This is a genomic window from Streptomyces sp. NPDC001732, assembly GCF_053596315.1.
In genome coordinates this window covers 1-55,047 of sequence record NZ_JBSFFY010000040.1, presented here as the reverse complement: position 1 = coordinate 55,047, position 55,047 = coordinate 1, and the positions used below count along the sequence as shown (strand labels likewise).

General features: G+C 71.7%; 56 protein-coding genes and 1 pseudogene (1 of these 57 only partly in view). 39 read left to right on the top strand and 18 right to left on the bottom strand.

What is annotated here, in order from left to right; translation table 11 throughout:
• From ACWCXX_RS29060 to ACWCXX_RS29030, 7 genes are all read left to right on the top strand, one after another.
• Nucleotides 1–1,436, top strand: partial view of an SDR family NAD(P)-dependent oxidoreductase gene (locus ACWCXX_RS29060; protein ID WP_451132316.1) — the end only. Its footprint begins 7,357 nt before the window's first position; 1,436 of the gene's 8,793 nt are visible here — the last part of the coding sequence; the start codon falls outside the window, past its left edge; the stop codon is at nt 1,434–1,436.
• A gap of 67 nt (nt 1,437–1,503) precedes the next feature.
• Nucleotides 1,504–2,355 (top strand): 3-hydroxyacyl-CoA dehydrogenase family protein, encoded by an 852-nt coding sequence (locus tag ACWCXX_RS29055; protein WP_451132314.1) that lies wholly within the window; start codon nt 1,504–1,506, stop codon nt 2,353–2,355.
• A 5-nt stretch (nt 2,356–2,360) separates the two neighbouring features.
• Nucleotides 2,361–2,615: an acyl carrier protein gene (locus ACWCXX_RS29050; RefSeq protein WP_451132312.1), complete on the top strand. Its 255-nt coding sequence runs from the start codon at nt 2,361–2,363 to the stop codon at nt 2,613–2,615.
• Nucleotides 2,616–2,650: 35 nt separating this feature from the next.
• Nucleotides 2,651–3,835: an acyl-CoA dehydrogenase family protein gene (locus ACWCXX_RS29045; RefSeq protein ID WP_451132310.1), complete on the top strand. Its 1,185-nt coding sequence runs from the start codon at nt 2,651–2,653 to the stop codon at nt 3,833–3,835.
• Nucleotides 3,832–4,920, top strand: coding sequence for an HAD-IIIC family phosphatase (locus tag ACWCXX_RS29040; RefSeq protein ID WP_451132308.1), 1,089 nt, complete (start codon nt 3,832–3,834; stop codon nt 4,918–4,920). Before ACWCXX_RS29045 ends, ACWCXX_RS29040 begins: the two co-directional genes overlap by 4 nt.
• Entirely contained in the window at nt 4,917–5,732 is an 816-nt protein-coding gene (locus ACWCXX_RS29035) for a thioesterase II family protein (protein WP_451132306.1), read from the top strand. The genes ACWCXX_RS29040 and ACWCXX_RS29035 overlap by 4 nt, the downstream gene beginning before the upstream one ends.
• On the top strand, nt 5,729–7,249 hold the full coding sequence (locus ACWCXX_RS29030) for an AMP-binding protein (protein ID WP_451132304.1): 1,521 nt from the start codon (nt 5,729–5,731) through the stop codon (nt 7,247–7,249). Before ACWCXX_RS29035 ends, ACWCXX_RS29030 begins: the two co-directional genes overlap by 4 nt.
• A 57-nt stretch (nt 7,250–7,306) precedes the next feature.
• Here ACWCXX_RS29030 and ACWCXX_RS29025 read toward each other — a convergent pair whose 3' ends face one another.
• The 5 genes from ACWCXX_RS29025 to ACWCXX_RS29005 form a co-directional block, all read right to left on the bottom strand.
• Complete coding sequence (locus ACWCXX_RS29025; protein ID WP_451132302.1) at nt 7,307–8,065, bottom strand: ABC transporter permease; 759 nt, start codon at nt 8,063–8,065, stop codon at nt 7,307–7,309.
• Nucleotides 8,055–8,984: an ABC transporter ATP-binding protein gene (locus ACWCXX_RS29020; RefSeq protein WP_451132300.1), complete on the bottom strand. Its 930-nt coding sequence runs from the start codon at nt 8,982–8,984 to the stop codon at nt 8,055–8,057. The genes ACWCXX_RS29025 and ACWCXX_RS29020 overlap by 11 nt, the downstream gene beginning before the upstream one ends.
• Nucleotides 8,985–9,230: 246 nt before the next feature.
• Nucleotides 9,231–10,478: a pyridoxal-dependent decarboxylase, exosortase A system-associated gene (locus ACWCXX_RS29015; RefSeq protein ID WP_451132298.1), complete on the bottom strand. Its 1,248-nt coding sequence runs from the start codon at nt 10,476–10,478 to the stop codon at nt 9,231–9,233.
• Nucleotides 10,475–12,136, bottom strand: coding sequence for an acyl-CoA ligase (AMP-forming), exosortase A system-associated (locus ACWCXX_RS29010; RefSeq protein WP_451132296.1), 1,662 nt, complete (start codon nt 12,134–12,136; stop codon nt 10,475–10,477). Before ACWCXX_RS29010 ends, ACWCXX_RS29015 begins: the two co-directional genes overlap by 4 nt.
• A complete protein-coding gene (locus tag ACWCXX_RS29005) occupies nt 12,129–12,398 on the bottom strand; it encodes a phosphopantetheine-binding protein (RefSeq protein ID WP_451132294.1) in 270 nt (89 codons plus the stop codon). Before ACWCXX_RS29005 ends, ACWCXX_RS29010 begins: the two co-directional genes overlap by 8 nt.
• Nucleotides 12,399–12,753: 355 nt before the next feature.
• Here ACWCXX_RS29005 and ACWCXX_RS29000 point away from each other — a divergent pair, with 355 nt between their 5' ends.
• Entirely contained in the window at nt 12,754–13,812 is a 1,059-nt protein-coding gene (locus ACWCXX_RS29000) for a hypothetical protein (protein WP_451132292.1), read from the top strand.
• 276 nt (nt 13,813–14,088) lie between these two features.
• Here the strand turns inward: ACWCXX_RS29000 and ACWCXX_RS28995 are convergent, their stop codons facing one another.
• On the bottom strand, nt 14,089–16,053 hold the full coding sequence (locus tag ACWCXX_RS28995) for a condensation domain-containing protein (RefSeq protein WP_451132290.1): 1,965 nt from the start codon (nt 16,051–16,053) through the stop codon (nt 14,089–14,091).
• 288 nt (nt 16,054–16,341) lie between these two features.
• On the opposite strand from ACWCXX_RS28995, the gene ACWCXX_RS28990 reads away from it, so the two are divergent.
• The 10 genes from ACWCXX_RS28990 to ACWCXX_RS28945 all read left to right on the top strand — a co-directional run bounded on the left by ACWCXX_RS28990 (nt 16,342) and on the right by ACWCXX_RS28945 (nt 24,879).
• Nucleotides 16,342–16,491: a hypothetical protein gene (locus ACWCXX_RS28990; protein WP_451132288.1), complete on the top strand. Its 150-nt coding sequence runs from the start codon at nt 16,342–16,344 to the stop codon at nt 16,489–16,491.
• Between the two features lie 162 nt (nt 16,492–16,653).
• On the top strand, nt 16,654–16,920 hold the full coding sequence (locus ACWCXX_RS28985) for an acyl carrier protein (RefSeq protein WP_451132286.1): 267 nt from the start codon (nt 16,654–16,656) through the stop codon (nt 16,918–16,920).
• Between the two features lie 27 nt (nt 16,921–16,947).
• On the top strand, nt 16,948–17,574 hold the full coding sequence (locus ACWCXX_RS28980; protein ID WP_451132284.1) for an acyl-CoA dehydrogenase family protein: 627 nt from the start codon (nt 16,948–16,950) through the stop codon (nt 17,572–17,574).
• Complete coding sequence (locus ACWCXX_RS28975) at nt 17,568–18,710, top strand: acyl-CoA dehydrogenase family protein (RefSeq protein WP_451132282.1); 1,143 nt, start codon at nt 17,568–17,570, stop codon at nt 18,708–18,710. The genes ACWCXX_RS28980 and ACWCXX_RS28975 overlap by 7 nt, the downstream gene beginning before the upstream one ends.
• Complete coding sequence (locus ACWCXX_RS28970; protein WP_451132280.1) at nt 18,707–19,231, top strand: hypothetical protein; 525 nt, start codon at nt 18,707–18,709, stop codon at nt 19,229–19,231. The genes ACWCXX_RS28975 and ACWCXX_RS28970 overlap by 4 nt, the downstream gene beginning before the upstream one ends.
• Entirely contained in the window at nt 19,228–19,734 is a 507-nt protein-coding gene (locus ACWCXX_RS28965) for a GNAT family N-acetyltransferase (RefSeq protein WP_451132279.1), read from the top strand. The genes ACWCXX_RS28970 and ACWCXX_RS28965 overlap by 4 nt, the downstream gene beginning before the upstream one ends.
• Nucleotides 19,727–20,260, top strand: coding sequence for a hypothetical protein (locus ACWCXX_RS28960; protein ID WP_451132277.1), 534 nt, complete (start codon nt 19,727–19,729; stop codon nt 20,258–20,260). Before ACWCXX_RS28965 ends, ACWCXX_RS28960 begins: the two co-directional genes overlap by 8 nt.
• Nucleotides 20,261–20,264: 4 nt before the next feature.
• Complete coding sequence (locus ACWCXX_RS28955; protein WP_451132275.1) at nt 20,265–20,840, top strand: GNAT family N-acetyltransferase; 576 nt, start codon at nt 20,265–20,267, stop codon at nt 20,838–20,840.
• Nucleotides 20,837–24,148: a S41 family peptidase gene (locus tag ACWCXX_RS28950; protein WP_451132273.1), complete on the top strand. Its 3,312-nt coding sequence runs from the start codon at nt 20,837–20,839 to the stop codon at nt 24,146–24,148. The genes ACWCXX_RS28955 and ACWCXX_RS28950 overlap by 4 nt, the downstream gene beginning before the upstream one ends.
• The gene (locus ACWCXX_RS28945) at nt 24,145–24,879 is read left to right on the top strand and encodes a 4'-phosphopantetheinyl transferase family protein (RefSeq protein ID WP_451132271.1); all 735 of its coding nucleotides are present in this window, start codon (nt 24,145–24,147) and stop codon (nt 24,877–24,879) included. Before ACWCXX_RS28950 ends, ACWCXX_RS28945 begins: the two co-directional genes overlap by 4 nt.
• Before the next feature lie 87 nt (nt 24,880–24,966).
• On the opposite strand, the gene ACWCXX_RS28940 is transcribed toward ACWCXX_RS28945, so the two are convergent.
• Nucleotides 24,967–25,734, bottom strand: coding sequence for a polysaccharide deacetylase family protein (locus ACWCXX_RS28940; protein WP_451132269.1), 768 nt, complete (start codon nt 25,732–25,734; stop codon nt 24,967–24,969).
• Between the two features lie 165 nt (nt 25,735–25,899).
• Nucleotides 25,900–26,820, bottom strand: a complete 921-nt coding sequence (locus ACWCXX_RS28935) for an alpha/beta fold hydrolase (protein ID WP_451132267.1) — start codon at nt 26,818–26,820, stop codon at nt 25,900–25,902.
• Between the two features lie 156 nt (nt 26,821–26,976).
• Between ACWCXX_RS28935 and ACWCXX_RS28930 the strand changes: the two genes are divergently transcribed.
• A complete protein-coding gene (locus tag ACWCXX_RS28930; RefSeq protein ID WP_451132265.1) occupies nt 26,977–27,603 on the top strand; it encodes a TetR/AcrR family transcriptional regulator in 627 nt (208 codons plus the stop codon).
• A gap of 36 nt (nt 27,604–27,639) precedes the next feature.
• Here the strand turns inward: ACWCXX_RS28930 and ACWCXX_RS28925 are convergent, their stop codons facing one another.
• Nucleotides 27,640–28,593, bottom strand: coding sequence for an SMP-30/gluconolactonase/LRE family protein (locus ACWCXX_RS28925; RefSeq protein WP_451132263.1), 954 nt, complete (start codon nt 28,591–28,593; stop codon nt 27,640–27,642).
• 129 nt (nt 28,594–28,722) lie between these two features.
• Here ACWCXX_RS28925 and ACWCXX_RS28920 point away from each other — a divergent pair, with 129 nt between their 5' ends.
• Nucleotides 28,723–29,229 (top strand): Lrp/AsnC family transcriptional regulator, encoded by a 507-nt coding sequence (locus ACWCXX_RS28920; RefSeq protein WP_451132261.1) that lies wholly within the window; start codon nt 28,723–28,725, stop codon nt 29,227–29,229.
• A 22-nt stretch (nt 29,230–29,251) separates the two neighbouring features.
• Here ACWCXX_RS28920 and ACWCXX_RS28915 read toward each other — a convergent pair whose 3' ends face one another.
• Nucleotides 29,252–31,306 carry a bifunctional serine/threonine-protein kinase/transporter substrate-binding domain-containing protein gene (locus ACWCXX_RS28915; RefSeq protein ID WP_451132259.1) on the bottom strand — a complete coding sequence of 685 codons (2,055 nt, stop codon included), beginning with the start codon at nt 31,304–31,306 and terminating at the stop codon, nt 29,252–29,254.
• A 26-nt stretch (nt 31,307–31,332) separates the two neighbouring features.
• On the opposite strand from ACWCXX_RS28915, the gene ACWCXX_RS28910 reads away from it, so the two are divergent.
• The 11 genes and pseudogenes from ACWCXX_RS28910 to ACWCXX_RS28860 form a co-directional block, all read left to right on the top strand.
• A complete protein-coding gene (locus tag ACWCXX_RS28910; RefSeq protein ID WP_451132257.1) occupies nt 31,333–31,779 on the top strand; it encodes a hypothetical protein in 447 nt (148 codons plus the stop codon).
• Between the two features lie 491 nt (nt 31,780–32,270).
• The gene (locus ACWCXX_RS28905; RefSeq protein ID WP_451132255.1) at nt 32,271–33,536 is read left to right on the top strand and encodes an ATP-binding protein; all 1,266 of its coding nucleotides are present in this window, start codon (nt 32,271–32,273) and stop codon (nt 33,534–33,536) included.
• Nucleotides 33,533–33,937, top strand: a complete 405-nt coding sequence (locus ACWCXX_RS28900) for a roadblock/LC7 domain-containing protein (protein ID WP_451132253.1) — start codon at nt 33,533–33,535, stop codon at nt 33,935–33,937. Before ACWCXX_RS28905 ends, ACWCXX_RS28900 begins: the two co-directional genes overlap by 4 nt.
• A complete protein-coding gene (locus tag ACWCXX_RS28895; RefSeq protein ID WP_451132251.1) occupies nt 33,934–34,308 on the top strand; it encodes a DUF742 domain-containing protein in 375 nt (124 codons plus the stop codon). The genes ACWCXX_RS28900 and ACWCXX_RS28895 overlap by 4 nt, the downstream gene beginning before the upstream one ends.
• Complete coding sequence (locus tag ACWCXX_RS28890) at nt 34,283–34,873, top strand: GTP-binding protein (RefSeq protein WP_451132249.1); 591 nt, start codon at nt 34,283–34,285, stop codon at nt 34,871–34,873. Before ACWCXX_RS28895 ends, ACWCXX_RS28890 begins: the two co-directional genes overlap by 26 nt.
• 298 nt (nt 34,874–35,171) lie before the next feature.
• Complete coding sequence (locus ACWCXX_RS28885) at nt 35,172–36,566, top strand: cytochrome P450 (RefSeq protein ID WP_451132247.1); 1,395 nt, start codon at nt 35,172–35,174, stop codon at nt 36,564–36,566.
• Nucleotides 36,567–36,905: 339 nt separating this feature from the next.
• Complete coding sequence (locus ACWCXX_RS28880) at nt 36,906–38,036, top strand: cytochrome P450 (protein WP_451132320.1); 1,131 nt, start codon at nt 36,906–36,908, stop codon at nt 38,034–38,036.
• Entirely contained in the window at nt 38,033–38,869 is an 837-nt protein-coding gene (locus ACWCXX_RS28875; RefSeq protein ID WP_451132245.1) for an enoyl-CoA hydratase/isomerase family protein, read from the top strand. Before ACWCXX_RS28880 ends, ACWCXX_RS28875 begins: the two co-directional genes overlap by 4 nt.
• Before the next feature lie 452 nt (nt 38,870–39,321).
• Complete coding sequence (locus tag ACWCXX_RS28870; RefSeq protein ID WP_451132243.1) at nt 39,322–39,951, top strand: CAP domain-containing protein; 630 nt, start codon at nt 39,322–39,324, stop codon at nt 39,949–39,951.
• A gap of 130 nt (nt 39,952–40,081) precedes the next feature.
• On the top strand, nt 40,082–40,876 hold the full coding sequence (locus ACWCXX_RS28865; protein WP_451132241.1) for a VOC family protein: 795 nt from the start codon (nt 40,082–40,084) through the stop codon (nt 40,874–40,876).
• A gap of 168 nt (nt 40,877–41,044) precedes the next feature.
• Nucleotides 41,045–41,671, top strand: a pseudogene (locus ACWCXX_RS28860) (phosphoribosyltransferase); the annotation flags it as partial.
• An 85-nt stretch (nt 41,672–41,756) separates the two neighbouring features.
• Here ACWCXX_RS28860 and ACWCXX_RS28855 read toward each other — a convergent pair.
• Nucleotides 41,757–43,253, bottom strand: a complete 1,497-nt coding sequence (locus tag ACWCXX_RS28855) for an alpha/beta hydrolase (RefSeq protein ID WP_451132239.1) — start codon at nt 43,251–43,253, stop codon at nt 41,757–41,759.
• 118 nt (nt 43,254–43,371) lie between these two features.
• Here ACWCXX_RS28855 and crcB (ACWCXX_RS28850) point away from each other — a divergent pair, with 118 nt between their 5' ends.
• Genes crcB (ACWCXX_RS28850) through crcB (ACWCXX_RS28840) form a run of 3 tightly spaced genes read left to right on the top strand, consistent with a single transcriptional unit; the run spans nt 43,372 to nt 44,563 of the window.
• Entirely contained in the window at nt 43,372–43,782 is a 411-nt protein-coding gene (gene crcB, locus ACWCXX_RS28850) for a fluoride efflux transporter CrcB (protein WP_451132237.1), read from the top strand.
• A complete protein-coding gene (locus tag ACWCXX_RS28845; protein WP_451132235.1) occupies nt 43,779–44,192 on the top strand; it encodes a DUF190 domain-containing protein in 414 nt (137 codons plus the stop codon). The genes crcB (ACWCXX_RS28850) and ACWCXX_RS28845 overlap by 4 nt, the downstream gene beginning before the upstream one ends.
• Nucleotides 44,189–44,563 (top strand): fluoride efflux transporter CrcB, encoded by a 375-nt coding sequence (gene crcB, locus ACWCXX_RS28840; RefSeq protein ID WP_451132233.1) that lies wholly within the window; start codon nt 44,189–44,191, stop codon nt 44,561–44,563. Before ACWCXX_RS28845 ends, crcB (ACWCXX_RS28840) begins: the two co-directional genes overlap by 4 nt.
• A gap of 201 nt (nt 44,564–44,764) precedes the next feature.
• Here the strand turns inward: crcB (ACWCXX_RS28840) and ACWCXX_RS28835 are convergent, their stop codons facing one another.
• From ACWCXX_RS28835 to ACWCXX_RS28825, 3 genes are read right to left on the bottom strand one after another with little or no spacing between them, the layout of a single operon-like run.
• Entirely contained in the window at nt 44,765–45,208 is a 444-nt protein-coding gene (locus tag ACWCXX_RS28835; RefSeq protein WP_451132232.1) for a hypothetical protein, read from the bottom strand.
• Complete coding sequence (locus ACWCXX_RS28830) at nt 45,205–45,465, bottom strand: DUF7848 domain-containing protein (protein WP_451132230.1); 261 nt, start codon at nt 45,463–45,465, stop codon at nt 45,205–45,207. The genes ACWCXX_RS28835 and ACWCXX_RS28830 overlap by 4 nt, the downstream gene beginning before the upstream one ends.
• Nucleotides 45,462–45,722, bottom strand: a complete 261-nt coding sequence (locus ACWCXX_RS28825; RefSeq protein ID WP_451132228.1) for a hypothetical protein — start codon at nt 45,720–45,722, stop codon at nt 45,462–45,464. Before ACWCXX_RS28825 ends, ACWCXX_RS28830 begins: the two co-directional genes overlap by 4 nt.
• 107 nt (nt 45,723–45,829) lie before the next feature.
• On the opposite strand from ACWCXX_RS28825, the gene ACWCXX_RS28820 reads away from it, so the two are divergent.
• The 4 genes from ACWCXX_RS28820 to ACWCXX_RS28805 all read left to right on the top strand — a co-directional run bounded on the left by ACWCXX_RS28820 (nt 45,830) and on the right by ACWCXX_RS28805 (nt 48,216).
• Nucleotides 45,830–46,666 (top strand): helix-turn-helix domain-containing protein, encoded by an 837-nt coding sequence (locus tag ACWCXX_RS28820; protein WP_451132227.1) that lies wholly within the window; start codon nt 45,830–45,832, stop codon nt 46,664–46,666.
• Complete coding sequence (locus ACWCXX_RS28815; protein ID WP_451132225.1) at nt 46,663–46,878, top strand: DUF397 domain-containing protein; 216 nt, start codon at nt 46,663–46,665, stop codon at nt 46,876–46,878. Before ACWCXX_RS28820 ends, ACWCXX_RS28815 begins: the two co-directional genes overlap by 4 nt.
• Before the next feature lie 185 nt (nt 46,879–47,063).
• On the top strand, nt 47,064–47,492 hold the full coding sequence (locus tag ACWCXX_RS28810; protein ID WP_451132223.1) for a DUF6892 domain-containing protein: 429 nt from the start codon (nt 47,064–47,066) through the stop codon (nt 47,490–47,492).
• Between the two features lie 322 nt (nt 47,493–47,814).
• Complete coding sequence (locus ACWCXX_RS28805) at nt 47,815–48,216, top strand: hypothetical protein (RefSeq protein WP_451132221.1); 402 nt, start codon at nt 47,815–47,817, stop codon at nt 48,214–48,216.
• A gap of 194 nt (nt 48,217–48,410) precedes the next feature.
• Here the strand turns inward: ACWCXX_RS28805 and ACWCXX_RS28800 are convergent, their stop codons facing one another.
• From ACWCXX_RS28800 to ACWCXX_RS28790, 3 genes are all read right to left on the bottom strand, one after another.
• Nucleotides 48,411–48,866 carry a VOC family protein gene (locus tag ACWCXX_RS28800; protein WP_451132219.1) on the bottom strand — a complete coding sequence of 152 codons (456 nt, stop codon included), beginning with the start codon at nt 48,864–48,866 and terminating at the stop codon, nt 48,411–48,413.
• 332 nt (nt 48,867–49,198) lie between these two features.
• Entirely contained in the window at nt 49,199–49,576 is a 378-nt protein-coding gene (locus ACWCXX_RS28795; protein ID WP_451132217.1) for an ASCH domain-containing protein, read from the bottom strand.
• Nucleotides 49,577–50,241: 665 nt separating this feature from the next.
• On the bottom strand, nt 50,242–51,093 hold the full coding sequence (locus ACWCXX_RS28790; RefSeq protein WP_451132216.1) for a maleylpyruvate isomerase family mycothiol-dependent enzyme: 852 nt from the start codon (nt 51,091–51,093) through the stop codon (nt 50,242–50,244).
• 140 nt (nt 51,094–51,233) lie between these two features.
• Between ACWCXX_RS28790 and ACWCXX_RS28785 the strand changes: the two genes are divergently transcribed.
• The gene (locus tag ACWCXX_RS28785; protein WP_451132214.1) at nt 51,234–51,782 is read left to right on the top strand and encodes a hypothetical protein; all 549 of its coding nucleotides are present in this window, start codon (nt 51,234–51,236) and stop codon (nt 51,780–51,782) included.
• A 405-nt stretch (nt 51,783–52,187) separates the two neighbouring features.
• On the opposite strand, the gene ACWCXX_RS28780 is transcribed toward ACWCXX_RS28785, so the two are convergent.
• A complete protein-coding gene (locus ACWCXX_RS28780; protein ID WP_451132213.1) occupies nt 52,188–54,791 on the bottom strand; it encodes a WD40 repeat domain-containing protein in 2,604 nt (867 codons plus the stop codon).
• Nucleotides 54,792–55,047 lie beyond the last annotated feature (256 nt).

Sequence of the window (55,047 nt, the reverse complement as noted above, 5' to 3'; positions counted from 1 at the left end):
TGGTCACCGCGGGCGTCCACCAGGTGCTGGACGGCACGGAGGTACGCCCCGGCGCGGCCACCCTGGTCGGTCCGTCCCTGGTGGTGCCGCTGGAGTACCCGGGCATCGAGACCCGGCTGATCGACGCGCTGCCCGGGGTCCCGGCCGCCTCGGTCGCCGCCGAGCTGCGCCGGCCGCGCACCGACCGGGCCGTGGCGCTGCGCGGTACCCGGCGCTGGGTCCCGGGGTACGAGTGCCTGGCCCCGGCCGACCCCGAGACGGTCGCGGCGGACCTGCTGCGCGAGGAGGGCGTCTACCTGATCACCGGCGGTCTGGGCGGGATCGGCCTGGCCATGGCGGAGCGGCTGGCCCGTTCCTGCCGGGCCCGGCTGGTGCTGATGGGCCGGCGCGGGCTGCCGCCCCGCGAGCGGTGGGAGGCCGTCGCGTCCGGCGCCGAGCAGGCCGAGGACGCGGTGCGCGAGCGGGTCCGCCAGGTGCTGGGGCTGCTGGAACTGGGCGCCCTGGTGGAGATCGTGGAAGGCGATGTGGCGGACCCGGACGACATGCGCCGGGCGGTGGGCGCGGCCCGGGAGCGGTTCGGCGCGCTGCACGGCGTGCTGCACGCCGCCGGAGTGCCGGGCACCGGCCTGATCCAGTTCAAGGAGCCGGAGGACTCCGAGCTGGTCCTCGCGCCGAAGGTCGACGGCCTGCGGGCCCTGACCGACGCGCTGGGCATCGACGGGCCGGACGAGACGGAGCTGGACTTCCTGGTCCTCTTCTCGTCCATCACCTCCGCCACCGGCGGCGGGCCGGGCCAGGTGGACTACTGCGCCGCCAACGCCTACCTGGACGCGACGGCGGCGCGGCTCGCGGAGGGCGGTCGCCGGGTGATCTCCATCGGCTGGGGCGAATGGACCTGGAACGCCTGGGACTTCGGCCTGGCGGGCTACGACGACGAACTGCAGTCGTTCTTCCGCCAGCACCGCGCGACCTTCGGCATCGGCTTCGACCAGGGCTGGCGGTGCCTGCTGCGGGCCCTGGCCACCGGTGAGCCGCGCGTGGTGGTGTCCACCCAGGACCTGCCGACCATCGTCCGCTACAGCACCGGCTTCACCGTCGAGGCGGTCCTCACCCCGGCGATCGCGGGCACCACGCCCGGCACCCGCCACCCGAGGCCCGAACTGCTGACCCCCTTCCGGGAGCCGGAGGGGCCGGCCGAGGAGGCCGTGGCCGGGGTCTGGTGCGAGCACCTGAAGCTGGCGTCCGTCGGTTCCCTGGACAACTTCTTCGAACTCGGAGGCAGTTCGCTCCTGGGCATCGCCGTGCTGGCCCAGCTCCGCCGTTCCTTCCCGGACGCCGAGCTGCCGCCCCGCGTGCTGTACGAGGCCCCCACGGTCGAGGCCCTGGCCCGCGTGGTCCAGGGCCTGGAGACACCGGTCGGCCACCGCCCCGCCTGACCGCGGCCCGCACCACCCCGCACACCCCGGCACGCAACACAGGAACACAGAAACGGAGAACAGTGGCATGACCGTCGTAGGAGTCGTCGGCGCAGGCGTCATGGGAACAGGCGTCGCGCAGAACCTCGCCCAGTACGGCTTCGAGACCGTCCTGGTGGACGTCTCGGAGGAGATCCTGGCCGACGCCAGGGCCGTGATCGCCCGCAACGCCCGCCTCAGCGGCCTGATGGGGGGCCCGGCCCTCGACCCCGAGGAGATCCTCGGCCGGATCACCACCGCCGCCGGTCTGGACGCCCTCGCCAAGGCCGATTTCGTGATCGAGAACGTCACCGAGGACTGGGAGACCAAGAAGGCCGTCCACCAGGAGCTCGACCGGGTGCTCTCCCCGACCGCGATCGTGATCGTGAACACCTCGGCGATCCCGATCACCCGGGTCGCCTCCCTCGGCGCCCACCCGGAGCGCGTGGTGGGCGTCCACTTCATGAACCCGGTGCCGGCCAAGCCGGTGGTGGAGCTGATCCCCGGCTTCCACACCAGCACGGAGACCGTGGAGAGCACCCGGACGTTCCTGGCCGGCTTCGGCAAGAGGGCCGTCGACGTCAAGGACGCGTCCGGTTTCGTCTCCAACCGCGTGCTGATGCTCACCGTGAACGAGGCGGCGTACCTGGTGCACGAGGGCGTCGCCACCGCCGAGTCCGTCGACGAGGTCTTCCGGGGCTGCTTCGGCCACCCGATGGGCCCGCTGGAGACCGCCGACCTGATCGGTGTCGACACGATCCTCTACAGCGTCGAGGTGCTCTACGAGCACTACGCCGACAGCAAGTACCGCCCCTGTCCGCTGCTGAAGCAGATGACGGACGCCGGGCTGCACGGCCGGAAGACCGGCCGTGGTTTCTACACCTACGGAACCCAGGAGTAATCATCATGACCACCGTCGCCGTCACCGCCGCCGAGCGCATCACCTCCTTCGTCCGGGGTCGCTTCCCGCAGGCCGAGATCACCGCGGACCAGGACATCTTCGCCCTCGGCTACATCAACTCCCTCTTCGCGATGGAGCTGGTGATGTTCATCGAGAAGACCTTCGGCTTCACCGTCCCCAACGACGAGCTGAAGATCGACAACTTCCGCACCGTCGACGCGATGTCCGCGCTCGTCGGCCGCCTGGACACGGCCGCCTGACCGGCGGCGCACACGGAGAACCGAGGAGGATCAGCATGACGACCACGGTCGCGCCGCCGCCGGAAGGCGGCGCGCGGGCCGATGGCCCGGCCATCGACCGGGCTTCGGTACGCGCGTTCGTCGACGAGTTCGTCACCCCGTACGCCGACGACTGGGACCAGGCCGGTCAGGTGCCCGGCGAGCTCCTGGAGCGGGTCGGCGCCCTGGGCCTGTGGGCCCCGTTCCTGCCCCGGCACCTGGGCGGCCGGGGTCTCGACCTGGTGACCCTGGGCGAGGTGCACGAGGAAGTCGGCCGCGGCTGCTCTTCGGTCCGCTCCCTGCTCACCGTGCACACCATGCTGTCGTGGGCCCTGCTGCGCTGGGGCTCGGCCGAGCAGCTGGAGCGGTGGGCGCCCTCGCTCGCCGAGGGCAGTGTGCGCGGTGCGTTCTGCCTGTCCGAACCGGGTGCGGGCAGCGACGCGGCCGGCATCTCCGCCTCGGCCGTCCCCCACCGGGGCGGCTGGCTGCTCAACGGCCACAAGAAGTGGATCACCGGCGGGCAGATCGCCGACCTGTTCCTGGTGTTCGCCGGCACCGGGACCTCGATCCTGGCGCTCCTCGTCCCCAAGGACACCCCCGGGGTACGCGTCAAGCCGCTCGACGAGATCTTCGGCACCCGCGCCTCGATGCTCGCCGAGATCGAGTTCGACGACGTGCAGCTGGGCCCGGACGCGCTGCTCGGCCCGAGCTCCTTCGCCTCCGGCATGGTGCTCAGCGGCACCCTCGACCTGGGCCGCTACAGCGTGGCCTGCGGCTCGGTCGGCATCGTCCAGGCCTGCCTGGACGCCAGCGCCGACTACGCCGTCCGGCGCACGGTCGGCGGCACCGCGCTGCGCGACCTCCCGCTGATCCGCGCCAAGCTCACCGACATGGTGACCGACGTGCGGGCGGCCCGGCTGCTGTGCCGTCAGGCCGGGGAGCTCAAGGACGCCGCGGACCCGGCGACCATCATGGCCACCTGGGTGGCGAAGTACTTCGCGTCGACCGCCGCCGCCCGGCACTCCACCGAGGCGGTCCAGATCCACGGCGCCAACGGCATGACCCCTCACTACCCGGTGGCCCGTCTGATGCGGGACGCCAAGGTCGCCGAAATCATCGAAGGCAGCAACGAGATCCAGCGGCTGACCATCGCCGACGAGGCGTTCCGCGACGGAACGCCGGGAACAGGAGGAACGCTGTGACCACAGCGACACAGCCGCCGCCCGCCGGACAGCCGGACGACCCGTACCGCAAGCCGGTGCGCGGCCGGATCAAGTGCGTGGTGTGGGACCTCGACAACACCCTGTGGGACGGGGTGCTGCTGGAGGACGGCGAGGTCACCGTGCGCCCCGGCGTGGTGGAACACATCCGCCGCCTGGACGCGCTGGGCATCCTGCACTCCGTGGCCAGCAAGAACGACCACGAGACCGCCATGGCCAAACTGCGCGAACTGGGCCTGGCGGAGATGTTCCTCTGCCCGCGGATCGGCTGGAACCCGAAGTCCGAGTCGGTGAAGACGATCGCCGCCCGGCTCAACCTCGGTCTGGACGCGTTCGCCTTCGTCGACGACCAGGACTTCGAGCTGGCCGAGATGGAGTTCTCGCTGCCCGAGGTGACCCGGATCAACGCCGCGGACGTCGACACCGAGTTGCTGCGCGACGAATTCCGGCCGCGGTTCGTGTCCGACGAGTCCGCGCGCCGCCGCGAGATGTACCACAGCCAGCTCGCCCGGGAGGAGCTGGAGAGCGAGTTCACCGGCACCAGCGAGGAGTTCCTGGCCGGTCTGGACATGGCCTTCACCATCGCGCCGGCCGGCCGGGAGGACCTCCAGCGGGCCGAGGAACTCACCGTCCGCACCAACCAGCTCAACGCCACCGGCCGCACCTACTCCTACGACGAGCTGGACGAGCTGCGCGAGTCCGACGACCACCTGCTGCTGGTCGCCGAACTCACCGACCGCTTCGGGTCCTACGGCAAGATCGGTCTGGCCCTGGTGGAGAAGGGCGCACAGGACTGGCGGCTGCGGATGCTGCTGATGTCCTGCCGGGTGATGTCCCGCGGTGTCGGCTCGGTGCTGCTCGGCCACCTGATGCGCCTGGCCCGCGATGCCGGAGTCGGCCTGACCGCCGACTTCGTGGAGACCGGCCGCAACCGGATGATGCAGATCACCTACGCCTTCGCGGGCTTCCGCGAGGTGAGCCGCGAGGGCGACCGCGTGGTGCTCGCCGCCGACCTGGGCCAGACGCAGGACGCCCCGGACTACGTACGGCTGGAGGTCGTCTCGTGACCACGGCCGCCGCGCCCGCGTCCGCGGCCCGCACGGAGAGGCCGGCCGGCAACTGGTTTCCCTTCGCCGAACACCCGGGCAGCGACGGCCCGTTGCTGTACTGCCTGCCCCATGCGGGCGGTTCGGCCTCCGCGTTCCGGTCCTGGTTCGGCCGGATCGGACGGACCTCGATCCGGCCGGTCCAGCTCCCCGCCCGCGAGACCCGGCTGCGCGAGACCCCGTACGAGGCCATGGACCGGCTGGTTCCCGACCTCGCTCGGGCCGTCCTCGCCGACCTGGCCGCGGGGCCGGCCGGCCGGCCGTACGCCGTGTACGGGCACAGCCTGGGCGCGACGATCGCCTTCGAGCTGGTCCGGGAGATCCGCCGTCGGCAGGGGCCGGACCCGGTCCAGCTGATCGTGTCCGGCTGCCGGGCCCCCGGTGGGGGCCCGGCAGCGGAGGAAGAGGACGACCCGCGGATGACGGATGCGAGCGACGACGAGGTGGTCGCGCTGCTGCGACGCATCGGCGGAACCCCGGAATGGATGCTCACGGACCCGTCGGTGCTGCGGCTCATCCTGCCCCCGTTCCGCGCCGACTTCACGGTCAAGGAGTCCTACCGGTACCGCGCCGAACCGCCGTTGACCGTGCCCGTCACCGCACTGGCCGCCGACGGCGACCCCCGCGGACTGGCCTCCGACATGGCCGGCTGGCAGCAGGAGACGACCCGCCCGCTGACCCTGCACACCCTGTCCGGCGGGCACTTCGCGGTCCTCGAACAGGCCGCGGTCACCCACGGGCACCTCGCGCGTGCGCTGCGGAGCGCGGTATGACCACCCGGCATGCCGTCCCACCCGGTCCGGCGGCGAAAGCCGTTCCGGCCGACCGCCACGACGGGACGCTGACCGGCTGGTTCCTGCGGGGACTCGCCCTCGACCCGGGCGCCGAGGCGCTCCGGGTCGGGGCGGACCGGGTGGCCTACGGCGAGCTGCACCGGGAGGCCCTCGCCCTGGCCGGCGCCGTCACGGCGGCCGTGCCGGGCGGGCGGCCCCGCCGGGTCGGTCTGCTGGCCGCCCGGTCCGTGACGGCGTACGCGGGTCATCTCGCCGCCGGGTACGCGGGGGCGGCCGTCGTCCCGCTCAACCCGGCCTTCCCGGCGGAACGCACCGCCCAGATGGTCACCGCGGCCGGTCTGGACGCGGTGATCGTGGCCGCGGAGGGCGAGGCCGTGTTGCCGGCCCTCGCCGAGGTCCTGGACCGGGTCCCGGTGGTGCGCCGGCCGTCGGCCCGCGCGCCCCTGCCCGAGCCGCGCCCGGCGGGCCCCGACGACGTGGCGTACATCCTGTTCACCTCGGGCTCGACCGGCCGCCCCAAGGGCGTGCCGGTGCTGCACCGCAACGCGGACGCCTATCTGCGGTTCGTCCACGACCGCTACGGCTTCCACCCGGGCGACGTCTTCTCGCAGACCTTCGACCTCACCTTCGACCTGTCGGTCTTCGACCTGTACGGCGCCTGGGGAGCGGGCGGCACCCTCGTCTGCGTGCCCCCCACCGCCTATGCGTCGTTGGAGCGGTTCGTCGCCGGCCACGGCATCACGGTGTGGTTCTCCGCCCCCAGCCTGATCTCCCAGCTGTCCCGTCGGCCGCGGGGGCTGGCGGCGGGCTCGATGCCCTCGCTGCGCTGGAGCCTGTTCTGCGGGGAACCGCTGCTGGCCCACGACGCCGCGGGCTGGCAGAGCGCCGCGCCCGCCTCCGTGGTGGAGAACCTGTACGGCCCCACCGAGCTCACCATCTCGTGCAGCGTCCACCGCTGGGACCCGGTGCGCTCGCCCGGACGCTGCGTCAACGGCATGGTGCCCATAGGCACGCTCCATCCCGGCCTGCGCCACCTGGTGCACGACGGCGAGCTCTGCGTGACCGGGGACCAGATGTTCCCCGGATACCTGGACCCGGCCGACGACGAGGGGCGGTTCCGGGAGGTCGGCGGCGTCCGCTGGTATCGCACCGGGGACCTGGTGCGTGAACTGGACGACGGCGAACTGGCCTGCCTCGGACGGCTCGACCAGCAGGTGCAGGTCAACGGGATCCGGGTCGAGCTCGGCGAGGTGGAGTGTGCCCTGCGACGGGTGGACGGCATCCGTGACGCGGTCGTGGTGGCCGTCGGCGGCGAACTCACCGCCTATCTGCTGGGCACCGCGCGCCCGCCGGGCGAACTGGCCCGGTCGCTGGCCGAGTTCCTGCCCCGTCCGCTCGTCCCGCGCCGCTTCGTGCACCTGGACGCGTACCCGCTGAACGCCAACCGCAAGATCGACCGCAAGGAGCTCACCGCCCGCGCGGCCCGGCACGCATGAGGTCCGTGCCGCCCCGGGCACCGGGGCGGCACGGACCTCCGGGTCGTCCCGGCCGGGTCACAGCAGGTGGCTGCGGCCCCATCCGCGGGAGAGCCGGTAGGCGGCGAGCACCCCGAAGACCAGGGCGATGGCCAGGCACACCAGCACGGGCCTGACCATCCCCGCGCCGTCCCCGACCAGCGCTGCGCGCAGCAGGGACATCGCCCAGTAGCCGGGCGAGAACGGTGCGATGTCCCGGGTCCAGCCCTCCATCAGTTCCACCGGCACCAGTGCCCCGCCGATCGCACTGATGGAGATGGCCCCCAGGTCGGTGACCATGCCGAGGTCGCCCCGGCTGCGGGCCACGGTGGCCAGGAACGCCCCCATGGACAGCAGGGCGAGCCCCCACACGGCGATGGCCAGGGCCACCCAGCCGATCACGGCGGCGGGCAGGCTCAGCCCGAGCACCAGCGAGCCGTACACCATCAGCACGGACTGCTGGACCATCAGGATCACGAAGCAGGGCACCAGCTTGCCGAGCAGCAGTTCGGCCTGCCCGGCCCGGGTGCTCCTGAGCCGGTCCCAGGTGCGCCACTCCCTCTCGACCATGATCGAGTTGCCCACGACGGCCAGCGCGAAGACCGAGAACATCACCAGCGGACCCGTCACCGCCTGCACGGTGCCGCTCTCCAGCGCCTCCACGTACAGGGGGCGCAGCACGAGCATCAGCACCATGGGGATCGCCACGTAGCTGATCAGCTGGCCTGGGTCGCGCAACCGCAGGACGAGGTTGTGCCGGACGAGGATTCCGGTGCGCAGCAGGGTGTCAGTCGCCATCGAGTACCGCCAGGGATCGGTAGAGGTCGTCGAGATCGGGCTTGCGGACGTCGACCGACGCCACCGGCCGGCCGGCCGCCGCGAGCATCCCGGCCAGGGCACCCGTCGGGTCGTCGGTGGAGCGGCGTTCCTCGGTCCCGTCGTCGAAGGTGAGCCGCACCTCGCCCGGCAGGCCGGTGAGCAGCTCGTCGGCGGTGCCGCGGGCGATCACCCGGCCGCGCTTGGCCACCGCGAGGGTGGCCTCAAGCTCCGTCAGCTCGGTGAGGTAGTGGGTGGTGTAGACGACGGCGGCACCGTCGTCGGCCCGGCGCCGGACGGTCTCCAGGAGCGCCTGCCGGGTCTCCGGGTCGGCGCCCGCCGTGGGCTCGTCGAGCAGCAGCAGGGCGGGCCGGTGGATCAGGGCCGCCCCGGCCTGGGCCCGGCGCTGCTGACCGCCGGAGAGGAACCCGGCGGGCCGGTCGAGGAACTCGGTGAGCCGCAGATCGACGGCGACCTCGTCGATCGCGTCCCGCAGCGCGCCCCGGCGCAGCCCGAAGAGGCCGCCGAACAGCTTCAGGTGCTCGCGGACGGTGAACGACGGGTAGAGCGCCAGGTGCTGGGGGCAGACCCCGACCAGGTGGCGGCCGGCGTGCGGGGTGTGGCCGGCGACGCTCACGGTTCCCCCGTCGGCGCGGATCAGCCCGGAGACGACCTCCACGAAGGTGCTCTTGCCCGCTCCGTTGTGGCCGACCAGACCGACGATCTCGCCCGGGGCGACGCTCAGGGTGAAGCCGCCGAGGGCCTGGATGTCGCCGTAGCGCTTGGTCAGGCCGGTGACCTCCAGTACGGGTCCGGCGGTCCCCTTCCCGGACGGCTGTGCTCGCCCGGGGCCGGGGGTGCCGCGTTGCGTGGGCGGTGCGGGGGACGCTGGGATGTTCATTCGGACTCCTGCGTGAATGCCCCGCGGTGGCACGGGGGTGGGGACCTCCTTCCCCGCGCTGCGCGCGGGGGGTGCCCCCGTACGGGGGCCAAACGGGCGCCGCTCGCTGATCCGGCCCGGCCCCGTGACAGGACGGCCCGCCCGTGACGGATCGAACGTTGCCTGTCACGGCACCTGATCGTCAAGACGCTCCTGGACGGGTGGCCTGTCGGGCGGCCCTTGACCGGGCGGCCGTCCGACAGGCCCTCAGACGAGCAGTTCCCGGGGTGCGGGATGGCCGAGGAACGCGGCCGGGCTGGCGGTCAGGCCGTACGCGCCCGCCTGGAACACCGCGATCAGGTCGCCCGGCTCGGCCCGGGGCAGCGACACCGCCTTGCCGAGGAGGTCGAGCGGGGTGCACAGGCAGCCGACGACATCGACGACCTCGTGCGCGTCCTCGTCCGATCCGGCCCCGGCCCCGGTGGCGAGCGCGATGGGGTAGTTGCGGCGCAGCGCCCGGCCCAGGTTGCCGGTGGCGGCGAGCTGGTGGTGCAGGCCGCCGTCGACGACCAGGTACACGGTTCCCCGGGACTCCTTGCGGTCGACCACCCGGGTCAGGTAGACCCCCGCCTCGCCGACCAGGTACCGGCCGAGCTCGATCACCGGGCGGGCCAGCGGCAGCCGGTCCCGGATCACGGCGTCCAGCAGTTCGGCCAGGTTCTCCCCGATGGGGCCGAGGTCCAGCGGCCGGTCCCTGGCGCTGTACGGGATGCCGAAACCGCCCCCGAGATTGAGGTACCGGACGGGGGCCGGGGCGTGACCGGCCAGCTCGGCCAGCAGGTCCACGGTGGCCCGCTGCGCCGCGCAGATGCTGTCGGCGTCGAGATTCTGCGACCCGGCGAACACGTGGAACCCCTCGAACCCGACCCCGCTGCGCCCCAGTTCGTCGAGGAGCTCCGGCGCCTGCTCGGCGTCCACGCCGAACTGTTGCGGGCCGCCTCCCATCTTCATCCCCGAACCCCGCACCGCGAAGGGCGGGTTGATGCGGAGCGCGGCCCGGGGACGTACCCCGAGTTCCTCTCCCGCCTGCGCCAGCCGGCGCAGTTCGGTGACGGATTCGAGCTCGACCAGGACGCCCGCGGCGACCGCCTGCCGCAGTTCCGCGGCCGTCTTGCCGGGCCCGGCGAAAGCGATCCGGGCCGGTGGCACCCCGGTGTCCAGGGCGGCCAGCATCTCCCCCGCCGACGCCACGTCGAGGCCGTCGACCAGGGTGCTCATGCAGTGCAGCAGGGCGGGCATCGGGTTGGCCTTCACCGCGTAGCTCAGCTCCACCTCGCCGGGCAGCGCGGCACGCACCTCGGCGACCCGGGCGGCGATCAGAGCCCGGTCGTAGGCGAAGAACGGTGTGCTGCCCGCCCGTTCGGCGAGCAGCCCGGCGGGGATGCCCCCGACGGTCAGCTCTCCGCCCGCCGCCCCGGGCGGAGCGACGGCGCTCGCCTCGTCCAGGATGCTCATGAGCCGGCCTCCGCGAGGCGCCGCAGCTCGACCCGGTCGAACTTGCCGTTCACCGAGCGGGGCAGCACGTCCAGCACCATGATGCGCCGCGGCAGCATGTACGCCGGGAGTTCCCGGGCCATGGCCTGGCGCAGCCGCCCGGTGTCGCACGGGCCGCGGACCACCAGGACCACGTGCTGGCCGAGTTGCTCGTCCGCCGCGCCGAACGCCACCGCCTCGGTGACCAGTGCGGTGGCGTAGGCCGCCTCCTCGATCTCGGTGGGGCTGATCCGGTAGCCGGACGACTTGATCATCTCGTCGGCGCGGGCCACGAAGTAGAGGAAGCCCTCCTCGTCCCGCTGCACGGTGTCCCCGGACCAGACGGCGGGTTCCTGCCGCACGCCGGGAACGCCGCCGGGCAGCGGCCGGAACCGCTGGGCGGTGGCCTCCGGGTTGTTCCAGTAGCCGAGGGCCACCAGTGCGCCCCGGTGGACCAGTTCGCCCGGCTCGCCCGGCGCGCAGGGCGAGCCGTCCGGCCGGACCACCAGCACCTCGGCGTTGGGAATGGCCTTGCCGATGGAGTCGGGCCGCCGGTCGACCTCGTCCGGGTCGAGATAGGTGGAACGGAACGCCTCGGTCAGCCCGTACATCAGGTAGGGACGGGCCTGGGGGAAGTGGCCGCGCAGCCGGGCGAGGGTGGCACCCGGCATGCGTCCGCCGGTGTTGGCGAAGTACCGCAGCCGCCGGGTGGCCTCCTGCGGCCATTCCAGCGCCGCGAGCTGCATCCACAGGGGAGGCACGCAGGTCAGCCCGGTGACGCCGTGGCGCTCGCAGAGCCGCATCACCTCGCGGGGCAGCAGGTAGTTGGTGAGCACGTGGTGGGCGCCGCGGGCCAGCGCGGTGGTGAGCTGGCTGAACCCGGCGTCGAAGCTCAACGGCAGGACGCCGAGCAGGACGTCGTCCTCGGTGTGCTCCAGGTAGGTGGCCACGCTCTCCGCCCCGGCCAGCAGGTTGCGGTGGGAGAGCACCACGCCCTTGGGCCCGCCGGTGCTGCCGGAGGTGTAGAAGACCGCGGCCACGTCCGCGTCGATCACGGCGTCCGCGCCGGGCACCGGCAGCGGCCCCTGCTCGCTCAGCCGGGGCCAGGGGGTGATCTTCCAGCGGTCGTCGACCGGCGGTACGGCGGCGGTCTCGCCGATCACCACCAGGTGCCGCACCGAGGTGTTCGGCGTCAGCGCGCCGCGCACGGTCTCCAGCCGTTCGGCGGTGGTGACCAGGGCGACGGGCGCGCAGTCCTCGGTCAGCCGGGCCAGGTGGCGGGACTTGAACAGGGGGTTGACCGGGACGAACACCCCGCCGGCCGCGGCGACGGCCAGCACGGCCACCACGGTCTCGATGCGCTTCTCGGCGTACACCGCCACCCGGTCGCCCCGCCGCACACCGAGCCGGTACAGGCCGTACGCCGCCTCGGCGACCTGCTCGGCGAGCTCGCGGTAGGTGACGGTGCGTTCCTTGAACGTCAGCGCCGGGCGGCCGGGGGCACCGCGGCCGACGAGCTGGTCGAGCCGGACGAGTGCCCCGGCCGTCCCGGGGTGCGCCTGCCCGTACGTCGTGCTCCCGGCCGTGGCGGCCTGGGGCCCGTCCCTGACGACCTCGGCCTCGGTAAGCCGCTCACTCATGGCCGACTGGCTCCGCCGGCACGAACTCGGCAACGGCCTGCCACAGGGAACCCACGGTGGCGAAGGTCTCCTCGGTGAGTGCCTCGTCGGGCAGCTCCACCCCGAAGGTGTCCTCCAGCACCGCGAGGAGCTGGACCACTCCCATGGAGTCCAGGCCCAGCGCCGCCAGGTCGTCTTCGGGGGCGAGTTCGCCCGCCTCCGCATAGGGCAGGTGCTGCAGCAGCGCCTCCTGGAAGGCGCGCGGGATCTGCAAATCGGCCATGGTGGTCGGTCCCCATTCTTTTCTTCCACCCGAGTACGTCTGTTCTGCGAGGGTGCGCGAACGCGGCTACTCGACCACCGGCCGCTCTCGTCCCGCCATCACGCCGCTGCCACTCGGCCCAGCCCCGCCGTGACCAGCGCCGCGGACGGGACGGCGGGGCGTGCGGTCCGACAGCGGATGAACAGCGAAGCAGCAGTGGATCGGAACCCGGGCGGGGGCCGGGCGGAGCCGACGACAGGGGGACGGCGTCAAGGTGATGGTGCATATGCCCATGATGCGCAGCAGGCGTGGTGTCCGGTTTCGGCCAGTCGACCGGACTGCACGATTCGCATTCTCGACCGTGGGAGGTCTCTGCATGATCACGGGGGTCACGACCAAAAGCCTCACCGCAGAGGGTCTGTTCGGCGCTGCGGCGGCGCCCGGACCGGCTTCGCCGACCGACCTGACGGACCGCGACAGCGTGGTCGCGGTCTACCAATACACAACACGCCACGGCTCGCTGATGCCCGTCGCACTGGACCGGGTGGCCACCGAGCTGAACCTGTCGGTCGGCGAGGTGTTCGCCGCGGCCGCTCGCCTCGTCGAACTGCGCATGCTGCGCACCGAGGAGGGCGAGGACGGCATCCTGGTGCCGCTCGACCCGCAGACGGCGGCGACGCTGCTGGTTTCGCCGATGGAGCGGGCGATCCTCCAGCAACGGGACCGGGCCGACCAGTTGCGGGCCCGTATCGATGCCATCGCGGGCGGGTCGGGAACGGTCTCCGGCCCCCTCGGGGTGATCGACCGTGCGGAGGGCGAACCGGAGGTCCGGGGTCTGCTCCGGCTCGCCGCGGCCGACTGCCAGAGCGAGGCGGTGGCGCTCTGGCCCGGTGTCGACGGCATCTTCGAGTCCTGCTGCGCCGCCCTGGACTCCGGGGTCGCGCTGCGGGTCCTCGTCCCGCACCGCGAACGCGCCGGTTTCGCCTCCCGCGCCCGGGTCACCGAACTGGTGGGCCGGGGGGTGGAGCTGCGCACCATCCGCGCGGTGCCGCAGGCGGCGGTGGTCTTCGACCGCGGGATCGGCGTGGTGGTCGTGCCGGGCGACGGCTTGCTGCCACCGACCGCGCGGCCCGTGCGGGACGAGACCATGGTGCGCTGTCTGGTCGAGATGTTCGATCTGCTCTGGGAGTCGGCCAGCCCGTTCGAACCGGACGGGGCGGGCTATGCGGAGGACGTGGTGGACGACTTCCAGCGCGCCATCGCCCTGCTGATGTCCCAGGGGCTCACCGACGAGGTGGTGGCGCGCAGGCTCGGCATGTCCGTGCGCACCTGCCGCCGTCACATCGCCGCCCTGATGGACAGCCTCGGCTCCGTCAGCCGCTTCCAGGCGGGCGTCCGCCTGGCCCAGCGCCTGGCCGTCGACGCGACGGCCTGAGAGCCCGTCGGGTGGTCTCCGACCGAACGGCCGCCCGACGGACTCCGAGAACCTGGCGGTCTCCTGCCACCCAAGGGTTGTCCCGCAATACCTGGCGGGACACTCCTTGGCACGGGGCGGGAGACCGTCGGCCGTGGTGCTGTCGTCCGGCCCCGCCTCGTGCCCCGCGCCGGTCCCGGGCAGTGGGCGGGGCAGGTCCGGGAGCCGGCCGTCACCCGACCGGGCCGGACCGGTCCGGTGCGCGCTGCTCGGCGAGCAGTTGCCGATCCCCACGGGTCACCCGGCCGGGAACGCGCCGGCACCGGCGCCGGCACCGGTGGGGAGCGCCGCCCAGGTGCGCCCGGCCGTCTCCGTGTCCCGCGTGCGGTCCACGGGAACCAGCCGATGGGCGAGTTCCGCCAGCGGGCGGATGCCGAACAGGGACTCCAGCCCCAGTCCGGTCCAGCCGCGGCGGCGCAGTTCGGCCACGACCAGCGGTCCGCGCAGGAGGCGTCCGCCCGCGACCGTGTACGGCAGATCGAGATCGACCTCCGCCATGTCGTTCACCTCGCCGACCACGGCGGCCAGCACGGCCTGCGCCTCGGTCCCGCCCCGGGTGCCCGGCTCCCGGGCCGGGGCCGGGCCCGCCGTCTCCTCCACGGTGACGCGGAAGTCCTCGGGGCAGCACGCCCCCGGCTCGGTGTCCACGACGTTCAGGACGTGCCGCCGCAGTTCCCGCTGCGTCACCGGTCGCACCGTCGTCACCTCGGCGATCAGCCGCCCCCGGGCGGCCTCCGCCTCGTCCACCCGGGCCCGCAGCACCGCCGGGTGCCCGGCCAGCACCCGCTCGACCGCTTCCAGGTCGACCCGGTCCGCACCCGCCCGGCCGGTCCGCCGCGCCACCGGCGGGGCGTATCCGAACAGCGCCGCGGCCTCGCTCAGCCGCAGGTCGACGGCCGGGTCGCCGTGCGCCTCCAGCAGCCGGACGTAACCGTGCAGGAATGCCTCGACGCCGGCTTCGTCCATCACTTCGGCCAGCGCGCTCAGGCTGAGGCGCACCCCGTCGCCCAGTTCGAGCACGGTGAAGTAGGAGTCGGTTCCCGAACGCGCCCAGGCCGTGGGCTCCGGCCCGCGCAGGAACCGGTCGCGGCGGCCACCGCCGTGCTGCTCGGGCCTGCTGAGGAAGTTGACCTCGGAGGTCACCCGGAGCGGCTGCCCCCGGCGGTGGCCCTCCCGGGCCACCAGCTCGGCCAGTTCGTCCCAGGGCATGTGCGCCTGTTCCTGAGCACTGGTCAGCGCCTCGGCGACCCGCTTCGCCACCTCGCTGAACGCGGGGTCGCCGGACACGTCGACGCCGACCAGGGTGGGACTGAACATGCAGGTCATCACGTCCATCAGGGAGCCCTGCCGGTGGCTGGCCAGCCACCGGTGGGCCACGCCGGGCTCCCCCGTGTAGACGGCGCAGGCGACCGTGTAGGCGGCCAGGTGCACGGCGGCCGGCCACAACCGCAACCGGGCGGCGAGCTGCCGCACGGTGCCCAGCAGCGCGGGAGCGGTGAGGGTGGCGGCGTGCGCGGACGGGGCCGCCGCGCCGGGCGGGACTCGCCGGCGGGTGCCGAACGCGTCGGCGGGCAGCCGCCGTACCGTCTCCCGCCAGTACGCCGTCGTCCGCTCCCGCTCGGCGGGGGTGACGGCCGCCTCGGTGGCGGCGAGGCCGACGGGCTGGTGGGCGACCGGCGGAAGCTGGGCGCGCTGCCCCCGGGAGAGCATCCCCACCAGCTCGACGAACTCCCGCCGGAACAGGCCCAGTGACCAGTCGTCGCAGCTCATGTGGTGGAGCACCAGCACCACCCGGGCGGGCTTGCCACCGGTGGTCACGACGCAGACCCGGATGGGCCAGTCCCGCGCCAGGTCGAACTCGGTCTCGGTCAGCTCGGCGATCACTTCGGCCGGACCGGGGGTGCCGTCGGCCTCCGACGTGACGGTCCGCAGCCGCAACGGCCTGGGCGGGTGGACCACTTGACGCGGCCACGGCCGGGCCTCGCCGTCGATCACGGTGCGCAGCCCCTCGTGACGGCGTACCAGGAAGTCCACCGCCGTGCGCACCACGGACAGCGGGACCCCCGCGGGAACCGGGCTGTTGACCACGATATGCGCGTCGTGCCGGGTGCCGGGCGGCACCTGCTGGTACCTGAGCCAGTGGTAGCGCTGTCCCCAGCACAGCTCCGCGCCCCGCGCCCCGGTCCTGCTCTCGCCATTCATCCGCGGTCGCCTCCTCCGGCGTTCGTCCCGTCTTCCGGTCGCCGGCCTTCCGGTCGCCGCCGCCTTTCGAACCTTTCCAGAATCCCCTGCCCCGAGGGAAAACCGCAGCATTTCACGATGGCCAATGATGGACGGCAACTTGCTGTCACCGAAATCCAACCGGAGCGGGACTCGAAAGTGTTGACGACGTCAATCGGCATGCCGGATTCTCACTCCCGTCGGACGAATTGTTCGCCCGACAGACGTCCACATTCCTGGACGTCTCCTTCAGGGGAAGGTGTGATCAATATGTCGAAGGCTGCTTCGAAGGCTGCGGTCAAGGCCGCGTCGAAGGCCGCTTCCAAGGCCGCGTCGAAGGCCGCGGTCAAGGCCGCTTCGAAGGCCGCTTCCAAGGCTGCGGTCAAGGCCGCCGTCAAGGCCGCGGTCAAGGCTGCCTGATCGTCGAATCATCGCCCGGCACGCTTCTGACGCCGGGTGTCGGCACGCGGGTGCCGACCGTCACAAACGGTCGGTGCCCGCGGGCCGCACCTTTCCCTCCCCTTCCCTTCCCCCTTCCCTTCCACGGCTTTTCGGGCCGTTCTTCAGGAAAGGACCACTCCGGTGGATCGCGCCGAGATCATCGCGCACCTTCGCCAGTCCCTCACCGTCATTCTCGGCCGTCCCCTGCCCGAATTCGACGAAGAGACCAGGATCCTCGACGACCTGGAAATGGACTCCATGCGCTTCGTCGAGCTGCTCATGAGTCTTGAGGACACTCTCGGCCTGGAGGCGGATCCGGAAACCCTCGACCCGGAGGTTTTTCAGTCCGCCGGAGCCTTCGCCGACTACATCAAGGACCGTCTGGAATTCTCCCGCTCCGCGGGATGACCCGGTACTCCGTAAGGACTGTCCCGTATGAGCGAGACGATCACGGCATGCGAGGCCGCGGCCTACGAGGGCGGCCCGGTCCGGGGGCTGGCGCTCGCCCTGGCCGGCGCCGACACCGGACCGCCCCCGGGCGGCATCGGCGCACTGCCCTCCAGCGATGTGCCCCCGGACGCCGAGGTGGTGCCCAACCGTCTGGCGTCCCTGGAGGGCATCAGTTTCGTCCGCTGGCCCCTTCCCGGGCCGGCCCCGAAGCCCCCGGACACCGCCCGGCTCCGGTCGCCGGCCGCGCTTCTCGCGGCTGCGCGCGTGGGAGTGGTCCGCAGGCTGCTCGACGACGCGGTCGCCCACCTCTCCGCGCGCTCGGCGGGGGGCGAACTCCTCAGCCAGAAGCAGCTCGTGCGCGGCGTCGTCGCCGATGTGCACACCGAGTCGGAGGCCGTGCTGCGGCTGCTGCGCGTGGCCGGGCACGTCCCCGCCGCCGTGATCGACGCCCACGACCGGCTCACCGCCCTCGACTGGGAGGCCGCCAAGCTCCACGGCGCGGCCGGTTTCCTCGCCGACGGCCCGGCCCGTGCCGGATACGTGGCCTGGCTGGTCGCGGAGAGCTGGCTCGACCGGAACCACACCGCTGCGAAGGAGCCGACGTCGTGCTGACCCCGGCCGACACCCCCTTGCGGGAACTGCGCGAGGTCTGCCGCGAGGCCGGCCGCGAACTGCGCCGGTACGCCCTGGCGGTGGACTCCGACCCCGGCGGCACCACCGCGTACCTGGACTCCGCGGTCCTGGCCCTGATGCGGGCGGCGACCACGCCGAAGGAGTTCCGCACCCCGGACATGCCGGACGACCGGGGATTCGCCGACGGCTGTCTGTCACGGATCGTCGCCGGAGTGGAGATCGCCCGTGGTGACGCGGGCGTCGTCGCGGCCAACACCGGGGCCTCGCTGGCCGGAGCGGCCGTCGACACCCTCGGGAACGACGAACAGCGCGCGCTGTTCTACTCGGCCATCACCGACGGCCGTTCGTGGACCTGCTTCGGCATGACCGAGCCCGACCACGGCAGCGACGCCACCGCCATGGAGACCCGGCTCGACGCCCTGCCCGAACCTGCCGACGGCTACCTGCTGACCGGCGGGAAACGCTACGTCGGCAACGCCTCCCGGGCTTCGATCGGCGTGGTCTTCGGCCGCACCGGGCGCAGCCCGTTGTCCATCAGGGGTGCGCTGATCCCGCTGCCCACGCCCGGGTTCACCGCTCGGCCGCTCGACATGATCGGCCTGCGCGGGGCGCGGATCTGCCGCCTCGACCTCGAAGGCGTGCGGGTACCGCGCGAGATGGTGCTCGGCTCGCACCTGCCCGCCTCCCGGCGCGGCCTGTGGGGCATCGGCCGCACCTTCAACGCGATGCGTCTGCAGGTCGCCGCCCTCGCCCTGGGCACCGCCCTGGGCACCCGCGACTACGTGGTCGAGCAGCGGCCCCACTGGGACGGCCACGAGACGGTCTCCGCCCGCCTCGAAGCCGCTCGCCTGATGCTCTACGACGCCGCTGCCGCCGTCGACCACGACCCCGACACGCGCCGTCCCCCCTCCGCCGCCAAGCTGCACGTCACGGACCTGGCCGTGCACACCGCCCACTGGGCCGCCCGCGCCCTGGGGCCCGGTTCGCTCCAGGAGCACCCGCTGCTGGAGAAGTGGTGCCGGGATGTGCGCGCCTTCGAGTTCATGGACGGCACCAGCAACATCCAGCGCCTCCACATCACCAGCGACATCGCCTCCCGGAGGGCCAGACCATGACCGCCACCGCCGAACAGGCCGTACGGCCACAACCTCAGGCGCCGCCGGTCTGGGCCGCGCGGCGCGTGACCGGGGCCGACCACGCCACGGTCCTCGGCTTCTTCGCCGAGCCCGACTTCCGCTTCCGTACCCTGCGGTCCGAGGTCCTGCCCGAGTGGGAGGTCCTCTCCCTCCTGGACGACGCCAGGCTGCTGCTCGCCGACGGCGCGCCCGTCGGGCTCTACGCCGCCGAGAACTCCGGTGGCGAGCACGCCTGTCACCTCCACCTCCAGCTCCGCCTTTGCGCCCGGCTGCCGCTCGACGTCTGGGCGTCCGCGTACCACGAGGTGATCCGCGGACTGCTCCGGCACCGCGAGCTGATCCGGCTCACGGTGCTGGTGAGCGACGACGACGAACGCGGTCTGGCCGCCGCCCGGCTGGCGGGTCTCACCGAGGAGGGCGTCCTGCCCGGCATGACGGTCCGGGCCGGCCGCCGCCACGGCCAGGTCTTCTTCTCGCGTGTCTGGGAGCCCGTGTCATGACCACTGTGACCACCACGACCGCCGCGACCACCGCCCTGCGACTGCGCGGATACCGCTCGGCCGATCTGCCCCTGCTCTCCGGCGGCTGGCTGCCCGGCGAGCTCCTCGGCCTGCCCGACCCGGACCGGCCCCCGCTGGCCGACCCGGTGTCCGTCCCCGCCCCGGCGGCCGGCCGCCCCGACGAGGACCTGTGCGTCGTGGACGGCGTGGGCTTCGTCCGGTTCACCGAACTGAACTGGGTGCACCGCCGGGCCCGGCTCGAAACCGGTCTGCTCCACGGGGCGTCACATCTCGCCGGCCCGCTGCTCGAAGCGGCCCTCGACCACGCCTTCTCCTGGCTCGACCTGCGCCGTGTGCACGGCTGGTGCACCCCGGCCGGGCCCTTCGACGCACAACCGCTGCGCGCGGCGGGTCTGGCCCCGGAGGCCGAGATCCCGCAGGCGCTCTGGCTCGACGGCCGACCGGTGAGCCGCCAGATCTGGGGAGTGTCCCGCCGTGACTGACACCACGACCACCACGACCGGCACGGAGACCGCCGAGCCCCTCGTGACCGGCACTCCGGCCTCCGGGGCGGCCGTCCCCGTCGTGCTGGAGCAGCTGTCCCCCGAGGCCGCCGCGCGACTGCTGGTCGCGGCGGACCGGGACACCGTGCGCGGTTTCCTCGACCTCGACCCGGTCACCCAGAACGCCGCGCTGCTGGCCCGCGAGATCACCCGCCGGAACCTGACGGTGCTGCGGCACGGAGAGACGCTGCTCGGCTGTGCCGTCAACCCGTTGCAGCCGCGTCAGGCGTCCGTGGCCACCACCTCGCCCGATCCGGCGGCGCTGCGGGCCCTGCTGTCCTTCCTGCACACCTACCGCCGCTGCACCTCCTTCACCGCCGAGACCCGCGCCGGTTCGCCGGTGCTCCCCGCGCTGGAGACCTGCGGCTTCACCCGCGCGGGCGTCCTGCCCGGCCATCTCTTCCTCACCGGCCGCCACCACGACGTCCTCGTCCACCACCTCACCCACGCCGCGCTGGAGGGCTGACCCCATGGCGCTCGTCACCGTCCGCCACTTCACCGAGGCGGACATCCCGCTGCGCACCGCACTGCTGCGCGAGTCCCGGTTCCAGGCCAATCTCACCGACTTCGCGGTGAGCAGCTCCGACGACGCCCTGACCGAGCGGCAGCGCCGCGCCATCACCGAGGAACAGGCCGATTGGCAGTTCTTCACGATGTGCGGCCGCGGCGGCGACCCGATCGGCTTCGCCTGGATCACCTCCATCGACTGGCGGAGCCAGACCTGCGAGCTGTCCTTCGGCGTGCTGCCCAGTCACCGGGGCCCGTTCGGCGCGGCGGCGGTGGCCGCCGCCCACACCCATGTGCGCGAGGAGCTGAACATGCGGGTGGTGATCAGTCAGGTCCTCGAACACAACACCATGCTGGTGGCGGCCCGGGAACTGGCGGAGCAGCGGCAGGTCCGCTGCCCGTACGACTCCTACACGGTCGGCGAGTGGCGGACCGCCTGTTACTGGACCGAGGACGAGGAGGACGTGCGGCAGCGCGCCGAGGAAGCCGCACGCCGCCGGCGGGAGATCGCCGACCGCATCCGGAGCCGGACCGCATGACCGTGCCCGGCCCGATGACGGACGGCCCGACGACGGACAGCCCCATGACGGACGGTCCGGCCGCGCCCGACGGGTCCGTCTCCGGCTATCTGCGCCAGCCCGCCCTCGCGGGCGACCTGGTCGTCTTCGTCTGCGAGGACGATCTGTGGTCCGTGCCGGCCGACGGCGGCCCGGCCCGTCGGCTCACCGCGGGCGGAGCCGGCCCGTGCTCGGGGCCGCGGCTGTCGCCCGACGGCCGTCTGATCGCCTTCACCGCGGCGCCCGAGGGCACGCCGGAGGTGTGCGTGATCTCCGTCGACGGCGGCCCGCTCCGCCGTCTCACCGGACAGGCCGGCGACTGCCTCGTCCTCGGCTGGCATCCGCGTACCGGCGAGGTGCTCTACGCGACGACCGCGGGGCTGCCCACCGGCTTCGGCCGCCGGCTGTTCGCGGTCGGCCCCGACGGCGGCCCGCCGCGCCTGCTGGAGGCCGGTCCGGTCGCCGCCGTCGCCCACGGCCAGGGCGGCGGCGTGGTGATCGGCCGTTCCCTCGCCGACCCGGCCCGCCGCAAGCGGTACCGGGGCGGCGCGGCGGGCGAGCTGTGGGTGGACCGCGACGGCTCCGGCTCCTTCCGCCGGCTCGAACTCCCGCCGGGCAACCCGGCGTTCCCGTGCTGGGTCGGCGACCGGATCTACTTCGTCTCCGACCACGACGGCACCGGCAACGTCCACTCCTGCCGCCCGGACGGCTCCGGCCTGACCCGGCACACCCACCACACCGACTACTACGTCCGCGGGCTGGCGGGCGACGGGGAACGGCTGGTCTACCACCACGGCGCACAGTTGCGCCTGCTCGACCCGGCCGACGGCCGCGACCGCCCGGTCCCGGTCACCGTCCCCCCCTCCGGCGCGCAGCACCACCGCCGGATCGTCTCCGCCGCCGAGGACCTCGACCACGCCCGACTCTCCCCCGACGCCTCCCGTCTCGTCGTCGCCTCCCGGGGCAAGGTGTTCACCCTCGCCCCGTTCGACGGCCCGGTCCGCCGCCACGGCGCCCCGGACGGGGTGCGCCACCGGCTGCCGCAGTGGCTCGCCGACGGAACCCGTCTGGTCGCCGCGGCCGGGGACGACGCCCCCGGCGAGCGGCTCGTCCTGCTGTCCGCCGAGGGCGGGGCGGAGCTCGGCTCCCTGCCGCTGGGCGACATCGGCTACATCACCGAACTGGCCGCCGCCCCCAGGGGCGGCCGGGTCGCGTTCGCCACCAACCGGCAGCAGCTGTGGAGCGTGGACACCGACGCGTCCCACCCGGCTCCCCGCCTGCTGGACAGCAGCCGGTACGACCGGATCGAGGACCTGGCCTGGTCACCCGACGGCCGCTGGCTCGCCTACACCTTCCCGGGCACCCGGCGCACCACCGCCGTCAAGGTCGCCGAGCCCGCCACCGGCCGCACCGCGCCCCTCACCACTCCCGTGCTGCGCGACTCCACCCCCGCCTTCGACCCGCTGGGCCGCTACCTCTACTTCCTCGGCCAGCGCGATCTGCTGCCCGATTACGACCAGGTCCAGTTCGATGTCGGCTTCCCCCTGGGCACCCGTCCCTACGCCCTGCTCCTGACCGCCGACACGCCCCCTCCCTTCACCGGCGCGCCCCTCCCGGAACCCGACGACGGGCAACCGGTGGAGGTGCGCATCGACTTCGAGGGCGTGACCGGGCGCGTCGTGCCGCTGCCCCTCCCGCACGGCCGGTACGCGCAGGTGCGCGGTCTGCCCGAATCCGTGCTGGTCCTCGGTGTGCCACTGGCCGGCCCGGCCGCCGAGGGGGGCGCGGACCGCCCCCGCAGCCGCGAGGGCACGGTGACCCTGGTCGAGCTCGGCACCGGGGAGATCACGGAGGACTACCTCTCCCCGGTCGACGAGCTCGACACCGACCCCGCGGGCGGGTTCCTCCTGTACCGGCACGACCACCGCATCCGCCTGGTGCCCGCCGGAGTGCCCAGGACCGACGTCGAGGACTACGACAACGTCATTTCCCCGCCCGGCCGCGAGACCGGCTGGATCGACCTGGCCAGGGTGACCGTCCCCTTCCGCCCCGCCGCCGAGTGGCGGCAGATGTACCGGGAGACCTGGCGGCTGCAGAAGGAGGGCTTCTGGGACTCCGGCATGTCCGGCGTGGACTGGGACGCCGTCCACGACCGCTACCTCCCGCTGCTCGCACGGGTCGCCACCCGATCGGAACTCTCCGATCTCCTTTGGGAGTTGCAGGGCGAGCTGGCCGCCTCGCACGCCTACGAGCGCGGCGGCGACCACGGGCGCCCGCTCGGCCCCGACCGGGGTCCCGGCCACCTCGGCGTCGACTGGGAACCCGCCGGGCCCTCCGGGCGGTGGCGGATCGCGCGCGTCGTCCGCGGCGAGCCCTGGAACCCGGAGGCCACCTCCCCCTGCGGCCTGCCCGGTGTGGACATCCGCGCCGGTGACGAGATCGTCGCCGTCGACGGCCACCCCGTCGGTCCCCTCGGTCCGGGCGAACTGCTCGCCGGGCTGGCCGGCAGCGAGGTGGAGCTGTCGGTGCTGCGCCCCGGCGCGGCCCCCCGGCGGGTCGTCGTGCGCGCGGCCCGCGACGAGGGGCGCGCCCGTTACGTGGAGTGGGTGGAGGCCAATCGCCGCTGGGTCGACGACGCCTCCGGCGGACGCCTGGCCTACCTCCACGTCCCCGACATGTTCCACACGGGGTACGCCGACTTCGTCCGCCAGTTCCTCACCGCCCTCGACCACGAGGGGCTGATCGTCGACGTCCGCCACAACGGCGGGGGCAGCGCGTCCCCGATGATCCTGGACCGGCTCGCCCGCCGCCGCGGCGGCGTCGAGCACAGCCGCTGGAGCGGTGAGGTGCCGTACCCGCTGGAGGCACCGCACGGCCCGATGGCGGCGCTGATCAACGAGCAGACCGGTTCCGACGGCGAGATCTTCGGCCACATGTTCCGCGCGCGCGGCCTGGGTGCGCTGATCGGCACCCGGACCTGGGGCGGCACCATCGCCACGTGGCCCCGCCACCGTCTCGTCGACGGCACCCTCACCACCCAGCCGGAGTTCTGCTACCACCTCACCGGTGTCGGAAAGAGCCTGGAGAACCGGGGCGTGGAACCCGACATCACCGTCGAGCTGCCGCCCACCGGACCGGACCTTCTCCACCCCGACCCGCAACTCTCCACGGCTGTCGGCCACTTGCTCGGTTCCCTCCGGCCCCTGACCACCCCGGCCCCGGCTCCCGCCCCGCGCTCGGACGACGAGCCGTCCCCCGTCGTCGGCGCCCACCGCCAGGACATCCCATGACCTCCGGTCCCGCCCTCGCCACGACCGCCGCGCTCACCCCGCCCGCCCCGGGTATCGGCGACATCTGGTTCCTGCCCATCCGTCACCGTCCCGACTGGACGGCGCTCCTCTCCCCCCGGGAGCGCGACCGGCTCACCGCGCTCGGCGCCACACCCGCCGGGGCCTCGGTCGTGACGTCCCGCGCCGCGCAGCGCCTCGTCGCCGCCCGCTACCTCGGCGTCTCCCCGGCGACCGTCGACGTGGTCCGCTCCTGCGGACGCTGCGGCGATCCCACCCACGGCCGCCCGCACGTTCCCGGCGCCCCCTTCGACTACTCGGTCTCCCACTCGGAGGAGTGGCTGCTGATCGCCGTCGTCGGCTCCGGGCGCGTCGGTGCGGACCTGGACACCGTCGCCCCGTACCGCGACGTCGACGGTCTCGCCCGCATCGCCCTCACCTCCGCCGAGCGCCGCGCCCACGCCGGGCTTCCCGCCGAGGGCCGCCGGGCGGCCTTCCTCACCGCGTGGGTCCGCAAGGAGGCCGCCATGAAACTCGACGGGCACGGACTGGCCGCCCCGCCCGCTCTCATCGACGTCACCGGCCCCCGGGCCCTCGCGCCCACCGTCCCCGACTGGCCCAGCCCCGCGCCCTGCCTGACCGACCTCCCGGCCCCGCCCGGCCACGGCGCGGCACTCGCCACCTCCGAACCGCTGACCACGATCCGGCACCGGTCGGCAGAGCTGGAACTCTGACCCGGCGAGATCGCCGGGGAGCGGCAGGAGGGCACGAGGACCGGGTTGTTCGCAGCCTGCCCGCCGGTGTCGGCGGGCAGGCCCTGTTCACCGGACGGGGAAGCCGAAGGAGTATCCCTGCTCCCTCAGCCAGGGCAGGACCTCGCGCAGGGCGGCCACGGTCTGGGAGCGGTCGCCTCCCGCGTCGTGGAAGAGGACGGTCGGGCCGTTGACGATCTCCCTCTTGACGGTGGCCACCATGGTGTCCGCGCCGGGGCGCTCGAAGTCCCTGGAGTCGACGTTCCAGCCCAGCGGTCGCATCCCCCGGGACGCGGCGAGCTTTCGGCTGTACGGGGTGAAGGCGCCGCCCGGGGCCCGGTAGTACTGCGGCCGGACGCCTCCGGACGCCTTGATGATCATGCGTTCGGCGTCCAGGATCTGCTGGGACTGGTACGCCTCGGACTTGGTGTCCATGGCGGTGTCGTGCGAGACCGTGTGGTTGCACAGCCGGTGCCCGGCCGCCACGACGTCCTTGACCAGGTCCGGGTGGGCCTGGGCCTGCGTGCCGACCATGCAGAACGTGGCCTTCACGCCGTTGTCCTTCAGCAGTTGCAGCACCTGCGGCGTCCAGGCCGGGTCCGGTCCGTCGTCGATGGTGATGTTGACGCCCCGGTCACCGCGGTCCGAGGCGTGCGCGATGTCCGCCGCCACCGCGGCGACCCGGCCCTTCGGCGACGAGGCGTGCGCCTGCGGCGGCCGTCCTCCGGCGGTTTCGGCCTGCGCGGTCCACACCGAGGTGGCGGCGGCCATCGCCGTCACCCCGAGCGCCGCAGCGAGAAGCTTGCTGTGCCATCCCTTTCCCTTGTGCTTCGCCATGTCCGCCCGCCCCTTTGTCGTCTCCGTCGGTGCCCTGCCCCCATGAAGACATGCGAACGCCCGTGCGGGATCACTCTGTTACCAATCGCAGACGAATCCACCGGAGACCGGCGACAAACGCAGGAGCCCTGCGACGGACGAAAAGGTGGAAGGCGGGCAGTGGGGTCAGGCGGACGAGTCGGCCTTGTCCATGAAGGACAGCATCCGGGCGTTGGTCAGGTCGGGGTGGTCGATCTGCGGGCCGTGGCCGGTGGCGGCGATGGTTTCGGCCCGGGCTCCGGGGATCAGGCGGGGGACGCGTTCCTGTTGGCGTCGGGGGTGGAGCAGCAGGCTGCGCCTGCCCATGATCAGGAGGAACGGCGTCCGGATGGTGGCCAGTTCCTCGTCGGTCAGGGGGAGGGGCGCGGGGCGGCGGATGCGGAAGGCCCGTACGCCGGACCGGACCATCGCGCGCAGTTCCGGCACGACGAGGACCGGTTGTTCCAGCCAGGCGGCCAGACGGGGGCGCAGCGCCTTGGGGGCGAAGGTGGCGAAGAGGCTGGCGAAGATCCAGACGAAGAAGCGCAGGCCGACCTTCTCCAGGCCGCCCGGGTCGAGGGCGGTGACGGAGGCGAGCCTTCCGGGCTTCAGGTGGGCCTGGTTGATGACGAGCCAGCCGCCGTAGGAGGAGCCGACGAGGTGGACCCGGTCCAGGCCGAGGGCGTCGAGGGCCTCGTCCATCCATCGGGCGGCGCGCTCGGGCTGCCACATGGGTTCCCGGTGCACGCTGCGGCCGGGGTCGCCGGGGGTGTCGAGGGCGTAGACGGGGCGCTCGGCGCTGAGCGCCCGGGTGTTGGGGTACCACTGCGCGGAGCAGCCGCCGGACCCGTGGATCAGGACGACCGGGGTGCGGCCCTCGGCGGCCGGGTCGGTGGGGCCGTACCGGTAGACGTGCGTGGTGCCGAAGGAGGTCTCGACGTCCGTCTCGGAACGGACCGGTGCGCCCAGCGCGTAGACGGCGTCGCAGGCGGCGAAGTACCGGTCGCGCAGGGTGTCGTTGACGTAGCGGCCGATGTCGCGGCGGGGGCGGGTGGTGTTCTCGGGCACGGCGGCACCTCCGATGAGGACCCGTTGGGGATCGTCCGGCGATCCGTCCTTCGCGGTAGTGATACGACCGTACCATCATGTTGGTACAGCGGTACCATGAAGGGGTCCGGATCGCCGGAGCACGTGGACACGATCGATGGGTGGAGACACGGGAGCATGCCGAAGCGCGTGGACCACGAGGAACGGCGGAGCCAGATCACCGAGGCGCTCGTCCGGGTCGCCGGGCGGCGCGGGCTGCACGCGGTCGGCATGCGGGACGTCGCGGCCGAGGCCGGTGTGTCGCTGCGGCTCGTGCAGTACTACTTCGGGACCAAGGAGAAGCTGCTGCTCCACGGGCTCCAGCAGCTGACCGACCGGTTCACCGCACGGGTGGGCGACCGGCTGCGGGCCTGCGGCGCGGACCCCGGTCCGCGCGCGGCCGTCGAGGCGCTGCTCCTGGCCTCCCTCCCCACCGACGAGGAGAGCCGGACCTTCCACCTCCTCTACAGCTCGTACGCGATCCTGTCCGTGACCGACGAGGCGCTGGCCGCCCAGCCCTTCATCGACAACCCCGACGCCGCCGAGGACGCCCTGACCGGCCTGCTGCGACAGGCCCGGGAGGCGGGGCTGACCGGCCAGGACATGGACCCGCGCATCGAGGCCGTCGGCCTGCTCGCCATGGCGGCGGGCATGGGCACCAGCATCCTCGTGGGCCAGCGGCGGCCGGAGTCGGCCACCGAGGTGCTGCGCCACCACCTGGACCGCATCTTCACGCCCCCGGAGAGTCGTCCTCAGCCCGTGTGAGTGCGTGGATGCCGCCCCTGCCCCTTCTCACCGAACTCACCGAACCGTCGTCCAGGGGCAGTGTCCCGGGCCCGTCGGGTGTGTTCCCGTGACACCCATGACCACCGAGTAGAGGCTGGTCCGGGCGGTGATGAAGAGGCGGTTGCGCTTGGCCCCGCCCCAGGAGATGTTGGCCACCGTCTCGGGGACGTTCAGTCGCCCGATCAGCGTGCCGTCCGGGTCGTAGCAGTGCACGCCGTCGTCCATCGCGGCGACCCAGAGCCGGCCGCCGTCGTCGAAGCGGAGGTTGTCGAAGCGGGCCGCCGTACGGTCCTTCGCCGAGGCGAAGACCTCGCCGTCCGACAGCGTGCCGTCGTCCCGTACGTCGAGGACGCGGATGAACCCGGCCCGGGTGTCGGAGACGAACAGCCGTCGCTCGTCCGCCGAGAAGACCAGCCCGTTCGGTGCGCCGAAGCAGTCGGCGACCAGGCGCACTTCGCCGGTGGCCGGGTCGATGCGGTAGACGTTGTTGGAACCGATCTCGCTCTGCGCGCGGTAGCCCTCGTAGTCGCTGGTGATGCCGAAGTCCGGGTCGGAGAACCAGATCGAACCGTCGGACTTCACCGTCGCGTCGTTCGGGCTGTTCAGTCGTTTGCCCTGCCAGCGGTCGGCCAGGACCGTGAGCGTGCCGTCGTGTTCGGTCCGGGTCACCCGGCGGTTGCCCTGCTCGCAGGTGATCAGCCGGCCCTCGCGGTCGAGGGTGTTGCCGTTGGTGTGCCCGGCCGAGCGGCGGAAGACGCCGACCGCGCCGGTCTCCTCGTCCCAGCGCAGCATCCGGTCGTTGGGGATGTCGCTCCAGACCACCTGCCGCCAGGCCGGTACGTACACCGGTCCCTCGGCCCAACGGCAGCCGGTGTACAGGACTTCGAGGCCGTCGTCGCCGTTCATGCATCGACCGGTACGGAACCGGTCGTCGAGGGCCTCGTACAGCGCAGGGCACTTGCCGGTCATGAGTGTTCGTTCCCCTCAGCAGTTGCCGATCGGCAGTCACCGACCAGCAGTCACCGAACCATCTACGGCTTCGGCCGAAGATTGCAAGATGCCATATGGTCCCAACAAGCAAATATCGAACGGAGAGTCGTGGATCACATAGATCGCATGCTGTTGACGGAGCTTCAGCGGGACGCCACCCAGTCGTACGCCGCGCTGGGCAGGGCCGTGGGGCTCTCGGCGGGCGCCACGCACGAACGGGTCCGGAAGCTGCGGGAGCGCGGCGTGATCCGGCGCACCTCGGCCGAGGTCGATCCGGTGGCGGTGGGGTACGGCGTACTGGCCTACGTGACGGTCGACTCCACGTCCTGGATGGGCGATTCGGCGGAGGGCTTCGCCGCGATCCCCGAGATCCAGGAGGCGCACATCATCGCCGGGAACGCGTCGGTGCTGGTGAAGGTCAGGACCGCGACCACCGAGCAACTGCAGGACGTACTGCGCCGGATACACGCGATCGACGGGGTCAACGGGACCCGGGCCACGGTGGTCCTGGAGACCTTCTTCGAGCGGCCGGTCGCCCCGCACGTCGACGACCGGAAGGCGGAAGCAGAGGAACAGAGGGAACAGGAGAAACAGGGAGGAACGGGGAAGGAATGAATTCCCGGGCGGCTCTGCGCGATCACCCGCCCCCGTTGACGCTCGTCCGCCCCACCGCGCCGTTCTCCACTCCCCACTTCTTGAGGATCTTCACGTACTCGCCGTTCGCGATGAGGCGGTCGAGGGCTCCTCGTACGGCGTCGCGCAGGGCCGTTTCGGTTCTGGCGACCGCGATGCCGCAGAAGGCGGGGTCGAGTTGGTCCCCGAGGAGTTCGATGGCGTTGCCGCCCGAACGGGTCGTGGCGGCGTGGGCGGCCACGGGGAAGTCGGCGATGCCGGCCGCGGACCGGCCCTTGACGACGTCGTCGTAGAGTTCGTCCGCCGTGTCGAACTCCCGGGTCCTCAGGTCGTCGGCGCCCTGCCGGACCAGTTCGTCCAGGTAACCCCGGGCCATGCCGCCGCGCTCGATGGCAACCGTTCTGCCGGACAGGTCCTCGATGTCCCCGACGCCTTCCGGGTTGCCCTTGCGGACGAGGAGGGCGAGGCCGGAGCTGAAGTAGTCGATCATGTCGACGCCGCGTCCGGTACTGGTGCCGTCCGCCCGGCCCCGCTGCCGGTCCCTGGTGTCGGTCATCGCCGACATGACCAGGTCGTACCGTCCCACGTTCAGGCCGGCCAGCAGGGAGTCGAAGTCGTCGTTCTCGAACTCGAAGCGCACGCCCAGTTCGCGGCCGAGGGCGTTCCCGAGGTCGATGTCCACCCCGACGGACCTGCCGTCGACGTCGACGTACTCCATGGGCGCGTAGGTGATGTCCGAGCCGACGGTGACGACGCCCTTGTCCCGTATCTTCTTCGGCAGGACGGCGGCCGAAGACTTCCCGCCGGAGTGCGAACCGCCCGCGGGATCGGCGGTGCTCCCCGACTTGTTCCCCGCGTGCCCGGCACCGTCCGGCCACAGCCTCCAGCCCAGCGCCCCGCCGCCCGCCACGACCCCGACCCCGGCCAGCGCGGCGAGCACCCGGCGTCGGCTCGGAGCCGGGGGTCGGCTCGGAGCCGGGGGTCGCTTGGTCACGGCGTCGGCGGGCACGACAGCGGTCGGCACGGCGTCGGCGGACACGACAGCGGTCGGCATGGCCTCGGCGGGCGCGGCATCGACCGGTACGACAGCGGTCGGCACGGCGTCGACCGGCACGGGGGCGGGCACAGGGGGGCCGGGGCGACCGGAGGAGAGCGCCGCGGCCGGGCCGGGCCGTCCGGACAGGTGGTCCAGGCCCGCGGACAGCTCGCGCAGTCGTACGGCGACGGGTTCCGGCAGCCAGCCGGTGTACGGGCCCGGGTTGCCCGCCCGGGTCATCAGCACGGGCAGCGCGGGCCGGTGTTCCGGTTCCTTCGCCAGACAGTCCGCCGCGAGCTCCCGCAGCCCGTCCGGCAGGCCGTCCAGGCGCGGCTCCTCGTGCACGGTGCGGTACATGAGGACCTGCGGGTCGGCGCTCCCGTACGGGCCGGCGCCCGTCGCCGCGAACACGATCACCCCGCCGAGCGCGAACACGTCCGCCGCGCCCGTGACCTCGGGCCCCGACATGGTGAGCTGCTCGGGTGCCATGAACCCGGGGGTGCCGAGCGCGGTGCCCGTCGCCGTCAGGGCCGTCTCCACGGCCGAGTACGCGATGCCGAAGTCGATGACGCGCGGGCCCTCGGCCGTGAGCAGGATGTTCGACGGCTTGAGGTCGCGGTGGACCAGGCCGTGCACGTGCACCGCCGCCAGGGCGTGCAGCAGGCCCGCCGTCAGCAGCCGCACCGTGTGCTCGGGCAGCGGCCCGTCGTCGCGGACGGCTTCGGTCAGGGAGACGCCCGGCACGTAGTCGGTCGCCATCCAGGGCACCTCGTCGTGCGGCGCGGCGTCGACGACGGGGGCCACGAACGGCCCGCTCACCCGCCGGGCGGCGGCCACCTCGCGGGCGAAGCGCTTCCGGAACCCCTGGTCGTCGGCCAGTTCGGAGCGCGCGGTCTTCACCGCCACGGCCTGCCCGTCCGCCGAGTGGCCGAGGTAGACCCGGCCCATGCCGCCGCCCCCGAGCAGCCCGGCGATCCGGAACGGCCCGATCTGCCGCGGATCGTGCTTCGACAGCGGTCGCACCGAAATACCCCCACCCACTACGGCGATTGAGTACGGCAGTATTCCGCACCCGCCCGCCCCACCGCCCCACCGGAACCGAGGTCCACGCCCGCACCGCCGAGCCGCCGGCCGAGCTGGCCATCGGTCTGGGCCTGAACCCCGAGGGCCGGCTCGACACCAGGACCGGCACGGTCACCGTCGGCGGCACGGCGACCTGCAACAAGCCGGCCCGCATCGCGCTCTCCGGCCTGGTCGCGCAGACCCAGAAGGCCGGCGAGGCGGTCGGCCGGTTCGAGGGCGAGGTCGTCGACTGCGTCCCCGGCGCCCCGGTCCCGTGGAGCGTCGCCATCCCCACCACCGCGATGGAGCCCGGCGTCTCCTTCCGTACCGGAACCGCCGTGCTGCGCGGATTCGGCAAGGCGGACGACCGCGACTACCCGGCGACCGTGAACGCCGGTGACAACACTGCACAGATCACCCTGGTCAAGTCCTGACCTTCCGCCATATTCCGCACCAACACACGACACCTGTCACGCAGAGCAAGTGAGAAGTGACACATGAACACGTGACGCGGGGTGTCGCGGGCGGTCCTGCCCGCGACACCCCGCGCCGCGCACACCCACCCGCCCCGCACGCACACCGTCCAACTGCCCCGCACACAGGGGAGTTGACCGATATAAATCATCGCGCACATGTGCACTTACCACTGGTGCAGGAAATTTGCCACCGGTTGTGAATATTCCGGGGCGGGCGTGCAACTGGCGTGTCGGTCTTGACAATTGACCGTCTGACCGATGTTAAGATCATCTTACTTCCAGTGGGCTGACGGCATATGGGGGCATTCCAGGAGGAATGAATTCCTCGGCCACACATCCGGAGGGGCCTTCCTTGGGTGGCGCAAGCAAGGGTTCGACCAGCCCGGAATGTGCGGTACGCGAGGGAGCGCAGAGCCGTTTCCCTAGCCATGGCACTTGAAGTGAGTTTCATGACATTTGCACAGGGCCCTCTTTCCTGGGCACTGGTTGTCGTCGCATTGATCGCTGTGGGTGCCGTTCTGCGCGCTCGCAGGGTCAATATCGGACTGCGCAGACAGAACACCGAACTCCGGGCCGACCGGGATGCGTTGCAGCGCAACCGGGACGAACTACACATGGCGCACACCACCCTGACGCACCGCCACTCCTCGGAGCTGGCCGAGGTGCGCAGGGACGCCGAGGAGGAGACCAAGGCGGTCCTCAAGGCTGCCGTGCGCACCCTCCAGGGGCTCGCGGACGAGCAGCAGGTGGTCATCGCGAACGCTCAGCAGAAGCACGGCGACGACCCCGGAATGCTCGCCGACCTGATGGCCGTCGACCACGCCAACAGCCAGTTCGGGCGTCGCGCGCAGGGCATCGCGGTGCTGTGCGGCGGCTGGCTCGGGCGCCGCGAGACCGTCGCCTCGGTCTTCGACGTGGCCCGCAGCGCCCAGGGCCGCATCCGGCAGTTCGACCGGGTGCGGATCAACGGGCAGGCGAACTTCTCGGTCGTCAGCAAGGCCGTGGAGCCCGTCGCGGTCGTCCTCGCCGAGCTGCTGGCCAACGCCACCAACTACTCCGCCCCCGGCACCCCGGTGGAGATCAACATCCAGGCCGTGCCGAAGGGCGTCTGCCTCATCGTCGACGACGCCGGTCTCGGCATGGGCCAGGAGGAGAAGGACCGCGCCGCGGCACTCCTCGCGCCGCAGGCCTCGATCAGCGTCTCCAGCCTGGGCATTCCCCCGCAGTTCGGTTTCGCCGTCTCCGGTGTGCTGGCCGCCCGCTACGGATTCAAGGTCTCGGTGGACTCCGTGTCCCCCTACGGAGGTGTGCGCGCGGTGGTCCTGCTGCCCGACGAACTGCTCACCAACGACGTGCCCGCCGCTCCCCCGGCCGCCGTCCCGCACGAGGCGGACGTGGCCTCGCTCCCCCGGCGTCAGGCCCCCGCCCACTCGGCGCCCGTGCAGTCGGCGTCCGCGCAGTCTCCGACCCCGCTGTTCCCGCCGGCCCATCACCCGGTCGCCGCCCCCCAGCCCGCCGGGCCCGCCGTGGGGATGCCCACCACCGCCGGCGGCCTGCCCAAGCGTCGTCGCAAGAGCCCCGTCTCGGTGGTGCCGTCGACCGAACCGACGCCGGTGCGCAGCAACGAGGAGACCGCTTCCCGCCTGGGCGCGTTCCAGCGCGGAACGCGATCCGGGCGTGACATGACGACGACGGAAGGACCCGAGTTCCAGTGAATCCCGATCTGTCCTGGGTACTCAACGATGTGCTTCAGGTACCCGGTGCCCGGCACGCCATCCTCGTCTCCGCCGATGGTCTGCTGCTGGCCAGCTCCAGCGACATCGGCCGGGACGACGCGGAGACCGTGGCGGCCGCGATGAGTTCCATGCAGTCGCTGAGCCGGGCCGTGGCCCCCTTCATCGGGGCCCAGGTCCCGGGCCGCTGGCGCCAGACGCTGCTGGAGTACGAGCACGGCTGGATCTTCCTGATCGCGGCGGGCTCCGGAGCCTACCTGGCCGCCGCCGCCGCTGCCGACGTGGACATGGAGGCCATGTCCTTCCGCATGCAGCAGCAGGTCACCGCGCTGGGGAAGGCGATGACCACACCTCCCCGCCACAACGCGGGGATCGACATATGACGATGCCGGGTGAGGAGCAGGCGGTCAGCAGCGGGTTCGTCCGCTCCTACGTCATCACCGGGGGGCGTGGTCTGCCCGAGGCGGGGGACCTCTCCCTCGTCACCCTGGTCACCATCGCGCCGGACCGGCAGCCGCCGCCGAACGCGAGCCCGGAGGTCCGGGCGATCTGGGAGCTGTGCTCCGGCGGTTACCTGTCGGTGGCCGAGGTGGCGGGTCATCTCGGTCAGCCGGTCGGGGTGGCCCGGCTGCTGCTGAACGATTTAGCGGAACAGGGTCATCTGATCCGCCGCAAGGCGCCGCCGCCGGCCCAGCTCGTTGACAGGAAGATCCTCGAAGAGGTGTTGCATGGACTCCACGTCCGGTTCGGCTGAGAGCATCTATGTGCCGGACGCGGTACGGCGTGCGGCGAAGATCCTCGTCGTCGGACACTTCGCCGTGGGCAAGACGACGCTCATCGGCACCCTCTCCGAGATCACTCCGCTGCGTACCGAGGAGCGGATGACGCAGGCGAGCGCCCACGTCGACGATCTGCGGGGCGCGCCCGACAAGGTGACCACGACGGTCGCGCTGGACTTCGGGCGTCTGACGCTGAGCGACGAGCTGGTGCTGTACCTGTTCGGCACGCCCGGACAGCAGCGCTTCGTCGAGCTGTGGGAGGACATGGCGCGCGGTTCGCTCGGCGCGCTGCTCCTCGTCGATCCGGCCCGTCTCGCCGACACCTTCCCGGTGATCGACCTGGTCGAGACGTACGGGCTGGAGTACGCGGTCGCGGTGAACAGCTTCGACCCGTACTCGCAGCACGCCGAGGAGGAGCTGCGCGAGGCTCTGGACCTGCTGCCGGACACCCCGGTCGTGTACTGCGACGCCCGGGACGAGAAGTCGTCCGCACAGGCCCTGATCACCCTGGTCCAGCACCTGCTGGCCCGCGTGGCCTGAGAGCCTGTCGGGTGACCTCTGACCGGGCGGCCACGCCCTGGCACGCATGCTTCCGGCGTTGCCGAAATGCCCTGGTAGCTCTGCTACGAGGACACTCCGGCGCCTTGGAATCGCACGCACCAGACCGCGTCCGCTGCCCGGTCGAAGGCCACCCGACAGGTTCTGAGGGGCGCCCGGCCGGCTCCCACCGGCCGGATGCCCTCGACCGCCCGTACCGCCGGTGCGGGCGGTCCGGGCTCCGTTTTCCGTCCACCTTCCGGGCCCCGCGGGGGCCCGGACCCACCTCTAGGAATGACATATGGACTCGTCGCCGGGAGCCACCCCGTACGGCGCCCCCACCGGGTGCCCGATGCACCACGGGGAGCGGCAGACGTCGCTCTACGGGCCGGAGTTCGCGTCCGACCCGCAGAGCGTGTACGACGCGTTCCGGGCCCACGGTCCCGCCGCCCCGATCGAGCTGGCCCCCGGGGTGGAGGCCACCCTGGTCGTGCAGCACGAGGCCGCGCTCCGGGTGCTGCAGAACCCGTCCTTCTTCGCCCGGGACTCGCGGCACTGGGCCGCGCTGCGGGAGGGGCGCGTACCGCTCGACAGCCCGGTGCTGCCCATGATGGCGTACCGGCCCAACTGCCTGTTCACGGACGGCACCGAGCATCTGCGGCTGCGCAAGGCGGTCACCGAGAGCCTCGGCCGGCTCAACACCACCCGGCTCAGCCGGGACGTGGAGCGCATCGGCGACTACCTCATCGACCAGTTCATCGAGCGCGGCACCGCCGACCTGCTGGGCGAGTACGCCAAGCTGCTGCCGCTGCTGCTGTTCAACCAGCTCTTCGGCTGCCCCGGTGACATCGGTGACCGGCTGACCCGCAGCATGTCCGCCATCTTCGACGGCGAGGACGTCCTCCGGGCCAACGACGAGCTGACCGAGTGCCTGATGGAACTCGTCGCGCTCAAGCGGCGGCAGCCCGGCGAGGACATCACCTCCTGGCTCATCCAGCACCCGGCGGGGCTGCGGGACGAGGAGCTGAAGGACCAGCTCGTCATGCTGATGGGCGCGGGCATCGAGCCGGAGCGCAACCTGATCGCCAACGCGCTGCTGCTCATGCTGTCCAGCGAGACCGGGGCCGAGCAGCGGCGGGGCACCGGGATGCTGGTCGAGGACGCCCTCGACGACGTGCTGTGGAACAACCCGCCGATCGCCAACTACGCCACGCACTACCCGGTCCAGGACATCGACCTGGGCGGTGCGACGCTGCGGGCGGAGACCCCCGTACTGATCAGTTTCGCCGCCGCGAACAGCGATCCCGCGCTCACGGACGCCCGCCAGACCCTCAGCAAGGGCGCCCATCTGGCCTGGGGAGCGGGCCCGCACGTCTGCCCGGCGAAGTCCCCCGCGCAGCTCATCGCCCTCACCGCGATCGAGAAGATCCTCAACACCGTGCCCGATCTGTCCCTCGCCGTGTCGCCCTCCGGCGTCGAGTGGCGGCCGGGTCCGTTCCACCGCGCGCTGGTGTCGCTGCCGGTCCGGTTCAGCCCGAGCCCGGCGCGCGGCGCCAAGACGGCAGCGATGCAGATGCCCGTTTCGCCCCGGATCGCAGTACCGACCGAGACGCCCGCCCCGCACCCGGCGCACGCCCAGCAGCCGAAGCGGACGAAGGGCTGGTGGAGCTCCTTCCTGGACGTCTTCCGCGCCTGACCCCATACCGGGCGGGCGGGATGTCCGTATAAACGGGGGTTTCACACCATCAAATGCAGGACATTGCAGAGGAGTTGAGGACACGCCCGGCATATGACAAGGGGCCGGGCGCGGGTTTGTCTGTGATAGGGGCAACAGATATCCACGCATGGCTGCCGTATGCGGAGGGGTAGGTTCTGCCGGTAACCAGGAGCCCAGGTCAAGGAACTCTGCGTGAGCGCTATAGGTGGCACAGCCAGCCCCCGCGACGGTCGCCGTGCCCTCATACCCCTCCTACGACGCCTCAGATCGCCGGAGGGGCAGGCCGATCCCTACCCCGTACTGGCCTCGCTGAGGGCCATGGGCGATGTGGTGCGCGCACCCTGGAACGCGTACTTCGTCACCGGCTTCGACACCTGCAGCGAGGTGCTTCGCGGCCGCAACTGGCTGGCTCCGGACTTCGCCTGGCAGGAACGCCAGGCGGACACCGAGCGCTGGGAGGCGGTCGCGACGCAGGAGATGACCAAGACGCTCTCCCGGCTCAACGCCCCCGAGCACACCTGCCAGCGCCGCAGCCTCGGCAACCTCTTCGACCGGTCGACCATCGAGCGGCTGACCCCGCAGGTCGAGGGGCACGTCACCCGGCTCCTGGACGAGCTGGAGGAGAAACTGCGCTGGGGCGAGGCCGACTTCGTCAGCACGGTCAGCGAGCAGCTCCCGATCAGCACCATCGGCAGCTGGCTGGGGATACCTCCCGAGGACTACCCCCACATCCTGGAGATCACCCACAACCAGGTGCACGCCCAGGAACTGCTGCCCACCAAGCGCCAGCTCGCCGAGTCCGCCGAGGCGACCGTCCAGCTGCGCACGTACTTCACCGAGATGGTGCGTCGGCGCCGGGCCGATCCCGGCAACGACGTCCTGACGGGCTGGATCCACACCTGGGACGCGAAGGAGCCCGACCGCGAGCGGGCGGACGAGATCCTCTACCGCCTCACCATGTTCGTCACCATCGCCTCGCTGGAGACCACCGCGACGTTGCTGTCGGCCATGGTGGAGCTGCTGCTGAAGGAACCCGGCCAGTGGGAATGGCTCGCGGAACACCCCGGCCACATCGACTCCGCCGTCGACGAGGTACTGCGGTACGACCCGCCGATCCACATCAACACCCGGATCGCGGCCGAGGACACGGTCCTGGCGGGTGTCCCGATCGCGAAGGACAGCATGGTCCACGTGCTGTACGGGGCCGCCAACCACGACCCGCGGCGCAACGAGGACCCGGACACCTTCGACATCCGGCGCACCGGCACCCACCTCACCTTCGGGGGCGGGGTGCACTACTGCCTCGGCGCGGCCCTCGCCCGCCTGGAGGCCCGCACGCTGCTCACCCAGCTGCTGAAGCGTTTCCCCACCCTGCGCACCGTCTCTCCCGCGGTCTACGCGTCCCGGCTGGTCTTCCGGCGGGTCACCTCGCTGAGCGTGGCGGCATGAAGTCCTCCTCCACCACCGGCCGCTCCTCCAGCGCCCGCAGCTCCTCCACCGCCGCTCGCCGCTCCCCCACCACCCGCCGCTCCTCCCGCGAGCAGCCGGAGACCGTGGCCGTCCGGCGCGAGGGCCCCCTTCTGCGCATCGAACTGAACTCTCCCGCCACCGGCAACGCGGTCACCGAGACGATGCTCGACGAGCTGCTGACGGTCCTGGCGGTGCCGGACCCCGACGTGCGGGTACTGGTGCTCAGCGGGGCCGGGGACGACTTCTGCCTGGGCGGCGACCGCAACGAGTTCGCCGGCTGGCTCGACGAGGACCCCACCGGGCGGGGCATCCGGATCACGGGCGAGAAGGCCCGCCGGGTCTGCGAGGCGATCTCCACCAGCCAGGCCGTGACCATCGCCCGGGTCCAGGGCAAGGCGATCGGCGCGGGTCTGGCGCTGGCGCTGGCCTGCGACCTGCGGGTCGGTGCCGAGAACGCCGGTTTCCGGCTGCCCGAGCTGGCCCTCGGACTGCCCACCGCCTGGGGCGGCCTGCTGCCCCGGCTGATCCACGAGGTCGGGGCCGCCCGCGCCCGCGAGCTCATCCTGACCGGGCGCGCCTTCGACGCCGCCGAGGCGCACGAGCTGTCGATCCTCCAGCGCGTCGTCCCCGAGGACCGGCTCGACGCGGCGGTCACGGAGTGGGCGAAGCCCGTCGTGCGCCGCCCCGAGGCCGCCCTGCGCGTCACCAAGGCCCTGCTGAACTCCTACGCGGCCCCCACCCGGCTGGCCGACCCGTCCGTACTGGACGCGGAGCTGATGGCCACCGTCGCCGCGGCCACCCGGAGGCGCTAGGCGCAAAGGCGGTAGGCCCGGAGGCGGCGGTTCCGGAGGAAGCGGGTCCCGTGCCGGTGAGATCGCCCACAGGGCTTTCCGGTGCTCCGGGCACCGGATAGTAGACAGCGCCCCCGACAGAACATCGGCGTTTGTCCGTGTTGATGAGCCGATGTCCGGACATCGCCCGGCGCTGCCGGGGACCGCCCGGTGCACACCGCCGTTCCGGGAGTAGGCAAACGCTTCTGACGGGGCAGCAGCCCTCCGCCGGGACCCGGCGCCTCCCACCAGCACGCCCGCACGCCCGTTTCAAGCGCCGCGCCGCACTACGGGCCGGGGTAGTACTTCCGCTTGTTGCCCCGGTCCGGGGGCCTTCCAACAATGACGACCGCAAGCCGCCCCGAAGCCGGGCGCGGGAGCTGCGCGGAGCCGGTCGCACGGGGCCGCTCCGCGATCATCGAGCGAGGTCGCACATGAGTAAGCACCGCAGGAAGACGCCCTACCGGCGCATAGCCGTCGGCGTCCTGGCCGTGGGAGCCGTGGGTGTCCCCTCCGTCGCCATGGCCTGCTACGACCCCCACGGGAAGCCGGCCGCCGAGGCGTCGTGGCACCACACCTCGCACCGGGGCGGGCCGAGGACCCACACCGTCCCCGCGAACGCCCCGAAGCCCACCGCATCCACCGCCCCGTCCACCCCGTCCGCCCCGTCCACGGGCGCCCCCGCCACCGGGGCCACGGCCCGTGTGCTGGCCCTCGTCAACAGCGAGCGCGGCAAGGCGGGTTGCTCGCCGCTGAAGCAGAACGCCGAGCTGACCAAGGCCGCCCAGGCCCACAGCGAGGACATGGCCGCGCACCGGAACATGTCCCACACCGGCTCCGACGGCTCGGCCCCCGGCGACCGGATCACGGACGCCGGCTACGAGTGGCGCGCGTACGGCGAGAACGTCGCCTACGGCTACGACACCCCCGAGAGCGTCATGGCGGGCTGGATGTCCAGCCCCGGTCACAAGCGCAACATCCTCGACTGCTCGTTCAAGGAGATCGGCGTGGGCCTCGCCCAGCCCGGCAGCTACTGGACGCAGGACTTCGGCACCGCCCGCTGATCGGCTCCTTGCGGTTCCTTCCTTCGGCTGCTTCGCCGCGGCTTCTCCGCCTCGGCGCGCGGGGCCGGGCCCGGCTGGCTAGCGTGACAAGCCGGATCCCCCACCCACCGAACGCGAAGGAGTCAGGACCATGGCCGCACAACCGGAGGGCACACCGTGCTGGGCCGATGCGATGTTCGCCGACGTGGAGGCGGCGAAGAGCTTCTACGGTGACGTGCTGGGCTGGACGTTCGGCGAGGCCGCGACGGAGTTCGGCAGCTACACGCAGGCGTACGCCGACGGCAAGGCGGTCGCCGCCGTGGTGCCCCCGATGCCCGGCCAGGAGAGCCCGGCGGCCTGGTGCCTCTACCTCGCATCGGACGACGCCGTCGCCACCGCCGAGAAGATCCGGGCGAACGGCGGCGAGACGCTGATGGACCCCATGCGGGTCGACCGTTTCGGCACGATGGTGCTGGCCCGCGACCCCGGCGGGGTGGTCTTCGGCGTGTGGCAGGCGGGCGCCCACGAGGGCTTCGAGGCGCAGGGCGTGCCCGGCGCGTACGCCTGGGCCGAGGTCTTCACCCGGGAGCCCGAGAAGTCCGACGCCTTCTTCCCCGCCGTCTTCCCGTACGGCATGGTCAAGGTGGCGGACGAGCACGTCGACTTCCGGCTGTTCAGCATGGGCGACCGGGCGGTCATGGGCCGGATGAGGATGGGCAAGGAGTTCCCGCCCGAGGTGTCGCCGTTCGTGAACGTGTACTTCACGGTCGCGGACTGCGACGCGGCGGTGGAGAAGGCGACCGGCCGCGGCGCGGTGCTGCGGTTCGGCCCGATGACCATGCCGTTCGGCCGGTTCGCGGCGCTGACCGACCCGCAGGGCGCGGCGTTCTCCGTCATCGACATCAACACGACCGAGGGCGAGTTCCCCCGCATGTCCCCGGCGTGACGGACGCCGTACGGGCGTGGCACCGGGGCCGGGCCCTGCCGTGACGCCCGTACGGCGGGCTCCGCCGAGTTGCGCCCCGGCCCCGGGTGGGATTGCTTCGAGGTGGGGAGGGCGGTGGGGCGCGTACGCACGCGTGCCCTTTTCCTCCCCGGTTGGGGGTGAACCTCCGTGCTGTTCGCCGACCGTGTGGACGCGGGACAGCAGCTGGCCGAGGCGCTCCGCCGTCTGGAGCGGGAGAACCCGGTCGTGCTGGGACTGCCCCGTGGCGGAATCCCGGTGGCCTTCCAGGTGGCGCAGACGCTCGGCGCCGAACTCGATGTGATCGTGGTCCGCAAGCTCGGTGTGCCGCACCACGAGGAGGTGGCGTTCGGCGCCATCGGCGAGGGCGGGGTGCGGGTCTTCAACGAGGACGTCGTGGGCCGCCTCCGGTCCGCGCGACAGGATCTCGCGGCGGTGGAGCGGGTCGAGGCGGCCGAGCTGGTGCGGCGGGCGCAGGTGTACCGCGCGGGCCGGCCGCGCATCCCGCTGGCCGGCCGGACGGTGGTCGTCGTGGACGACGGCGTCGCGACCGGCGCCACGGCCGAGGCCGCCTGCCAGGTCGTACGGGCGCAGGGCCCGGCCCGGGTGGTGGCGGCCGTGCCGGTGGCCCCGCCGGATGCGGTCGTACAGCTGCGGCGGAGCGCGGACGAGGTGGTGTGCCTGTCCGTGCCGCGCCTGTTCCACGCCGTCGGCGAGTGGTACCGGGACTTCGAGCAGACCTCCGACGAGGAGGTCGTCACCCTGCTGGCGGAGGCCCGGCAGGGCGGCCGGGTGCCCCCCGGCAGCGACTGACCGGCCGGAGACCGGCTTCCGGGACCGGAAGCCGGACCGGGTCCGGGGCTCAGTCCGCGCAGTACGTGTCCTGCTCGGGCCGCTCCCCCGTCGTCAGGAACGTGGTGACCGTGCGGTCGCCGCAGGCGTTGCCGTTGCCCAGGTAGATGCCGTGTCCGCCGTGGTCGACGGCGACCATCCGGGCCCGGTCGCCGAGCGCCTCGCGCATCTTCAGGGCGCCGGCGTACGGGGTCGACGGGTCCCGCAGGCCCTGGACCATCAGGATGTTGGAGGGTCCCTCGTCGGTGATCCTGGTCGGCCGCTCGGCGGGGGCGTCCTTCCAGAACGCGCACGGGGTGATGTTGGCCGGCAGCCCGGCGGTCAGCGGGTGCTTCGCCCGGTCGGCCGCGACGGCGCGCCGGTAGCCGGGCACGGAGGCCGGCCAGCGCACGTCGTTGCAGATCACACCGATGGTGACCGCCGCGTCCTGGTTGGACAGCGGCCGGTCCAGTCCGGGCGGCAGGACCGGCTTCGCCGCCGGGTCCCCGGCCGCCCGGATCAGCTCCGCCAGCTGCGAAAAGGCGGAGTCGTTGTACAGGGCCATCTGGAGGGCCTGGAGCAGCCGGTTGCCGGTCAGCGGCGTACCGGGCGTGGTGGTCTCCTTCGGTGCGCGGTCCAGCCGCGCGGCCAGGTCCAGCACCAGCGGCCGTACGTCCCGGGCCTCCCGGGCCAGCCGCAGCCCCTCCGCCTCCCGGGCCGGATCCGCGGCCCAGCGCGCGAAGTCGGGGAACCTGACCTCCACGGCCGGTGCCATGTTCGCCATCCAGCCCCGGCTGACCCGCGACGGGTCGGGGTCGCCGCTGCTGTCCAGCACCCAGCGGTCCGTGTGCCGCGGGTACTTCTGCGCGTACACGGCGCCCACGTACGTACCGTACGAGCTGCCCCAGGCCGAGAGTTTCTCCTCGCCCAGCACCTGCCGGAACCGGTCGATGTCCCGTACCTCGTTGGCCGTGGTCAGGCTCCGCAGCATCGCCCCGCCGTTGCGGGCGCACGCCTCGGCGGTGCGGCGGGACCGGGCCACGTTCTCGGTGATCGAGCCGTCGGCGGCGGGCCAGGACCGCATGTGCACCAGGTCCCGGTCCTCCGGTTCGAGCCCGCAGCTCGCCTTCGTGCTGCCGCCGACCCCGCGCGGGTCGAGGCTCACGATGTCGTACCGGCCGCCCATCTCCTGCCGCAGCCGTTCCCCCTTCTTCGCCACCAGGGCCACCCCGGAGGAGCCGGGGCCGCCGGGGATCAGCAGCAGCGTCCCGCGGCGGGCCCCGGGGCGGTCGCTGCGGACCCGGGTCACCGCGATCCGGGCCTGCGGGCCGTCCGGGGCGCGGTAGTCGACCGGTACGGGCAGCTCGGCGCACTCCTGGGCGGCGGGGCCACCGGCGACGGCGCAGGGCTTCCAGTCGAGGGCGGGTAAGGCCGCGTGGGCGGACGGGGTGACGGCCCCGGTGAGGGCGGTGGCGACGACGACGGCGGACAGGGCGGTGAGGGCGACGGACGTGCGGCGAGTTGTCATGGCGCAAGCCTGGCCCGGCCGGGTCGCGCGGCCCATCCGGCAGGCGGGACACCTCGGGGTGGGGGTATCCCCCTGCGGCGATAGCCTGGTGTTCGGAGCAGGCAGGAGAAGAACGCCCATGGGAGCCCGGAACCCCCAAGGTCCCGTCGTCGCGGTGGTCGCGCTCGGCGGTGCGCTGGGAGCGTCCGTCCGGTACGGGGCGAATCTGATCTGGCCCACCGCCCCGGGCGGCTTCCCCTGGACGACACTGGTCGTGAACGTCGTCGGATGCGCGGTGATCGGCGTGTTCATGGTGGTGATCAGCGAGGCATGGGCGGCACACCGGCTGGTGCGGCCGTTCTTCGGTACGGGGGTGCTCGGCGGGTTCACCACGTTCTCCACGTACGCGGTGGACATCGAGCGGCTGATCGACGCCGACCGGGTCCGCACCGGCATGGCGTACCTGGGGCTGACACTGCTCGCGGCCCTCGCGGCGGTGTGGAGCGCGATGTGGGCGACCCGCCGCGTCCTGGCGTGGAGGCAAGCATGACGAGGCCGTACACAGAGTCCCCGGAGCACCCGGAGCACGCACCGCGTACGGAACGGGCGCTGCGCCTGACGGTCCTCGTCGGCGAGTCCGACGTCTGGCACCACAGGCCGGTGTTCACGGAGATCGTGCACCGGGCCCACCGGGCGGGTCTCTCGGGCGCGAGCGTGTTCCGCGGGATCGAGGGCTTCGGGGCCTCGTCGATGATCCACACCCAGCGGCTGCTCTCGCTGAGCGAGGACCTGCCGGTGGTGGTGGTGATCGTGGACGCGGAGGAGCGCGTCCGCGCGTTCCTGCCGCTGATCGAGGAGCTGGTCACGGACGGCGGCCTGGTCCTCCTGGACGAGTGCGAGGTCGTACGCTTCGACTCGGACGACCGGGAACGGGACAGGAAGCGGGACCGGGACCGGTGAACTGGCTGCTGGTGATCATCGGGGCGTCGGTCGGGGCCCCTTTGCGCTATCTGACCGACCGGGCGGTCCAGGCCCGGCACGACACCGTCTTCCCGTGGGGCACCTTCGCGGTCAATGTGGGCGGTTCGCTGGTCCTGGGGCTGCTGACCGGCGCGGTGGCGGCCGGTGCCGCCTCCTCGCACCTCCAGCTGCTGCTCGGTACGGGGCTGTGCGGGGCGCTCACCACGTACTCGACGTTCAGCTACGAGACGCTCCGGCTGGCCGAGGGCGGCGCCAGGTTCTACGCGGTGGCCAACGTGGCGGCGAGCGTGGTCGCGGGGCTGGGCGCCGCGTTCGCCGGTGTCTCGCTCGCGCAGGCGCTCTGGGCGTAGGGCCGGGGGCGGAACGGCCACGGTCGGCGTCCCCTGCCACCGCAATGCGAGGCGATGGCAGAGGGACGCCGTTGAGGAGGGACCGCCGCCGGACGTCGGGCGATTCAACCCGCTCCGCGCCGACAGAGGTCCGTCGGCCGCCGACCCTAGGCGCCCCCTCGTTCCCCCCTCACGCACCACGCCGTCCCCGACCCGGTCCGGTCACTCGACCGGGGGGACCCCGGGGTGGGCCCCAGGGTGTGTTTCGGGATGGACGGAGAGGGTGTAGGTGCAGTCGGTGTCGGGGACGACGACGAGGAGCGGGTGGCCGTTCTTGAGGTGGGCGTGGGCGGCGCGCTGTCCTTCGCGGTCCTGGTACCAGGCGAGGAGTTCGGCGGGCCGGTCGCGGACAGAGACGGGGGTGGGGGCGGCGGGGAGGCGCATGAAGGGCTGGACCCAGGGCGAGCGGCGCGGGTCGGGGTCGAGCCGGTCCACGATCCACAGCGCCTGACCCCCCAGCCACCGCAGCGCGAGAACCGGGGAGATGGTCCGGAAGGTCCCCAGGACGTACTGGGTGGTCTTCCCGGTGCCGTACACCAGCCCCTCGGCAAGCGCCACACACAGGTAACCGGCAGGCTCCGACAGTTGGTTCAGGCCGTCGTTCATGCCGGGCCGTCCATCCACATCACCCACGGACGCTCGACCACCTCGACGAAACCGGTGTGCTCCGGGTGCGCCCGCCAGTGCCCGAACGCCCACTCCTGCGCCTCACCCACGTCCGCGAAAGCGGCGGAACGCGCACCGCACTCCTCGTCGCGGTCGTCCAGCGCCAGACACCGGAACCGGTGCACGGCCGGCGGCGCATCCGGCTCCATGTCGGGCCGCAGCGCCCACTGCACGAACCGGTACCGGTGGACGGTCACAGAATCCTCCCCGCACTGCGGGCATTGCACCGCGCGATCTCGGCCCGCAACCGCTCCTCGGGACTCGGCAGCCGCACGTCCGCCGGCTCCGCCTCCCACTCCGTACCGCCACTGACCGGCCGCAACGACCAGTACGGGCCGGCCACCCCACGGAACTCACCCACCCGGTCGCGATGCCCTATGTCCACCAAGAGCGTTCCACGGGACGGGACTTGAGGGGGTTCCTGCCGATGTGCGGCAGTATTCTCTCCGGACACCGCCGACTCCTCTCCGTAACGGTTCCGCTACCAAGAGGGCTCAGCGTGGCCTAGAGTCCAGAGCGCTTCAACTTGTTGAGCGCGAACGAAAAGTCAGGTGACAGCCGGTGAACCGCAAGGACTTGGACCCCGAGAGCAGTCCAATGGCCGCCTTCGGCGCACGCATTCGCAGCTTGCGCGAGGCCAACGGCTGGAAGCAGGAGGAACTGGCCGCTCACATGGGCTATTCCGGCACGCACATCTCCGCCGTCGAAACTGGCCGCAAGATGCCGACTCTTCGGTTCTCGCGCAGTGCCGACCGGGTTTTCGGGACCGGGGAAACGGCTGACACGTTCGAACGCCAGTGTCGCGCGATCAAGCACGGATCACTGCTGGAGGGCTTCCCGCAGTACGTGGGACACGAGGGCCGCGCAGCAGAGATCCGGCTCTACGAAGTCGGGATCATCCACGGGCTGCTGCAGACACTGGAGTACGCACGGGCGCTGGCGAACAGCGCTGTACGGCGAGGGGCGATCACTCCGGAGCAAGCGGAAGAGCGAGTCTCGTTCCTGGCGGAGCGTCAGGCAGCGTTGGTGCGGCCCCGTCCTCCGACGATGCTGGTAGTGATGGACGAGAGCTGCATCCGCAGGCAGGTCGGCGGGCCCAAGGTCATGGCCGCCCAGCTCGACCGACTGTTGAAGTTCGCCGAACAGCCGAACACCGTGCTCCAGATCGCCCCGTTCGACGGGATGGAGCGGCGTCCGTTCAACCTGCCGATGACCCTGCTGACCCTGCCGGACATGTCCGTGGTCGCGTATGCGGAGTCCCAGATGCGGGGTCACCTGGAGCGCGATACGACCTTGGTGCTCCCCCTGCTGGCGTCCTACCATCAACTACAGGCCGAAGCGCTGTCCCAGGCGGCGTCCGTGGCCATGATTAACGAGGCACGAAAGGGCATCCTGTGACGACCACGACCGATTCCCCCCGCTGGTTCAAGTCTTCGTACAGCGACAACGGCGGCCAGTGCATCGAGGTCGCTGCCAACCTCGTCGCCCCGCACGGCGTGGTCCCCGTCCGCGACTCCAAGAACCCGGGCGGCCCGGTCCTGAACACCTCCCCCACCGCCTTCGCCACCTTCGTGACGGGCGTCAAGGCCGGAGAGTTCGGCACCGTCTGAGACCGACAGGCCCAGCGCACGTGATCCAAGAAGCCCCGCCCTGCGAGCTCTTGAGTCACACTTGTGCCGCAAGGACCTGAACACTCCTGCGGGCGCGGGGAACGGGAGCCTGCCGGTGGATAGGTTGCATCGTGACACCCCGCGTTCGCCGGTGATCTGAATCATTTCTCGGAGAGGCCCCTCTGATGACCGCTGAGACCCTGCAGTTCCACGACCGCAACTTCAAGCTTGCCGTCATCGAGGAGCTCATGTACACCCAGGAACTGCTCACCCCGGCGTTCGACCTCGCAACCTTTGCCCAGGAGCACCAGATCACGTCGACGACGGACGTCTTCGGCTCGACCGAGCCCATCCCGGAAGTCCTCGCCTGGTTCGAGGCGCTTGAGATCCCCGCTGATCTCGCCGACGCCGTCACCTCCATCGATCAGGACGGCGGCAACGAGGTCTACATGGCGATCTGCCCGCAGTGGAGCGGGGAGGACGACACCTTCGACATCACGGACTTCCGCGACGTCGCACTCTTCCCGCACCTCACGGAGATGACCGTGCTCGCCGCGACCGACGAGCAGCTCGCCGAGCTCCGAAACCGCGGCATCGAGGCGGACCTGCTCTAGGTTCTGTCGTCAAATGTCATGCATCAGCCCGAGTAGCGGGAGACGAAGGCTGCTGCCTCGCCGAAAGCCGAAGAGCCGGCCTCCTCAGCACCGCTGGTCACCTGGCTAAGGGCTGTCCCGTAATCCCCGGTGGATCAGCGCGCGGCGTCAGATGCGGTGCATCGCAAGGCGGAGGGGCGTCCGCATACTGGATGTCTTCGGACGTTCCGACAACGCAGCGAGGTGCTGTAGCTGTCGTCGCGCGCCCGCCGGGGATTACGGGACAGCCCTGAGGGCGGGTACCGCGACGAGACTGTCAGAGCCAGGACCTACAGTCCCCGGCATGGCAACCAAACCATCGGAACAATGGCGCGCCCGCCTCAAGAAAGAAACGGCCGATCTCGATGCTGGGAGACTGGCGCCGGACGAAGCCTTCCTGGCGGAGCTCTTCCCTGAGTCGCTCCTGGCGGCGACCGACAGCGCTCTGCTCGCGTTCGAGTCGGACGTGAGCCTTCTCGGGGGCCAGGACGACCAGCAGGTCTTCGAGGCGATCAAACGCGTCGTTCTCGTGCTGAACAAGATCAACGAGGACCACGACGGTGCCGGCTACGAGACCGAAGAGCGCGAAGAGTTGTGCCTCTACATCGAGCAGACCTTGGCAGAGCACGGAATCGATGTACCGGCTCTGGCCGCGAGGCGAGGCATCAACCCCACCGAGATCACCGACGACTGGCGAGACTGGTGACGGTGGCTGTACGGCAGCAATCAGTGGCTGCACAGCGCGTGCCACTCACGTGCCGGACAGCACAGGGAACGGCGGGCGACCGCAGGGCCCTGGACTGCGCCCACCAAGCTGCCGAGCAGCCGAGTGCCGGCCGCAGCGGAGTGCCGGCCGCAGCCGTGAACGAGTGGCTGTGACCAGCGCTGCCGCAACGCCCCTCAGACGACGTCGAATTCGTTGCCCTCGGGGTCGTGCATGGCGGCGGCATAGAGCCCCATGTCCGGCTCGTTCTTGATCCGCAGCACGGTGGCACCGGCGTTGACCAGCCGTTCCACCGTGGCCTCGACCCGCTGTGCGCGGACGTCCAGCGGGACGTCCCGGCCCCCACCGACCTTCAGGTCGAAGTGCCACCGGTTCTTGGCGGCCTTCGGCTCCGGAACCTGCTGGAACCACACCCTCGGCCCACGTCCCGCGGGATCGATGATCGACTCCGGAATGTCCCCGGCACCGGCCGGCAATTCTTCCTCGGGCACCCCCGCCGCCGCCCAGTAAGCACGCCACGTGGCGTGCCCGCCCGGTGGGGGCTCGGGCACATAGCCCAGGGCCTCGGCCCAGAAGGTCACCATTCTCTGCGGGTCGGAGCAGTCGATCGTCAGCTGCACTGTCATCTCCATGCGCGCAGCATCCCAGGCAGGTCTGACAGACGATCCACTTTCGCAACCCGCTCTGCCGATCGTTTCAGAATGATGTCCGGAGTCGTCTCAAGCAGATGATGCTGCAGGCGAGTTGGAGCAGCCCCACCACATGTGGATCGGCTCGTATCCCGTGTCTCATGGGCGGCGACGGTACGGTGGCCGAGGACGAGATCGCGGAAGACTTGGTGCCGCCCTGCGGGGAAATGCGGGGGCAAGGCCTGCCCGGCGACCGCTCCACGGGCTTCGAGGCGGCCGGGCGGCGAGCGGCGCGTGGTTCAAGCGGAGGGGGTGCCGCTGGTGCGACCGGGCGATCAGCTGTCTTCCACTGTCCGGAAGGTCAGGCAGACGACGACGGTGTGATCATCGACCGGGGTGCCCGCACGGTCCCAGAAACGGCGGTGCACATCGCGCCAGGCCTCAAGAGACGCGTCCCCCTCCCCCTCGGCCCTGGCGTGCTCCCAGGTGACATCGCCAAACGGCTTCACTTCTACGCCGATGAACTCCAGGGTGGCGACGCACCGGCCCTCATTGTCCAGGAGGGCCTGCCGCTCACCGATGTACTCCAGGCCCTCGGCCTCTTCTGCGTACTCGTCGAGCAGACAGGTCGTAGCGGTCTTGGCGCCCGTCAGAACCAGAGAGTTGAGCATGTCCCGCATGTCACCGGGGAGTCCCAGCTCCAGCGCACGCATACCGTTGACTCGCGGCCACATCGTCCCGCCCTCTCACCTCAGTGCAGCCCTCCGGCCCACAGGCGGCACGCCCGTGATCATATGCCCAGCTCACCGCCCTGCGGCGCGACCGGACCGAACCGGCCCAGCGTCCACTGCCACCGAAGATCAGCGCCGTGATCAACGCTGACACCAAGCTCGCAGCACATGGTTCGGACAGCGCTGCTCGCCGCACTCCCCGCACTCGTACGCGAGAAGGAACGCCGGACGACCGACGAAACCGACCAGCACTGCGTCCACACGGTCGACCTCACCACCTGGTGACAGCCGACCGACCGACGACGAGCCCAAGAGGGGGTGCCCCCCAGCACTCGCAGACAGAGCACTGATTCGTTACCTTCAACTCGCTTCAGATGACGCATACTTCGGGCGGAAGTGGTCACGAATCCCGTAGGGGGACCGACTTGTGAGTTCAGCACTCCCGACAATCATCGTCGTGTTCTTCCTCGTCGCGCTGGCGGCGTGGATCGTATCCGCAGTGGTGGGCGGCCGGAAGGACAACAACGGTGGCAGCTGACCGCCCTCGGTGTCCGCATCGCTCGTACCACTGAATTTGAATGCGTGGTGTCGGCCGGTGAGTGGCGCGCTCGTCGTTGTCTCTTTGGTCACCAACGGCCCAGGTGTCATCAGTGGACGATGGACACGACCTGGCATGCAGCCTCGGCGAGTCGGTGCTCTCCCCGGACACGGGCCAGGCCAAGGGCAGTGGCGGGATCGATGCCACGTGTGCACAGGCGCCAGGCGGATTCTGCATTCAGGGACACCGATGCGGTCGGCCGACCGCTGGGCGGGTCGACCAGTGACCAGCGCTCCGTGGTGGCGGTGACGGTCCACGTGCCGCCGGCCGCCCCCTCGACGATCACTTCGATCTGGGTCCCGACCGGTGCTGTCGTATTTCGCAGGGTGTGAGGCAGGGCCCGCATGAAGGTGTCCAGGACCGTGGACAAGGCATGCGGTTCGGGGTCGGTGTCGCGGCCGATGGCGTGGCGGAGCTGCTGCCGGTGGGTCCAGTGCTCGGTGAACTCCCGGGCGATGTCCAGCCATCCTGGCGCCGGGTCGACTCCTGCCCATGACACACCCAGTGCGGGCGCTTCGAGATCGGCAGTGGCGAATCGATCGGCGAGCTGTATCCCGGCCGCCTGCAGGGCATCGACGAGCGAATCGGGGCTGTCACCAGCGCGGAGGTCGACCCATTCCTGATTGGTGCGATGGATGAAGGCCTCCAGCGTCTCGCCCGGCATGAAGGCCCCCCGGGATCCGCCTGGGCTACGGTCGAGGCGGCCGCAGTAGCCGCCGAGGATGTGGGCGGCAAGGTCATGCACAGTCCAGCGCGGAAATACCGTCCTGCTCCAGTCAGCGGGCCGCAGGCCACGCAAGGTGCCGACCAACGCCTCCAGCTCGGGACCGAACAACGGGCGAGCGTCGATCGGGTCTCCCAGCCAGGAAGTACCGGACGTGCCGTTGGATTGGGAACTCACGGTCAAAGCCTGTCAGCCGGGAGCCTCGGCCTGCCATCGAATACTCCCCGGTGGAACGGAGCTCGTGCCTCAGCCGTCCGGGATCGGACCGGTGCCGGCCAGGCCCGACATCACCCAATCAAGTTAAGTAGCCTCCCGGCATGACCGATGAAGCTGCCGTGTGGCACCGGCTCGCCGCCCTGCTGCCATCCGACGACGCCCAGGACGTCATGGACTCCTGGAACATCGGTGAACAGGAAGGCGGCCTCGAACTGCTCGTCTCCGCCCTCCTACGACACCAAGTGCCCATGGACGAGACCACCCGGGCCGAGATCGCCGTCGTCTGCGAAGCCTGGGGAATGTGGCCCCTTCCCCTTGAGCCACGCCTCTCCCAGTGTCCCGGCAGCGGAACCGTCTCGGCCCTGTGCCTGATCGAGAACACGGCCGGTACCCCCCTGCCCGCAACCACGGTTGGCCTGGCCGACCAGCTCCTCCTGGTCCCCTGGATCAGCTGCACACCGTGCGGCCAGACCCTGGCCCGCGCCCACACCCGCGAGCCCTGGGGCGAGCTGTCCCACACCCCTGAGCACTACGTCGTCCTGGACACCGACCAGGGCACCGCCCTCCGCCTCTTCCCCCGGGGAGACGGCTGGGAAGCGCTGACGGCGCTCCGCGGCTCATGCGAAGAGCAGGAACCCGCGCAGCCGTGAGGAACGACCGCTGAGCCGGCCTGTCGCCGCAGCTGGAGGCGTGCTCAACGCCTTGCAGGGACTGGGCAGACCGGCTCGGTTGTCTGCCCGTGCAAGTACATAGAGCGTTCTCGTCGGCTGAAGTCCCGGCCGACGGCTCGACAGATTCGTTTGCCGGCCTCAGCCGCATGCTGCTCGTGGCTTCGTCGGTGGGGCTGATGCGGTGAGCTTGGACAGCCAGGAGTGAGGCCAGGAGAGGGTTGGTACCGATCAGGGCGAAGGAGGCTCGCCCATTGCGTGCGCGTGTGACTGGGCCCCTCCTCCGCCTCGCCAGGCGAGGCGGAGGCGCCAGGCGATCCCTCCGCAGCTCTGTCCTGTGGGACGTGCGCTGGAGCGACAGTCTGTTTTCCTCGGCGAAAGATGTGCTCAGGTCAGGGGGGCCAAGAGGGCGATCTCCCTGCCGAAACCGACCACGAGCCGACCGTCCGGTGCCGCAAGGAGCGCCTGGACAGGAGAGGGGAACGCAAGTGGTGAGGCGATCTCGGCGCCGGTGGCAAGGTCGCGCACCGATACTTCCTCGCTGCCACATGTTGTGATCAGGTATGGGCTGTTGCCGTTCGCTACCGTCGTCATGCCGTGCACGGTTCCGGCAGGGCAGGGCAGTGGTTCGCCGATCTGCTTGCAGTCAAGCAGGCTCCAGGTTCGGACCGTGGCGTCCCGGCCGGCGGTGACTGCGACGGGATGCCCGTTCATCGCGGTGGTGCTCAGCGACGTCACCCAGTCGGTGTGGCCGGTCAGTGGTTCGCCGATCTGTCGGCCGGTGGTCAAATCCCACAGGCGCACGGTCTTGTCCCAGCTGCCGGTCACTGCCAACGCACGCCCGTCCGCGTGGGCGGTGGCGAGAGCGGTGATGCGGCTGGTGTGGCCTGTGAGAGGTGGGCCGAATGGCCGCCCGGTCGCAAGGTCCCATACGTGTGCGGTGCCGTCCGAGCCGCCGGTCACCGCAACGGATCGCCCTTCGACCTGTGCGGTGGCCATGGTCAGGATCCTGCCGGTGTGTCCGGCAAGGGGCCGGCCGATCTCCTGGCCGGAGGCCAGGTCCCACCGACGAATCGTGGCATCCGGAGCCGCGGTCACCACGACGGCACACCCGTCCACCTCCGCCGCCACCATGGCGCAGACCTCAGTGGCGATGTGCTCGGCGACAGGTGCTCCGCCGGCCAAGTCCCACGCGCGCACGGTCTCGTCCGCCCCGGCTGTGACGACGACCGGCCTGCCGTGCAGGGTGGTCGTGGCTGCGGCCAGCACCGCTTCGTCATGACCACCGAAGACGGGGCGGTGCCCGCCCCTGCCCTGTCCGAGATCCCAGACGCGCACGGTGCAGTCCGCCCCAGCGGTAACGGCAACCGGACGCCCGTCCACGGTCGCTGTCGCGACATCCCACACCTGCGCGGTGTGCCCGTTCAACGGCCCGCCGATTTGCCTCCCCGTGGCCACATCCCATACACGCACCGTCCGGTCCAGGCCGGCGGTCACAGCCACTACCCGCTCGTCCACCGCCACCGCGGCCGCTGCCCGGACCCGGTCCGTGTGCCCGGCAAGCCGCTCTCCCACCGCCGCGCCCGTGGTCGCATCCCACAACCGCACCCCATGATCTGCGTCGGTGGCCAGCCAAAGCGCTCGTCCCCCGACGACACCTGTCCCCACCACACTCGCAGAACGCAGTCGAGCGATCACATCCTCACCCAGGACTGCGGCGGGATGAGCAAGTTGCCATACCCGGTATTCCTGGCTCCTGCCTTCGTGAGGCAGCCGGATCGGCTGTCCGCACAGCGCAGCGGTCCGCACCCCCCATCCGGTCTCGCCGATCCGGCACCCCTTGACCCGATCCCACACACGCAGCGACCCGCCGGGTCCCCGCACCAGGCTGACTGGCCGTCCCTCTGCTTCCACAAGATGGGAAACAGCCACCACCTCGCCACACGGACGTCCGCAAGCAGCGGCCAGGTCGCCCATGACAGTCACCGCTGTTTCACCATCGTGGAAGCCATCGATGCCGAAAGCGTCGAATGCGACAGCGACCAGTTGTCCGTCGACCACCACCGCTGAAGCGGGTGCATCGGACAGATCCCCGGCGTCGTCCACCGGCGCCGACTCCAGCACATCGCCGGCCCAATCCCAGACCCTTGCCACACCACCGAGCTCAGCGCTCACAGCAACCGGGTCTTCATCGGGGCCGTTCAGGATCCGTGCCGGCAGTGACGAGCCGATCTCGTCACCAGTGGCAACGCTCCACAAGCGCAGGGTCCTGTCGTTCTCGACAGTCAGCACCACGCCCAGGCCGTCCCACTCCGTCACGTCCACGACGCGGACACATTCACCGGTCGGGGACCCATCCGCCAGATCGAGCAGAAGCACCCGCTCTTCACCGTGGAGCTGCTCGAGCAGCAGGGCAACGTCGCGGCCGTCCACCGCAGCCGTGGCGACGTATGCCACCTCGGCGGTCTGCGACGTCCATGTGTCCGTGCGACAGATCAGCGGTACGCAGACCTCCCGGCCCGCGGCAAGGTCCCACACCCGAACACTGTTGTCCCGGCTTCCTGTCACAGCGACCGCACGACCACCGGCAACGGCGGTGGCGACGGTCGTCACCCAGCCCTCGTGACCAGTCAGCGTCCGCAGCAGGCGCACGTCCGCCAGCGAGCCCGTCGCCCATGCCACCTGCCAGCCAACAGGCCGCTCCCCCGGCACGTCCACCGCCGCGAACCGAGCCGCCAGGACTCGCTCACCAAACCTCGCCGCGTCCACCGCGAGCACAAACCGCCGTTGTCCCGCATTCTGCTTCCGGTGCACCTCGGCCGAAGCCCGGTACACCACCGCCGCCGCCCCCTCCCCCAGACTCACGGCATCATCCAGCACCGCAAACACCTCCCGCGGGTCCGCGTTCACCAGCCACGCAGGATCTGTCAACAACCCGCCAACAGAGGTGGGTTGACCATGCTCGCCATCACCTTGAAGGTCACCATCCATAAACCCGCACCGTAGCCACCCCCACTGACACCTCCCGGGAGAATCCCGTCACAAGAACAGGTATTTCCACCACACCCATGACCGGGAACACCCTCACGCACCAGCGGATCCGGAGCCGTTTCAGGCCGCCTGGTCAGCCCGCCGGGTCGGGATGGGGTTGGCGGCAGGGGGTGCACAGGCCGTCGCGGAACGCTTCGGGGCGTCCGGGTACGCCGCATTCGGTGCACTCGACCATCAGCAGACGGCGTACGGGCGC

Bases quoted from the DNA above. Each gene is read 5' to 3' on its own strand.
- ACWCXX_RS29055 (WP_451132314.1), top strand. From the start codon at position 1,504: ATGACCGTCGTAGGAGTCGTCGGCGCAGGCGTCATGGGAACAGGCGTC.
- ACWCXX_RS29050 (WP_451132312.1), top strand. From the start codon at position 2,361: ATGACCACCGTCGCCGTCACCGCCGCCGAGCGCATCACCTCCTTCGTC.
- ACWCXX_RS29045 (WP_451132310.1), top strand. From the start codon at position 2,651: ATGACGACCACGGTCGCGCCGCCGCCGGAAGGCGGCGCGCGGGCCGAT.
- ACWCXX_RS29030 (WP_451132304.1), top strand. From the start codon at position 5,729: ATGACCACCCGGCATGCCGTCCCACCCGGTCCGGCGGCGAAAGCCGTT.
- ACWCXX_RS29025 (WP_451132302.1), bottom strand. From the start codon at position 8,065: ATGGCGACTGACACCCTGCTGCGCACCGGAATCCTCGTCCGGCACAAC.
- ACWCXX_RS29020 (WP_451132300.1), bottom strand. From the start codon at position 8,984: ATGAACATCCCAGCGTCCCCCGCACCGCCCACGCAACGCGGCACCCCC.
- ACWCXX_RS29015 (WP_451132298.1), bottom strand. From the start codon at position 10,478: ATGAGCATCCTGGACGAGGCGAGCGCCGTCGCTCCGCCCGGGGCGGCG.
- ACWCXX_RS29010 (WP_451132296.1), bottom strand. From the start codon at position 12,136: ATGAGTGAGCGGCTTACCGAGGCCGAGGTCGTCAGGGACGGGCCCCAG.
- ACWCXX_RS29005 (WP_451132294.1), bottom strand. From the start codon at position 12,398: ATGGCCGATTTGCAGATCCCGCGCGCCTTCCAGGAGGCGCTGCTGCAG.
- ACWCXX_RS29000 (WP_451132292.1), top strand. From the start codon at position 12,754: ATGATCACGGGGGTCACGACCAAAAGCCTCACCGCAGAGGGTCTGTTC.
- ACWCXX_RS28995 (WP_451132290.1), bottom strand. From the start codon at position 16,053: ATGAATGGCGAGAGCAGGACCGGGGCGCGGGGCGCGGAGCTGTGCTGG.
- ACWCXX_RS28990 (WP_451132288.1), top strand. From the start codon at position 16,342: ATGTCGAAGGCTGCTTCGAAGGCTGCGGTCAAGGCCGCGTCGAAGGCC.
- ACWCXX_RS28980 (WP_451132284.1), top strand. From the start codon at position 16,948: ATGAGCGAGACGATCACGGCATGCGAGGCCGCGGCCTACGAGGGCGGC.
- ACWCXX_RS28970 (WP_451132280.1), top strand. From the start codon at position 18,707: ATGACCGCCACCGCCGAACAGGCCGTACGGCCACAACCTCAGGCGCCG.
- ACWCXX_RS28965 (WP_451132279.1), top strand. From the start codon at position 19,228: ATGACCACTGTGACCACCACGACCGCCGCGACCACCGCCCTGCGACTG.
- ACWCXX_RS28955 (WP_451132275.1), top strand. From the start codon at position 20,265: ATGGCGCTCGTCACCGTCCGCCACTTCACCGAGGCGGACATCCCGCTG.
- ACWCXX_RS28950 (WP_451132273.1), top strand. From the start codon at position 20,837: ATGACCGTGCCCGGCCCGATGACGGACGGCCCGACGACGGACAGCCCC.
- ACWCXX_RS28945 (WP_451132271.1), top strand. From the start codon at position 24,145: ATGACCTCCGGTCCCGCCCTCGCCACGACCGCCGCGCTCACCCCGCCC.
- ACWCXX_RS28940 (WP_451132269.1), bottom strand. From the start codon at position 25,734: ATGGCGAAGCACAAGGGAAAGGGATGGCACAGCAAGCTTCTCGCTGCG.
- ACWCXX_RS28930 (WP_451132265.1), top strand. From the start codon at position 26,977: ATGCCGAAGCGCGTGGACCACGAGGAACGGCGGAGCCAGATCACCGAG.
- ACWCXX_RS28925 (WP_451132263.1), bottom strand. From the start codon at position 28,593: ATGACCGGCAAGTGCCCTGCGCTGTACGAGGCCCTCGACGACCGGTTC.
- ACWCXX_RS28905 (WP_451132255.1), top strand. From the start codon at position 32,271: ATGACATTTGCACAGGGCCCTCTTTCCTGGGCACTGGTTGTCGTCGCA.
- ACWCXX_RS28895 (WP_451132251.1), top strand. From the start codon at position 33,934: ATGACGATGCCGGGTGAGGAGCAGGCGGTCAGCAGCGGGTTCGTCCGC.
- ACWCXX_RS28890 (WP_451132249.1), top strand. From the start codon at position 34,283: ATGGACTCCACGTCCGGTTCGGCTGAGAGCATCTATGTGCCGGACGCG.
- ACWCXX_RS28885 (WP_451132247.1), top strand. From the start codon at position 35,172: ATGGACTCGTCGCCGGGAGCCACCCCGTACGGCGCCCCCACCGGGTGC.
- ACWCXX_RS28880 (WP_451132320.1), top strand. From the start codon at position 36,906: ATGGGCGATGTGGTGCGCGCACCCTGGAACGCGTACTTCGTCACCGGC.
- ACWCXX_RS28875 (WP_451132245.1), top strand. From the start codon at position 38,033: ATGAAGTCCTCCTCCACCACCGGCCGCTCCTCCAGCGCCCGCAGCTCC.
- ACWCXX_RS28870 (WP_451132243.1), top strand. From the start codon at position 39,322: ATGAGTAAGCACCGCAGGAAGACGCCCTACCGGCGCATAGCCGTCGGC.
- ACWCXX_RS28865 (WP_451132241.1), top strand. From the start codon at position 40,082: ATGGCCGCACAACCGGAGGGCACACCGTGCTGGGCCGATGCGATGTTC.
- ACWCXX_RS28855 (WP_451132239.1), bottom strand. From the start codon at position 43,253: ATGACAACTCGCCGCACGTCCGTCGCCCTCACCGCCCTGTCCGCCGTC.
- crcB (WP_451132237.1), top strand. From the start codon at position 43,372: ATGGGAGCCCGGAACCCCCAAGGTCCCGTCGTCGCGGTGGTCGCGCTC.
- ACWCXX_RS28845 (WP_451132235.1), top strand. From the start codon at position 43,779: ATGACGAGGCCGTACACAGAGTCCCCGGAGCACCCGGAGCACGCACCG.
- ACWCXX_RS28835 (WP_451132232.1), bottom strand. From the start codon at position 45,208: ATGAACGACGGCCTGAACCAACTGTCGGAGCCTGCCGGTTACCTGTGT.
- ACWCXX_RS28810 (WP_451132223.1), top strand. From the start codon at position 47,064: ATGACCGCTGAGACCCTGCAGTTCCACGACCGCAACTTCAAGCTTGCC.
- ACWCXX_RS28805 (WP_451132221.1), top strand. From the start codon at position 47,815: ATGGCAACCAAACCATCGGAACAATGGCGCGCCCGCCTCAAGAAAGAA.
- ACWCXX_RS28800 (WP_451132219.1), bottom strand. From the start codon at position 48,866: ATGGAGATGACAGTGCAGCTGACGATCGACTGCTCCGACCCGCAGAGA.
- ACWCXX_RS28795 (WP_451132217.1), bottom strand. From the start codon at position 49,576: ATGCGTGCGCTGGAGCTGGGACTCCCCGGTGACATGCGGGACATGCTC.
- ACWCXX_RS28785 (WP_451132214.1), top strand. From the start codon at position 51,234: ATGACCGATGAAGCTGCCGTGTGGCACCGGCTCGCCGCCCTGCTGCCA.
- ACWCXX_RS28780 (WP_451132213.1), bottom strand. From the start codon at position 54,791: ATGGATGGTGACCTTCAAGGTGATGGCGAGCATGGTCAACCCACCTCT.